At 42.9% G+C, this 57671-nt stretch carries 59 protein-coding genes and 1 rRNA gene (1 of these 60 running past the window's edge); 39 read left to right on the forward strand and 21 right to left on the reverse strand.

What is annotated here, in order from left to right; genetic code table 11:
- Nucleotides 1–241 precede the first annotated feature (241 nt).
- Both rrf and FTV03_RS02720 read left to right on the forward strand, forming a co-directional pair.
- Nucleotides 242–356, forward strand: a 5S ribosomal RNA gene (gene rrf / locus FTV03_RS02715).
- A 99-nt stretch (nt 357–455) separates the two neighbouring features.
- Entirely contained in the window at nt 456–851 is a 396-nt protein-coding gene (locus FTV03_RS02720) for a hypothetical protein (protein ID WP_180008967.1), read from the forward strand.
- Nucleotides 852–863: 12 nt separating this feature from the next.
- Here FTV03_RS02720 and FTV03_RS02725 read toward each other — a convergent pair whose 3' ends face one another.
- Entirely contained in the window at nt 864–2243 is a 1380-nt protein-coding gene (locus tag FTV03_RS02725) for a dihydrolipoyl dehydrogenase (protein WP_180039837.1), read from the reverse strand.
- 160 nt (nt 2244–2403) lie between these two features.
- Between FTV03_RS02725 and FTV03_RS02730 the strand changes: the two genes are divergently transcribed.
- Nucleotides 2404–3861 (forward strand): Ig-like domain-containing protein, encoded by a 1458-nt coding sequence (locus FTV03_RS02730; protein WP_180039839.1) that lies wholly within the window; start codon nt 2404–2406, stop codon nt 3859–3861.
- A gap of 138 nt (nt 3862–3999) precedes the next feature.
- On the opposite strand, the gene FTV03_RS02735 is transcribed toward FTV03_RS02730, so the two are convergent.
- Both FTV03_RS02735 and FTV03_RS02740 read right to left on the reverse strand, forming a co-directional pair.
- Nucleotides 4000–4422, reverse strand: coding sequence for a beta-lactamase hydrolase domain-containing protein (locus FTV03_RS02735; RefSeq protein WP_096902418.1), 423 nt, complete (start codon nt 4420–4422; stop codon nt 4000–4002).
- On the reverse strand, nt 4415–4750 hold the full coding sequence (locus FTV03_RS02740; protein WP_180039841.1) for a TIGR01244 family sulfur transferase: 336 nt from the start codon (nt 4748–4750) through the stop codon (nt 4415–4417). The genes FTV03_RS02735 and FTV03_RS02740 overlap by 8 nt, the downstream gene beginning before the upstream one ends.
- Before the next feature lie 124 nt (nt 4751–4874).
- Here FTV03_RS02740 and FTV03_RS02745 point away from each other — a divergent pair, with 124 nt between their 5' ends.
- From FTV03_RS02745 to FTV03_RS02755, 3 genes are read left to right on the forward strand one after another with little or no spacing between them, the layout of a single operon-like run.
- A complete protein-coding gene (locus FTV03_RS02745; RefSeq protein ID WP_168378709.1) occupies nt 4875–5771 on the forward strand; it encodes an alpha/beta hydrolase in 897 nt (298 codons plus the stop codon).
- Nucleotides 5772–6203: a thioredoxin TrxC gene (trxC, locus tag FTV03_RS02750; protein WP_078191319.1), complete on the forward strand. Its 432-nt coding sequence runs from the start codon at nt 5772–5774 to the stop codon at nt 6201–6203.
- A 21-nt stretch (nt 6204–6224) separates the two neighbouring features.
- Nucleotides 6225–6644, forward strand: coding sequence for an acyl-CoA thioesterase (locus FTV03_RS02755; RefSeq protein WP_078191328.1), 420 nt, complete (start codon nt 6225–6227; stop codon nt 6642–6644).
- 66 nt (nt 6645–6710) lie between these two features.
- Here FTV03_RS02755 and FTV03_RS02760 read toward each other — a convergent pair whose 3' ends face one another.
- The 3 genes from FTV03_RS02760 to FTV03_RS02770 all read right to left on the reverse strand — a co-directional run bounded on the left by FTV03_RS02760 (nt 6711) and on the right by FTV03_RS02770 (nt 8363).
- On the reverse strand, nt 6711–7211 hold the full coding sequence (locus FTV03_RS02760; protein WP_180004621.1) for an ester cyclase: 501 nt from the start codon (nt 7209–7211) through the stop codon (nt 6711–6713).
- A 132-nt stretch (nt 7212–7343) separates the two neighbouring features.
- Nucleotides 7344–7847: a DUF4442 domain-containing protein gene (locus tag FTV03_RS02765; protein WP_180012065.1), complete on the reverse strand. Its 504-nt coding sequence runs from the start codon at nt 7845–7847 to the stop codon at nt 7344–7346.
- Between the two features lie 27 nt (nt 7848–7874).
- Nucleotides 7875–8363 carry a YajQ family cyclic di-GMP-binding protein gene (locus FTV03_RS02770; protein ID WP_180039843.1) on the reverse strand — a complete coding sequence of 163 codons (489 nt, stop codon included), beginning with the start codon at nt 8361–8363 and terminating at the stop codon, nt 7875–7877.
- A gap of 92 nt (nt 8364–8455) precedes the next feature.
- Here FTV03_RS02770 and FTV03_RS02775 point away from each other — a divergent pair, with 92 nt between their 5' ends.
- On the forward strand, nt 8456–8770 hold the full coding sequence (locus FTV03_RS02775) for a rhodanese-like domain-containing protein (RefSeq protein WP_078194202.1): 315 nt from the start codon (nt 8456–8458) through the stop codon (nt 8768–8770).
- Nucleotides 8771–8814: 44 nt separating this feature from the next.
- Here FTV03_RS02775 and mnmC read toward each other — a convergent pair whose 3' ends face one another.
- From mnmC to FTV03_RS02795, 4 genes are read right to left on the reverse strand one after another with little or no spacing between them, the layout of a single operon-like run.
- Nucleotides 8815–10761 carry an FAD-dependent 5-carboxymethylaminomethyl-2-thiouridine(34) oxidoreductase MnmC gene (gene mnmC / locus FTV03_RS02780; protein ID WP_180039845.1) on the reverse strand — a complete coding sequence of 649 codons (1947 nt, stop codon included), beginning with the start codon at nt 10759–10761 and terminating at the stop codon, nt 8815–8817.
- Between the two features lie 37 nt (nt 10762–10798).
- Nucleotides 10799–11314, reverse strand: a complete 516-nt coding sequence (locus FTV03_RS02785) for a hypothetical protein (RefSeq protein WP_180039847.1) — start codon at nt 11312–11314, stop codon at nt 10799–10801.
- A 5-nt stretch (nt 11315–11319) separates the two neighbouring features.
- Complete coding sequence (locus FTV03_RS02790; RefSeq protein ID WP_078191312.1) at nt 11320–11622, reverse strand: YciI family protein; 303 nt, start codon at nt 11620–11622, stop codon at nt 11320–11322.
- 28 nt (nt 11623–11650) lie between these two features.
- Complete coding sequence (locus FTV03_RS02795) at nt 11651–12262, reverse strand: inner membrane-spanning protein YciB (protein WP_078191311.1); 612 nt, start codon at nt 12260–12262, stop codon at nt 11651–11653.
- Between the two features lie 44 nt (nt 12263–12306).
- On the opposite strand from FTV03_RS02795, the gene FTV03_RS02800 reads away from it, so the two are divergent.
- Entirely contained in the window at nt 12307–13164 is an 858-nt protein-coding gene (locus FTV03_RS02800; RefSeq protein WP_180039849.1) for a PHP domain-containing protein, read from the forward strand.
- Here the strand turns inward: FTV03_RS02800 and FTV03_RS02805 are convergent.
- The 3 genes from FTV03_RS02805 to radC form a co-directional block, all read right to left on the reverse strand.
- A complete protein-coding gene (locus FTV03_RS02805) occupies nt 13151–14200 on the reverse strand; it encodes a hypothetical protein (protein ID WP_180039851.1) in 1050 nt (349 codons plus the stop codon). The genes FTV03_RS02800 and FTV03_RS02805 overlap by 14 nt on opposite strands.
- Nucleotides 14201–14277: 77 nt before the next feature.
- Entirely contained in the window at nt 14278–15189 is a 912-nt protein-coding gene (locus tag FTV03_RS02810) for a bestrophin family protein (RefSeq protein WP_078191309.1), read from the reverse strand.
- A 75-nt stretch (nt 15190–15264) separates the two neighbouring features.
- Nucleotides 15265–15966 (reverse strand): DNA repair protein RadC, encoded by a 702-nt coding sequence (gene radC, locus FTV03_RS02815; protein WP_168378714.1) that lies wholly within the window; start codon nt 15964–15966, stop codon nt 15265–15267.
- Between the two features lie 112 nt (nt 15967–16078).
- Here radC and coaBC point away from each other — a divergent pair, with 112 nt between their 5' ends.
- Together coaBC and FTV03_RS02825 are read left to right on the forward strand one after the other, a co-directional pair.
- A complete protein-coding gene (gene coaBC / locus FTV03_RS02820) occupies nt 16079–17350 on the forward strand; it encodes a bifunctional phosphopantothenoylcysteine decarboxylase/phosphopantothenate--cysteine ligase CoaBC (RefSeq protein ID WP_078191307.1) in 1272 nt (423 codons plus the stop codon).
- 392 nt (nt 17351–17742) lie between these two features.
- Complete coding sequence (locus FTV03_RS02825; RefSeq protein WP_180026766.1) at nt 17743–18261, forward strand: Asp-tRNA(Asn)/Glu-tRNA(Gln) amidotransferase subunit GatC; 519 nt, start codon at nt 17743–17745, stop codon at nt 18259–18261.
- Nucleotides 18262–18379: 118 nt separating this feature from the next.
- Here FTV03_RS02825 and dusA read toward each other — a convergent pair whose 3' ends face one another.
- Nucleotides 18380–19411, reverse strand: a complete 1032-nt coding sequence (dusA, locus tag FTV03_RS02830) for a tRNA dihydrouridine(20/20a) synthase DusA (RefSeq protein ID WP_111885441.1) — start codon at nt 19409–19411, stop codon at nt 18380–18382.
- Nucleotides 19412–19695: 284 nt separating this feature from the next.
- On the opposite strand from dusA, the gene FTV03_RS02835 reads away from it, so the two are divergent.
- From FTV03_RS02835 to FTV03_RS02845, 3 genes are all read left to right on the forward strand, one after another.
- Nucleotides 19696–21111 (forward strand): methylenetetrahydrofolate reductase C-terminal domain-containing protein, encoded by a 1416-nt coding sequence (locus tag FTV03_RS02835; RefSeq protein WP_180039853.1) that lies wholly within the window; start codon nt 19696–19698, stop codon nt 21109–21111.
- 194 nt (nt 21112–21305) lie between these two features.
- On the forward strand, nt 21306–21716 hold the full coding sequence (locus FTV03_RS02840; RefSeq protein ID WP_180039894.1) for a hypothetical protein: 411 nt from the start codon (nt 21306–21308) through the stop codon (nt 21714–21716).
- A 97-nt stretch (nt 21717–21813) separates the two neighbouring features.
- The gene (locus FTV03_RS02845; RefSeq protein ID WP_180022580.1) at nt 21814–22458 is read left to right on the forward strand and encodes a HEPN domain-containing protein; all 645 of its coding nucleotides are present in this window, start codon (nt 21814–21816) and stop codon (nt 22456–22458) included.
- Nucleotides 22459–22510: 52 nt separating this feature from the next.
- On the opposite strand, the gene FTV03_RS02850 is transcribed toward FTV03_RS02845, so the two are convergent.
- Together FTV03_RS02850 and FTV03_RS02855 are read right to left on the reverse strand one after the other, a co-directional pair.
- Nucleotides 22511–23707 (reverse strand): MFS transporter, encoded by a 1197-nt coding sequence (locus FTV03_RS02850; RefSeq protein ID WP_180004611.1) that lies wholly within the window; start codon nt 23705–23707, stop codon nt 22511–22513.
- A 123-nt stretch (nt 23708–23830) separates the two neighbouring features.
- Nucleotides 23831–24748, reverse strand: coding sequence for a DMT family transporter (locus FTV03_RS02855; protein ID WP_180039855.1), 918 nt, complete (start codon nt 24746–24748; stop codon nt 23831–23833).
- 938 nt (nt 24749–25686) lie between these two features.
- Here FTV03_RS02855 and FTV03_RS02860 point away from each other — a divergent pair.
- The 5 genes from FTV03_RS02860 (at nt 25687) to FTV03_RS02880 (ending at nt 30913) form a co-directional block, all read left to right on the forward strand.
- The gene (locus tag FTV03_RS02860) at nt 25687–26814 is read left to right on the forward strand and encodes a Re/Si-specific NAD(P)(+) transhydrogenase subunit alpha (protein WP_111885447.1); all 1128 of its coding nucleotides are present in this window, start codon (nt 25687–25689) and stop codon (nt 26812–26814) included.
- Nucleotides 26815–26825: 11 nt separating this feature from the next.
- Nucleotides 26826–27146, forward strand: a complete 321-nt coding sequence (locus FTV03_RS02865; RefSeq protein ID WP_078191287.1) for a proton-translocating transhydrogenase family protein — start codon at nt 26826–26828, stop codon at nt 27144–27146.
- A 3-nt stretch (nt 27147–27149) separates the two neighbouring features.
- Complete coding sequence (locus tag FTV03_RS02870) at nt 27150–28604, forward strand: NAD(P)(+) transhydrogenase (Re/Si-specific) subunit beta (protein WP_078191286.1); 1455 nt, start codon at nt 27150–27152, stop codon at nt 28602–28604.
- A gap of 346 nt (nt 28605–28950) precedes the next feature.
- Complete coding sequence (locus FTV03_RS02875) at nt 28951–30282, forward strand: ammonium transporter (RefSeq protein WP_180022576.1); 1332 nt, start codon at nt 28951–28953, stop codon at nt 30280–30282.
- 13 nt (nt 30283–30295) lie between these two features.
- A complete protein-coding gene (locus tag FTV03_RS02880) occupies nt 30296–30913 on the forward strand; it encodes a hypothetical protein (RefSeq protein ID WP_168378723.1) in 618 nt (205 codons plus the stop codon).
- A 92-nt stretch (nt 30914–31005) separates the two neighbouring features.
- Here FTV03_RS02880 and rsfS read toward each other — a convergent pair whose 3' ends face one another.
- From rsfS to FTV03_RS02905, 5 genes are all read right to left on the reverse strand, one after another.
- A complete protein-coding gene (gene rsfS, locus FTV03_RS02885; protein ID WP_078191283.1) occupies nt 31006–31407 on the reverse strand; it encodes a ribosome silencing factor in 402 nt (133 codons plus the stop codon).
- 73 nt (nt 31408–31480) lie between these two features.
- Complete coding sequence (locus FTV03_RS02890) at nt 31481–32278, reverse strand: hydroxypyruvate isomerase family protein (RefSeq protein WP_180009001.1); 798 nt, start codon at nt 32276–32278, stop codon at nt 31481–31483.
- A gap of 42 nt (nt 32279–32320) precedes the next feature.
- Entirely contained in the window at nt 32321–33190 is an 870-nt protein-coding gene (locus FTV03_RS02895; RefSeq protein WP_180039857.1) for an NAD(P)-dependent oxidoreductase, read from the reverse strand.
- A 32-nt stretch (nt 33191–33222) separates the two neighbouring features.
- Nucleotides 33223–34011, reverse strand: a complete 789-nt coding sequence (locus FTV03_RS02900; RefSeq protein WP_180039859.1) for a crotonase/enoyl-CoA hydratase family protein — start codon at nt 34009–34011, stop codon at nt 33223–33225.
- Nucleotides 34012–34122: 111 nt separating this feature from the next.
- Complete coding sequence (locus FTV03_RS02905; RefSeq protein ID WP_180004602.1) at nt 34123–36930, reverse strand: ATP-binding protein; 2808 nt, start codon at nt 36928–36930, stop codon at nt 34123–34125.
- Between the two features lie 153 nt (nt 36931–37083).
- On the opposite strand from FTV03_RS02905, the gene cysM reads away from it, so the two are divergent.
- The 21 genes from cysM to FTV03_RS03010 all read left to right on the forward strand — a co-directional run.
- Nucleotides 37084–38004: a cysteine synthase CysM gene (gene cysM / locus FTV03_RS02910; protein WP_078191278.1), complete on the forward strand. Its 921-nt coding sequence runs from the start codon at nt 37084–37086 to the stop codon at nt 38002–38004.
- A gap of 32 nt (nt 38005–38036) precedes the next feature.
- A complete protein-coding gene (locus tag FTV03_RS02915) occupies nt 38037–38855 on the forward strand; it encodes a 3'-5' exonuclease (protein ID WP_078191277.1) in 819 nt (272 codons plus the stop codon).
- Nucleotides 38856–38861: 6 nt separating this feature from the next.
- Nucleotides 38862–40259, forward strand: coding sequence for a 23S rRNA (uracil(1939)-C(5))-methyltransferase RlmD (gene rlmD / locus FTV03_RS02920; protein WP_180039861.1), 1398 nt, complete (start codon nt 38862–38864; stop codon nt 40257–40259).
- A gap of 24 nt (nt 40260–40283) precedes the next feature.
- Nucleotides 40284–42590 (forward strand): bifunctional (p)ppGpp synthetase/guanosine-3',5'-bis(diphosphate) 3'-pyrophosphohydrolase, encoded by a 2307-nt coding sequence (locus FTV03_RS02925; protein WP_078191275.1) that lies wholly within the window; start codon nt 40284–40286, stop codon nt 42588–42590.
- A 193-nt stretch (nt 42591–42783) separates the two neighbouring features.
- Nucleotides 42784–43407 (forward strand): beta-ketoacyl synthase chain length factor, encoded by a 624-nt coding sequence (locus FTV03_RS02930; RefSeq protein WP_111885454.1) that lies wholly within the window; start codon nt 42784–42786, stop codon nt 43405–43407.
- Nucleotides 43401–44213, forward strand: a complete 813-nt coding sequence (locus tag FTV03_RS02935; RefSeq protein ID WP_111885455.1) for a 1-acyl-sn-glycerol-3-phosphate acyltransferase — start codon at nt 43401–43403, stop codon at nt 44211–44213. The genes FTV03_RS02930 and FTV03_RS02935 overlap by 7 nt, the downstream gene beginning before the upstream one ends.
- Nucleotides 44197–44457: a phosphopantetheine-binding protein gene (locus FTV03_RS02940; protein ID WP_086178413.1), complete on the forward strand. Its 261-nt coding sequence runs from the start codon at nt 44197–44199 to the stop codon at nt 44455–44457. Before FTV03_RS02935 ends, FTV03_RS02940 begins: the two co-directional genes overlap by 17 nt.
- Before the next feature lie 9 nt (nt 44458–44466).
- The gene (locus tag FTV03_RS02945) at nt 44467–44715 is read left to right on the forward strand and encodes an acyl carrier protein (protein WP_111885456.1); all 249 of its coding nucleotides are present in this window, start codon (nt 44467–44469) and stop codon (nt 44713–44715) included.
- Nucleotides 44712–45266 carry a septation protein IspZ gene (locus tag FTV03_RS02950; RefSeq protein WP_111885457.1) on the forward strand — a complete coding sequence of 185 codons (555 nt, stop codon included), beginning with the start codon at nt 44712–44714 and terminating at the stop codon, nt 45264–45266. The genes FTV03_RS02945 and FTV03_RS02950 overlap by 4 nt, the downstream gene beginning before the upstream one ends.
- A gap of 54 nt (nt 45267–45320) precedes the next feature.
- Nucleotides 45321–46988, forward strand: coding sequence for an AMP-binding protein (locus FTV03_RS02955; RefSeq protein ID WP_111885458.1), 1668 nt, complete (start codon nt 45321–45323; stop codon nt 46986–46988).
- Nucleotides 46989–47003: 15 nt separating this feature from the next.
- Nucleotides 47004–47738 (forward strand): glycosyltransferase family 2 protein, encoded by a 735-nt coding sequence (locus tag FTV03_RS02960; protein WP_111885459.1) that lies wholly within the window; start codon nt 47004–47006, stop codon nt 47736–47738.
- Nucleotides 47739–47806: 68 nt separating this feature from the next.
- A complete protein-coding gene (locus FTV03_RS02965) occupies nt 47807–48685 on the forward strand; it encodes an acyltransferase (RefSeq protein WP_111885464.1) in 879 nt (292 codons plus the stop codon).
- 5 nt (nt 48686–48690) lie between these two features.
- Nucleotides 48691–50214, forward strand: coding sequence for a histidine ammonia-lyase (gene hutH, locus FTV03_RS02970; RefSeq protein WP_111885460.1), 1524 nt, complete (start codon nt 48691–48693; stop codon nt 50212–50214).
- A gap of 15 nt (nt 50215–50229) precedes the next feature.
- The gene (locus tag FTV03_RS02975) at nt 50230–50649 is read left to right on the forward strand and encodes a thioesterase family protein (RefSeq protein ID WP_111885461.1); all 420 of its coding nucleotides are present in this window, start codon (nt 50230–50232) and stop codon (nt 50647–50649) included.
- 70 nt (nt 50650–50719) lie between these two features.
- Nucleotides 50720–51298: an outer membrane lipoprotein carrier protein LolA gene (locus FTV03_RS02980; protein WP_228157209.1), complete on the forward strand. Its 579-nt coding sequence runs from the start codon at nt 50720–50722 to the stop codon at nt 51296–51298.
- A complete protein-coding gene (locus FTV03_RS02985) occupies nt 51273–53597 on the forward strand; it encodes an MMPL family transporter (protein ID WP_180039863.1) in 2325 nt (774 codons plus the stop codon). Before FTV03_RS02980 ends, FTV03_RS02985 begins: the two co-directional genes overlap by 26 nt.
- 19 nt (nt 53598–53616) lie before the next feature.
- On the forward strand, nt 53617–54915 hold the full coding sequence (locus FTV03_RS02990) for an NAD(P)/FAD-dependent oxidoreductase (RefSeq protein ID WP_111885825.1): 1299 nt from the start codon (nt 53617–53619) through the stop codon (nt 54913–54915).
- Nucleotides 54905–55474: a DUF3261 domain-containing protein gene (locus tag FTV03_RS02995; RefSeq protein ID WP_111885824.1), complete on the forward strand. Its 570-nt coding sequence runs from the start codon at nt 54905–54907 to the stop codon at nt 55472–55474. The genes FTV03_RS02990 and FTV03_RS02995 overlap by 11 nt, the downstream gene beginning before the upstream one ends.
- A 7-nt stretch (nt 55475–55481) precedes the next feature.
- Nucleotides 55482–56663, forward strand: a complete 1182-nt coding sequence (locus FTV03_RS03000; protein WP_111885828.1) for a beta-ketoacyl-[acyl-carrier-protein] synthase family protein — start codon at nt 55482–55484, stop codon at nt 56661–56663.
- On the forward strand, nt 56660–57091 hold the full coding sequence (locus FTV03_RS03005) for a 3-hydroxylacyl-ACP dehydratase (RefSeq protein ID WP_111885823.1): 432 nt from the start codon (nt 56660–56662) through the stop codon (nt 57089–57091). The genes FTV03_RS03000 and FTV03_RS03005 overlap by 4 nt, the downstream gene beginning before the upstream one ends.
- Nucleotides 57092–57093: 2 nt before the next feature.
- A protein-coding gene (locus FTV03_RS03010) for a 3-ketoacyl-ACP reductase FabG2 (RefSeq protein ID WP_180039864.1) crosses the window boundary here: on the forward strand, nt 57094–57671 show its 5' portion. The gene runs 148 nt beyond the window's last position; only the first 578 of its 726 coding nucleotides appear in the window; its start codon is at nt 57094–57096; its stop codon lies off the right edge, out of view.

Below are 57671 nucleotides of genomic sequence, written 5' to 3' on the forward strand. Positions count from 1 at the left end.
ACGCATGAAGCTGACCAATACTAATTGCTCGTGAGGCTTGACTATACAACACCCAAACAGTTGTATATATAGCATCAATTGATTCACTTATAATCAAAGCAACTTGATTTAGTTGAAAAGCTAGATAAAATGAACACCTTAAATTAACTCAAGTACTTCTGTTAATAACTCATTTGGTAGAAAACTTAGCACGAAGAGCACTGCTCTGAGATTAGACTAAGCAAGTATCCATAACAGTTGTGCTGGCGACAATAGCAAGAGTGAACCACCTGATCCCTTCCCGAACTCAGAAGTGAAACCTCTTAGCGCTGATGGTAGTGTGGGGTTACCCATGTGAGAGTAAGTCATCGCCAGCTCATTATTCCAAAAGCCCTCTGCAAATAGCAGGGGGCTTTTTTTATGCTTGGGAAAAAGATATAGTCTGAAATCATTCATAAAATAATTATAAACTCTTGATGTACAGAAAATTTTATCCGAACTACTTACTGTTAAATTTAGTCTTATCGCTGATTCTGATCGGTGTGGTCATGTATCCACAGCATTTGTTATTTAATTATTGGGTTGCAGGTTTGCATTGGTTTATAGGTATTGTGCTGATGCATATTTTGATTATTCGATTGCCTATTTTTAAGCAGTTTTATATCAATCGAAATAAATTGAAAAATGTGGTAATTCAAACATCAAAATATAATCAGGCAGAACATAAAGCTGCGCGTGTGATGTCAGCATTGGTGGTCTTTGTAGTGGTTTGTTTGGTTTTATATGGATTGAATCTGACTCAATTTTATATCGAATATGCTTTTATCGCAGGGTTTTCTGCAGGGAATATGAGTGGTTACTATACTCCCTGAGACATTTATAGACTAAGCTTGATTGAGCTGTCGTCTCGCATGTTTCAGTGCTGTTCTTAACCCTTCTTCTAAAGTTGGATGATAGAAAGGTTTATCCAAAATTTCATGTATGCTTAGTTCTTCTGAAATCATCCAAGCTAGCAAATGTGCTAAATGTTCAGCTTCTGCACAGAATAGCTCAGCTCCTAATAGTGTATGGTTAATTGTATCCACATATACTTCGGCAGCCCCTTTATTTTTAGCAGCAACAATCGCACGACCTTGTTTTTCGTAAGAAACGAAACCAATGACGAATTCTGTGTTTTTATCTTGTAGTTGCTTATAGCTTTGACCAATAGTTGCCATTTGTGGTGTAGAAAATAAGATGCCTAGTGGGGTTAACGTCTTGATGGATTTAATTTGTGGAAAGTTTAAACAGTTTTGTACTGTAAATTTACCTTCATGAGCTGCTTCGTGTTGGATAGGGGTATTGGTATGTGCATCACCGACTATAAAAATTGGATAATCAGCTAGTTGCTTTGTATCCGGATTGATCGGTAAATTTTTAATATCTTTAAATTCTGCACTTATACGTTCTAAACCTAAGGTATTTAATAATGTACGTCTGCCAGTTGCAGCTAAAACATAGTCAACTTGTAGCGACTTTTGTACGTTTTCTTCAGTATAGGTTAAATGAACTAGATTGCCTTCAAGAGAGTAATGTTCAGGTAAAATTTCAAACTTTAGCTTTAATTCTTTACTTAACTCTTCCTGTGCGAGCTTTTGTAATATGGGGCTAGTCAATGAGCCAATTTTTCGACTACGTGCAAAAACGGTTGTGTTTATATTAAGCCGTGTTAAAGCCTGAGCTAATTCCAAAGCGATCACGCCACTTCCAATAACTGCGACAGATTTAGGGAGTTGTTCTAATTCGAATATTTGATCGGATGTAATTAATTTGTCGCCTAATATTTGTTTTTGTTCAGTATCTATAGCAGGAGTAGTACCTACTGCAAGGATAAATGACTTGGCTTGATATGTTTGGTTATTTACTTGAATTGTATTTGAATCAATAAATTCAGCTTTACCTGAAATTTTATGTTGGCTTGGCCAATTTTCAACATCTTTTAACGTGGCTCGTGTAAAACGATTACGTAAGGTTTGAACATGTTGCATGACGCTAGAGGTATCAATTTCACTTTTGACATCTAGTCCTAAATTATCTGAATGTCCTATTTCGTACATACGGTTGGCAGTAGAGATAAGTATTTTACTGGGCATACAACCTACGCGTGCACAGGTAGTATCCCAAGGCCCATCATTAATGATAAGAAGATTTTGTGTTTTTTTAATCGCTTCTTTATAGGCGCTAATGCCTGCGGTGCCTGCACCAATAATAATGAGGTCGTACATTTGTGAGCTACTTCAGGTAATAAATAAATTCAGGCTAACACGAACAAAACATTTATCATGCTTTTATTTACATAAAGCAGTAACTATGGTTACATATCTGACAATATTAATTATGTATTTGATTAACTCGTAGTTTTAGAGGGATTTGGGGAATAACTCAATGAAAAAGAAAGAAATTAGTTTGAAATTTTCGGCTGTGGCTTTAGCGGTTCTATTGGCTAGCTGTGGTGGCGGTGGTTATTATGATAACAATGCTGCTGATACTGATAAAATTGAAGATAGTGAGACTGTTGAGCAAGCTGTTGTTGCGTCTGCATTAAAAATTGAATTAGACAAATTGTCTATGGCTGCGACAAATGGTCAACTTACTGTTACGGTTAGAGCCCTTGATGAAAACAAAGGGGGAGTACCAGATGCTAATATTACTTTAATGATTGTTGATTCAACGAATAATGTTAGTAATTTAAGTGTAGCTGTGCAAAAAACTAATGAATCTGGAAATGCTGTATATGTATTAGCGACTCCAAGTACGTCGACAACATTGACTGATTTGATTAAAAATGGTTTTAAAATTATAGCTAAAACAAATAACGGTGCATTAAGCCAAGAACAAACAATTTCTGTCACAGGTGCTGATACTAACAATGGTTCTGATACTACAAGTATTGTTCTGTTTGATGCGACTAAAACTTCACTCAATGTTCGAGGGGATCAAACAAAAGTAACTTTAACGGCTGTTGATGCTAATGGAGCTACTTTATCTAATCAAGCTATATCATTAAAAGTCAAAAATTCGTCTCTAAATGGCGTCAAGTTCACACCAAATGCTACTCAAACAGATAGCAATGGGAAAATTACGTATACGCTATCTTTCAGTGAATCGCAAAGAGTGAAAGATTATAGTGCAGAGCAGTTCATCAAAGATGATTTAGTGCTAGAAGCTAATTTTGGTCAATCAACTCAAGTTTATACATATAAATTAGATGTAGTAAGCTCTACTGTTCCTAAGCCTGTTGGTGCTATTTCTGTTTTGTATAATCCAACAAAAATTGAAGACTCAGCATCAGGTGTTTACTATTACAAAAATATTTCTGTACATGTAACTGATGTTGATGGGAAACCTTTACCAAATCAAGATGTGGTAATGGGAGTTAATGCTTTAAGTTATAACAAAGGGAATTATAATTTTTTTGATACAGATCTTCCCCCAGATGGTAAGGTTGATAAGTATCTTCCTGATGTAATAACACAATGTTTTTCTCCAATTACAAAAGTAAACATTGATGGTAAGCAAATTGATCAATTACAGCCTGTGAAGCAAGGACAGACAGTTCAGGTTGTTTCTTTTATTAATGCAGAGGATCAACCCGCTACTGATAATAAATATACAACAGATGCAAATGGACGCTTTGATTTAAAAATTCAATATCCTAAAATTTATGCAGGATATTTAAATATTCAAATTCTTGCGAACTCGATTGTGAGTGGTAAATCAATAAATGGTTCTACTAGTCTTGGCTTAAGCTACTTAATCAGTGATGTAGATATTGAAAATGGTATTGCACCAAATTTGGAAAGTCCGTATGGAACATCGTTAAATTGTTCTGATGGGGAATAATAAAAAAAACAGCGCTTCGGCGCTGTTTTTTTATGGGGAATTTAATTTAAAAATTAGAGCGAAGTCCCCACAGTCGGGCGCACTTGCATCGAACTACACGCAGTGAGAACCAAGACACATATTACTGCCAATAAAATTTTATTCATGCAACAAACCTTGAGATTTTGCCTGATGAAATAACGTACTAGAACGAGCGCCACTACGACAAATCATCAGAATGGGTTTTGGAAGCTCATTATAATATTTAGCGAATTCAAGAATGTCTGTTTGAGAAATTTTACCGCTGTTGACAGGTTGATAAATCACACTGATCTGGGATTTTTCCGCGATATTGCGTAATTCACTCACCTTGACTGCATTACCCATCTCTTGATCAGGGCGGTTCACAATCACAGATTTAAAACCTTGCCGCATCAACTGTGAAAATTTGGCAGCATTCATCTGACCTGCAACACTGACTTTGGTATTTAAAGTCTGAACATCGTTTTGAGCGTGACTCAGCGGGATACTGCTACAGATCAGAATACAGCAAAATACATACTTGAGGATGGGTTTAGTCATCCAACAAATCCATTTGTTTTGCCAACTGGAATAAGTTGTTTGAGCGGTTACCCGTACGGCAGAACATCAACACAGGTTTTGGCAATTCGTTATAGTGATTGGCAAAAGTACGCAGATCGACTTCAGTAATTTGACCAGACACCACAGGTTGATAGACATAATCTAAGCCTGCTGCACGTGCAGCTTCTTCAATTTGCGCACTGGTTGGTTGCTCAGGACCACCTTCCATGTCAGGGCGGTTATTGATAATCGATTTAAAGCCTTTTTCAACCACTTGCGCTACATGTTCTGGGCCGATTTGACCTGCAAAACCAACATTTTCGCTCATTGAGTCACTCCATAATTTAATTCATAGATTTATGCTTTATGATAGCATTAAGCACAAACTTGAGCAGAATGTTCTTAAATTTTTATAAGCGATTACAACCATAAAATAACGCAATGGAGCGCGTATGCACGCCTATACAGTCGAACCACTGTATGTCAAAAGCGGACAAGATGTTATAGCTGCTGACTTTTATCGTCCAAAATCTGTTGAAAAACCTGCAGTCATTCTCATGGCGCATGGTTTGGCTGCATTACGCCAATTTAAATTAGTGCAATATGCCAAGCGCTTTGTACAAGCGGGTTATGCTGTCGTGTTGTTTGATTATCGCTATTGGGGTGGCAGTACAGGGCGTCCGAGAGAGTTGGTGAATCTTAAAGCTCAACTTGAAGATTGGCGGACCATGATTGATCATTTACAGCAGCGTAAATCGATTGATTCGAGACGCATTGTATTATGGGGAACATCGCTGAGTGGTGGTTATGTACTCAGTTTGGCGGCAGAGCTTAAAAATATTAAAGCGGTGATGGTACAAGTCCCATTTGTCGACGGCGCTGAAAGTGCAAAATTATATCCCTTACAGCAATTACCCAAAGCGTTAAAATTATCAAGTCAGGACTATATGGGGTCTAAAGTTGGGATGAGTCCAACGACTTTACCCGTAGTTCATCCACATCGATTGTGTTTTTTACAGTCTGAAGATAGTTATGCGGGCTATTTATCGATTGTCAATCCTGATTTTTATTGGAGTGGCGAAATTCCGGCTCGGGCCTTTTTTAAGTTAATCCGTTATCGCCCAATATTGGATGTCCGTAAAATTAGCATACCAGTACTTTTTATTGCAGCCAAAGAAGATAGTTTGATTCCCATCGAATCAAGCCGAGAAACTGCGACCAATATTGCACCGTATGTGCAATATTATGAGTGGGAAATGCAACATTTTGATATTTATCATGGGCAATGGTTTGAAAAAGCCATGGCAACCCAATTAGAATTTTTACATCAACATGTTGGAGTCAGCTAAATGATCGTTGTGTGTCCTGAATGTGGTGCAAAAAACCGTGTACCTGAAGAAAAACTCGAAGTTGGACCTGCATGTGGTCAATGTCATCAAGCATTGATTCCATTGGCGCCCATCGAGTTGAATGAAAAGAACTTTGCAAATTTTATTAGCAATAGTGATTTACCTGTGCTGATCGATTTATGGGCTGAATGGTGTGGACCATGTAAGATGATGGCGCCACACTTTGCACAAGTTGCAAAATCTAATCCGAAGGTGGTTTTTGCCAAAATTGATACCGAAGCAAACCCTCGATTGAGCGGTGCATTTAATGTTCGTAGTATTCCTACACTGGTTTTGATGAATAAAACCAACGAAATTGCTAGAATAAGTGGTGCAATGCGTGCTGGTGAGTTACAACAATGGCTCAACCAGCAGTTAAATCTACCTCAATAAATGTCAGCGCCAGGAGCTAAAGTGTCAGAAACTCATGTAAAACCTGAAGGAACGCTTTCCCTACAAACCATCGCGATGCCTGCAGACACCAACTGGAGTGGTGATGTTTTCGGTGGTTGGATCGTGTCACAAATGGACTTGGCCGGTGCAATTCACGCAGAGCGTTTCAGTCAAGGACGCTGTGCAACGATTTCAATTAACCAAATGACCTTCCTCGTTCCAGTGAAAGTCGGGGATGTCATCAGTGTATATACCAAAATTTTAAAAGTGGGTAATACCTCTATCCAAATGCAGATTGAAGTTTGGGATAGCCATGACAGCTCACGTGATCCAATTCGCGTAACCGAAGGTGTGTTTACATTTGTCGCTGTGGATGTGAAAGGTGCTAAGCGTCAAATTCCTGCGGATGCAAAAGCTAAATTTGCTGCAGATCAAGCTTAATTAAAGTTAGACGCAAAAAAAAAGCCGCTCAATCGAGTGGCTTTTTTATTAATCACGAATTAAAACTTAGAACATTGTATTTGAATTGGCACTGGTTTCAGGAATGCTTTGTTGCACATCCCAATGTTCGACGATCTTGCCATTTTCAACACGGAAGATATCAATAATCGCTTCTCCACGGTCTTGATTATTCTGCGTAGAGTGCACATGTAAATAGACCAAATCACCTTCGGCAGCGGCACGTTTGATCTGGTTTTTTGCTTCAGGATTTTGTTTAAAATACTGGATGAAATAATCGACAAAAGGCGCTTTGCCATCAGGTACATGCGGATTATGTTGAATATATTGATTGCCAATATATCGGTCAGCATATGTCTTAACCTGATGTTTAAGAAAGACACCTTCATAAAAATCAATCACGATTTTCTTATTTTCCGCTGCTTGGCTGGTTTGAATATTGCTTTCAGCTGTTTGTGTTGGAGTCGTTGGCGTTGCAGGAATAGTACTTTGACATGCAGTTAAAAACACCACCAGGCTGATGAGTGAAAGGGGAATGATTTTTTTCATAAAGTGCTCAATATATTTGTGTCGTGCAAGCATATTGAGCGGAATTACGGCGTATAAATAATAAAAAACAGTCTTGATTTTGCTGAAATTTGGTAAAACTTATACTTACCTAAAAGTAAGTTTTATTTACATTTATTTATTTTTCAGAGCGGATTTTGCCACCCAAGCCCAAAGCATTTCGCATTGAATCGGTGCTTCACCAGATTCATCGGTGACTAAGACCTGTACTAAGGTTTCACCTTTTTCTGTGCTTTGCATTTGTCGTTGCTGTTCGGGTGTAAGCGTTGCAATCGCTTTCATCCCACCTTGGGTTGGACGTTTAAAATCAACTTTGAAGCTTTTAATCAGGACAATGGCACTGTCTGGGACGTTCATTGCTGTGACAAAACCTGTGGCTGTTTCGGCGATCAGCGCCATGGCACAGGCATGTACTTGCCCGATATGGTTTTGCATCGCCTTATGATTGGCGATGCTCACCTCAACACGCTCAGGGCTGACATGTTGATATTGGATCTTAGCTGTTCCAACCATGGGCACGACACGACCAAAAGCTCGACTGAGCAAACGACTTTGAATACCTTTGGGTAATTTAGAGCTTGCTTTAACCAGTTTATTTAGACGATTTGGACGTGCCATATTGACCTCAATGGCAGTTGTGCTGCCTTAATCTTTAAAGTTGTTGAATTGAAGCGGCACACCAAACAGTTGCTCTTTTAAGAACGCCATCACTTGTTGCAAAGTGTCACGCTTCTTGTCAGTCACACGAATTTTGTCGCCTTGAATAGAAGATTGCACTTTAATGCCGCTTTCTTTAATGGCTTTATTGATTTTTTTTGCAGTATCAGAGTCAAGACCGTCTTTTAGTTTGATCACTTGAATGACGTTTTTACCAGAAGCTGTCATTTTTTGTGGATCCAATGCTTGAATGTCAACTTTACGTTTGAAGAAATGATTTTCGAGCATGGTATACACTTGCTCACATTGGAAATCGCTTTCTGTTGAGATTTTGATTTCCTTATTTTTCTCATTTAACTCAATTGAAACGTCATGACCGCGGAAGTCAAAACGCGTCGCAATTTCTTTTTGCGTGTTTTGAACTGCATGATTTACTTCAAAAACTTCTAATTCCGAAACAATATCAAAAGAAGGCATAGATTAAACCTTTACAAAGGGAAAGAATATCTGAGATGCTAGGGATGTTTTCTTCATTTGCCAAGTGTTGTTTACATCAAAAGGAGTGTGCAATGATCCGTAAACAAGAAATTACAACATTTGAGTTCCCAGAAGACTCGATTATCTGGGATGTTCGCGATGCAAGTGCTTATGCTGAAGCACATGTGAAAGGTGCGGTTAACCGACCGATCAACGCATTGTCATCAGATGCACTGACTCAGGTGTCAACGGATCAACCCATTTACATTTTATGTGGTGGCGGAAGTAAAGCTCCACGTGCAGCAGAGTTACTAGAGGGTTTTGACAGCTCACGTGAATATGTAATCTTAATGGGCGGCACGCGTGCTGCTCGTGATGCCGGTCTTCCTTTGGAACAAGGGAAATAAGATCGAATCAAAAAAAGCGCCGAAAGGCGCTTTTTTACTGCGCGTTATTTTTCTTGAGGTGGTGCTAAGGGCACCTGACCTTGAAAATAAGGCTTCTTGGTTTTTTGTTTCGCTTTGGTGCGGCGTATAAAACGTGCTGCATGAATTTTATCGAGTAGCTGTGTTGGAATAGGGCAGGCTTCTTTTAAGACCAACGCGGCAATGATTTCACTACAGAGCGGGGCATACAGGAAACCTTTAGAACCGAGTCCACTACAGCTATAAATGTGCTGATCTTCATGGACTGCACCAATTACCGGGAAAAAGTCTTTTGTCTGTGCGCGAATTGCGGCACGTCCTTGCCATTGCTCAATCGGTGCTAAGGTTTTGGCAAAGTCGGGGAATACACTGTGGATAAGTTCATAGTTATGCACATGATCTTCAGTGAGAACGTCTGTGTCATCACGGCCGGGATAAAATGACGCGCCCATAATCATCTGTTCGGAATCCAGTTGCATACAATAGCCTCCATAACTATAGGCGGTATGCATATCCATTTGTTGAGCAGGATTATTCAACCAACTGACTTGTCCACGAATGGCACGCAGCTCTGGATAATCTGTTTGTAGCTGCATGCTCTCACGTGCCGCACAGAGAATGACATGCTCGGCAGATGGAAGCTGCTGATCCTGTGTAAATAGCGCAACGCCATTTTGTTGTTGCTCAATGCGTTGAATATCTGCTTGTAACAACTCAATGTGTGGATGCGCCAAGATTTGGTCACGAAGCTGATGTGGACTGACGGCACCTGCTTGTTTGAGGAGCAGGGTTGGAAATGCTGAAGCTAATTGATTTGGCGTGCCTTCTTCAGCAGCTAACACCTCTGAAGGATAAGCTTGAGCTAAATCAAGATGCTCTGCTTTATTTTTTAAAATAGATTGGTGAATCTGTAAGGGCCGAAATGCCTTGAAGTTTTGATAATGCTTGAGCGCATATAACCAACTTAGGGTCATTAGATGTTCAGCGCTTTGTTCAATTGGACAGAGTTTAGGGTTGAGTAGGGCAAGAGGATTACCCGACCCACCGCTGAGTGGTGCTGATTTCTCGTAAATACGCACTTGATGCCCACGTTGAGCAAATGCCCACGCACAGCTTAAACCAGCGATGCCAGCGCCAATAATCGCGATTTGACGGGGCTTGTGTCCTAGAGCGATTTCAGGATTTTTTTTTTCGTCTAAAGTGGGTATGTCAGCAGCATTGGATTGATCATCTGAACTTTCAGGTGAGAGCCAAAAGGCTTTGAGCATTTCACGTTTATGTGCAAAGCCACGTGGTCGTGTAATAGTAATGCCATGTTCACGTAAGCCGCGTTTGAGTACACCGGCCACACTAAATGAGGCGAAGGTCGTCCCAATGTCCGATAGACGCACGATATTTTTGAGTACGTTTTCTTCCCACATGTCAGGATTACAGGCAGGTGCAAAACCGTCCAAGAACCATGCATTGACTGTAGCAGTTTTTGCCATGACCGGAAAAACGTCGTGTGCATCGCCTAACCAAAGATCAATCGAAAAACGTTCTTCTGGAAAATTGAGTCGATGACATCCCGCAATAGGTTCAGGATATTGCGCAATCAGTTGCTGTGCCAATGGCTGTAATTCAGGCCATGCATTTAATGCACGAATGAGATCTGCTTTAGATAAAGGGAATTTTTCTACAGAAATAGCATGTAGATGACTGTGATTATTTGGACGAACCTGTTGCCATAATTGCCACAGGGCCAAAATATTTAATCCTGTACCAAAACCTGTTTCACCGACACTGAAATATTCAAAATCAGTCAGAGCCGCGAGGCGAGTGTCGAGGTCATTCCCTTTTAAAAACACATGACGTGTTTCGAGCAGACCGTTGTCCTTCGAAAAATACACATCACCAAACTGTTTAGACACTGGAATATCAATGCCATCGATCATTTGCCAATCGAGATCGGCAGTCTGAATTGCACCTGACAAAACTCAAGCAACCTTTAAATTGAAGTAGAAAAACGAATTACCATTGACGACGACGTTTGGTATAGACGTAACTGGCCAATAAAAAACCTAAAATCACGCCAACACCGAGTGTGGTCCCGCCATATAAAAACATCTGCGCGCTACGTTCACTTTGTAGCACTTGTACTTGTACGCCCAAGCTATCATTTTTAAGTTGTAATTCTTGGTTTTGCGCCAAGGCTTCAAGGTTTGCTTTTTCCAACTGTTGTAAGCGTACAGATTGGTCTTTGACCATCGCTTTAACTTTGGCATCTTGCAGTGCTTTATTTTTTGCCAATTGCTCAATGGTCAATGGATTGGCATCTTGAGGTTGACCATTGGGATTGACGGTTGCCGCCACTTTAATGATGCCCGGTTTATTGGCAGGAATGTTATGCGGCACAGGATTGGGAGGAGGTGTTGCAGTCGTTGCTTGAGCAGCAGGGGCTACAGCAGGTGCAGGAGCCGGTTCTTCAGCCCATGCAGTTGAACAAATTAAAGATAAGCCCAATAAACTAGAAACAACGACGCGCATGAACCTTATCCTTTAGGAAATGCTTTGTTAAATGGTTTGACATCAATTTGGCCATAAACCCCTTCTTTGAGGAAAGGTTCATCTGCCAACCATTGGTCTAGGGCTTCACGACTATCAAAATCGACAATGATCGTACTGCCATAAAAACCAGCTTGCGGGTTTGCCGGATCTTTAGGCATCGCACCTGCAACAATCAGACGACCTTCATCATCAAGTTTTTGTAGACGTTCAAGATGTTGAGGACGAACCGCAAGGCGCTTTTCCACTGTACCTTCATTATCTGTACAGCTTACGACGAATAATGGCATGACTTTTCCTGATTTTTGACCGAATGGATTATTCTGAGGTCTTAAAGTATTTACGTAATACAATAAACTGAATAATGATAAAGGAAAACATCACGATCATGTCACCAAAAGCAGTGAATTCACCCCAATATTTTCCGTCTGCAAACAAATAAGCGAAAAAGGTGTGTAAACATGACATCACCACGAACATTGCAGCCCATGCATAGTTCAATCGTTTCCAACCGACAGCGGTTAAATTTAAGACTGGACCAAATAAACGTTCGATGAGTGGTTTCTTATCTTTACTAAATAGTGGAGAAAGTAAAAACGCGCCAGCAAATACCAAGTTTAGTAAAACGGCTTTTAAACGAATATAAAAATCATCGCTTAGCATCAGGGTAATACCACCAAAAATCACGGTCATGAACAACACAATCCATTGTTGTTTATCTAGACGGAATTTTTGCATGACAAACAATGCACCATAAACCACAAGCATGGAAATGATGAGACCTGATGTTGCCACAAGAATGTTATTGTTATCGACACCCCCAGCAGAACCAATCAATTGTAATAATGGGTGCTGCGTATCTTTTGGATCTACAGTTTTATATAAATAAAAGAAAATAATGAGTGGCACAAAGTCTAAAAGTGCTTTCATGTTAGAGTATCTAAATCTGATCAAATAAATGACATAGTATAGAGATGCAAGGCGTAGATTTACATACACACAGTAATATTTCTGATGGTACTTTGTCACCAGAGGCTTTGGTGCAGGCCGCAAGTGCTATTGGAATTCATACGCTGGCTTTGACTGATCACGATACGATGGACGGATTGTTGGCAGCAGAGCAGGTCGCGCATGAATTAAAGCTGCAATTAATCTCTGGCGTGGAGATTTCCAGCCAGTGGTCGAGACCTGCGACCAAAAAAAGTTATGGTGTGCATATCGTCGCTTTAAATATGCAAAATCCTGCGCCCATACAAGCCTTATTGATGGATCAAAAGCGTATTCGAGCGGAACGTGCTCGGCAGATTTGTGACTTACTGATACCGTTAATTGGTCAAGATATTTATAGCGATGTGGTTGCCAAAGTCGACCATATTCCAGATCGGGTTACACGTACCCATATTGCCAAAACTTTGGTGGAAAAGGGTGTGGTTGCGCGTCCACAACAAGCTTTTGATAAATATATTAAAGAAGGCAAAAAAGCCTTTGTAAAATTTGAAGGTCCGAGTCTTGCTGAAACCATTGAGGTGATTCATGCCAGTGGTGGCTTTGCGGTGTTGGCGCATCCAACGCGTTATGATTTATCTGCGACCAATATTCGTTATTTGATTGAAATCTTTGCTGAAGCGGGCGGTGATGCAGTGGAATTACCACCGGCAATTGAGCCATTATCGACTCGTCAAATGGTGGATCGTATGATTGCTGCCTTTAACTTAAAAGTTTCTGTTGGCAGTGATTTTCATGGCGACAATATGCCATGGATTAAACTCGGCAATATTCCTCGAGTGAAAGAGGGGCAAGTTGGAATCTGGGACAGTTTTAAGTCACATTGACATCAGGATCTTCGATAAAAGGTGAAGTTCGATAATGCTGAATGTTACGGTAAAGCAGATAGAGGCAGCCCACGGCAACGCATGCCCAGAACCATGCCTTGAACAAAAACGCGATGATAAAAACACTGATGGCGATTATGCACAACAGTAGACGTGTCACGCGTTGAGGATGCCTCTTGGTCAGCAAGGCAGATTGCATGGTAGGTTGATGTTTAAAATTGCGATAAGGAATAAAATCAATGGCGCTTGAGAGTGCCAATTCGAGTTTATCAAAATGCCGTGCCTGTGAACTGATACGATAGCTCTGCCCATAACTGGTTTTCAGTTTGAGGAGATAACCGGGTTGATCTTCTTCACGAACGGCATGAATTTCCGATAAATAAGGTAAATCCAACGTAAGCCGTGTTGGAATCTGCTCAAAATAGATATTCCCCGTATAGGGCATGGCAAAGTAGTTTTTCATTTGATGAAAATCATCAAGCTGATCATGCGCATATAACTGCACGATGGTGCGCGTACGTGCCAAATAATGCACCCAAATCTGTTGCCCAATGAGGGCAGAATTCAATTGCACATGAATGTTTAAAAACAAAGTACTCGCAAAGACTTGATGGAGATCGACGCTAAACCATTTCGCCTCTTCAAGTTCATTGAGCTTTAAGAGCAATTGTTGCTGTTTGCCTTGCCACCAATGTTCACGCACCTCTCGATAATCCACAATCACAGCATCTGAACTGCGTAAGGCGTGTTCTTTTAAATCCAAAGCCAATTTGGGATCAATCAAATGCTGTTGAATCCAAAATGGAAATTTGATTCTTTGCGATTTGTCACGAAATATACTGATGACCAATAGAGCACTCATCAGGAATAAGAATTGCCAATTGCTTTGCCATGATGTGAATAATATGCCTTGCCATGCTAGGAGTAATGCGATGCTAAACAGCAACACAACGAACATGAAAATCACAGCAAGCGCTTTGCAAGGATGCAGAATCGGTTGTGGCTTATAAGTGAAAATCCGTTTTTTTATTTTCATGATTTTTCATTATTATGGGTGTTGTATGGATCATGGATCTGAATGCGATCCGTGCATTCAGGCGAAACGCATACCAATTATAATAAATTATGATCTTTGGCTTGAATCGGTGGTGGGGTGGGTTTTCCTAGAGTTCCTAGAAGTTCAATTTCAATAGTTCGTACCATAGAGTCCAATGGAAGGTCATTACTCTGTGTGCCGAAGGGCTCTTCAATCTCTGAACTCAGTGCATCTAAGCCTAAAAAAGTATAAGCTAAAATCCCGACCAAAAGGGGGGTCGCAAGACCTAAAGTAGAACCCAAGCTAAAGGGTAAGACAAAACAGAAAAAATAAACAGTTCGATTCAGCAAGACCGAATAAGCAAACGGTAATGGCGTAGTGGCAATACGGTCACAGCCGGTTTGTACGGTGCTGAGCTCCATCACATGCTGATTCATCTGGGTATAAATAATATCTGAAATTTCACCATCTTTAAGCGCTTGCATCAGCTCCCATTGAATCAAACTCAACGTGTACTGCGGTGCATTGGCTTGTTGGTATAGTTGGGTGATGGCATTCGCGCTCATGCCGCTGGTTTCAACCAGTTCTGTGGGATTGGCAGTTTGATGGCGGAGTCGGTCACGTAAAACGTTGGCAAAGACGATCACATGTTGAATCACACGTTCACGACGGCCTTGACTGAGTAAACGGCAGTCACGGTCAAAATGTCGCGCGTTGGCAATCAAAATGCCCCACAAACGCCGAGCTTCCCACCAACGGTCATAGCAGGCTGAGTTTTTAAAGCCCAAGAAAATCGACAGCACAACACCGATCAGGGTAAAGCCGACCAAAGGAAATTCGGTAAAATGGAAGATATCGACATAGGATAAGCCGCCCACAATGGCAGACAGCAACATAACGATCCCGAGCGGCGGTAAAACCTTAGGTAAAATCGTTCCTCGCCAAGAAAATAGCAGTTTAAAAATACTCGGTTGGTCACGGACGATCATGTTCGAATGATAATTTCTAGTTTTAAAAAATTATGATGATCTTCGGGTTTGCTCAAGCACTTGTCAATAACTGTTTCACGCAGATGAGTGTGCTTGGAGCAAGCCATGTTCAGCAAAGGAAAAGCTCCCTTCTGTTGAGATAATACAATGATCGATCAGTCGAATTTCCACCAGCTGACAAGCCTGCTGAATGAGTCGAGTCAATTCAAGATCGGCAGCAGAAGGTTCTGCACGACCGAAAGGATGATTATGTGCAATGACAATACTGCTGGCATGTTCAGAAATGACATAACGCAGCAGTTGATTGATGGAAATTTCACAGGTATTGAGGCTGCCATAAAAAAGTTTTTTAAAGTTTATTTTTCTTAAATGCGCATCTAGACAAAGCACGCCAAAGACTTCTTGACGTTCCGATAAAAATTCAAAGCGAAGAAAGTTTTGCAATTGTTCAGAATGTTGCAAGTGTAAGGCTTCATTTTGAAAATGTTGACTCACATAGCGTTTACCGAGTTCTTTTACCGCCATGAGCTGCGCATATTTACTGTTTCCAATGCCATGAAACTGGCGTAAATCCTCAAGTGACGCATCCATCAGCGCTTGCAACTGACCAAAATGTTGGATCAGGAGTCGTGCGAGTTCGACAGCAGAGTGCTGCTGGGAACCAGAGCGTAGGAAAATAGCCAGTAGTTCAGCATCGGATAAACTTTGTGCGCCTTGATGAATCAGGCGCTCACGTGGGCGCTCTTGTTCAGGCCAATTTTTAATTGAATTATTCATTATTCTTAGACTTTTTTATTATCAGTCAATCGGCTTTTTCACAGCAGATTGTTGGGTCAGTGCATATTTAATGCTATTGTGAGCGCCACTGCAACAGATAGGTAGCCTGTTCGTGAGCTTTGATTTAAGTGTAATGCCCACAAAAAATATTCTTTTAGGTGTCACTGGTGGTATCGCAGCCTATAAAAGTGCCATTCTTGTCCGTCGGTTAAAAGATGCCGGATTTGATGTGCGCGTGGTGATGACTCAAGGTGCGCAAGCCTTTGTGACCCCGCTAACGTTTCAGGCGCTTTCAGGCAACCCTGTGCATACCGAATTACTCAATCCCGAAGCAGAAGCGGGCATGGGGCATATTGAATTGGCACGTTGGGCTGATTTGGTATTGGTTGCTCCTGCAAGTTGTGACACGCTGGCAAAATTTGCGGCGGGTTTAGCAGATGACCTTCTTTCGACACTTTATCTTGCGACTAAAGCACCCGTCTGGGTTGCCCCTGCGATGAATCAGCAAATGTGGGCAGCCAAAGCGACACAGCGTAATTTAAATACACTGGTTGAAGATGGCGTACATGTGATCATGCCCGATGCCGGTTCTCAAGCGTGTGGAGATGTGGGCTTAGGACGTATGCCTGAGCCTGAAGATTTGGCGGATCAAGTAACGGCCTATTTTCATCAAGCACAGCGAGCTATTGCTGAAAAATTTGGCATGCTTGCAGGCAAACATGTGGCGATTACAGCTGGTCCTACACGTGAGTCGATAGATCCTGTACGTTATATTTCCAACCACAGCACAGGTAAAATGGGGTTCGCACTGGCAGCGGCTTGTTATGCAGCTGGGGCTAAAGTAACGCTGATCGCAGGACCTGTCAGTTTAGATACACCAAATGGTGTACGACGGATTAATGTGCAGTCTGCAATTAAAATGTTAGAGACCAGTCTGCAAATGTTAGATGAAGGCTGTGATATTTTTATCGCAACAGCAGCTGTTGCCGATTATCGCGTGGCAGAAGTTGCAGAGCATAAAATCAAAAAAGCTGGCGATGAACTCAATGTGGCTTTAATTAAAAATCCAGATATCGTTGCAACGATTGCGCAGCAGTCAAAACGTCCATTTATGGTTGGATTTGCTGCCGAGACACGCAATGTCGAAGAGTATGCTGCCGGCAAACTTGTGGCAAAAAAACTCGATATGATTGCGTGCAATGATGTTTCACGTAAAGACATTGGTTTTGCTTCAGACGAAAATGCCATGACCGTGTTCTTCGCAGATCAATATCAAATGGAAAAGCGTGATTTAGAGAAAGCCTCAAAACAAGAAATTGCACAGCAATTGGTGGAAGCCATACATGATGCGCTACATCATGAGCCTGAAACGGACGATGAATAATTTCAGTTGATTCCTTAAAAATCCCCGCAATGTTTGGGGATTTTTTTTATGGCGCTTTTACGATGTTTTGTTTAAGGCTCTATATTGGATAAATTACGATGGGTTCAGTTTCATGTTGAAAATTTGAAGGCTAGGAAACCACTACCAAAATGGTCATTTTCAACAAAAATATGTCAGCAAAAGACCAAGGCTGTCAGTGTTTTAAAACATCAAAAATGCAATTTAAGTGATTGATATCAAAATTAAATATAAAATTGAGAAATCTTGATAATTTGGCTTGTACTGTGTGTTTTATTGGCTATTATGAAGCAAACAATGAGGAATGTTTGGATCGCAATCTGTGATCGGTCCGACTTTTTCATCAAGAATAAATGCATCATGGGGGATGCAATATGTTTCGATGGCTCACCATTTTTTTACTGTTGAGTTTGGCTGGTTGTAGTTATTTTGTCTCGACAGATGAATTATCTCGGCAGATTGAGCAGCAGATGCAGCACGAGTTTGATCAGAATCCAGATTATCGGCAGTACCATTTACGGATTCAAAATATAAAAGTGTTAGAGCGTAAGGGATTAAGCTTTAAGGCTCAGGCGACATTGCAATACGATGGTCAGCCTTATACAGTTTTGGTCGATATTTACAAAGACCTGCAAGGTTATGCATGGAAAATAGATGAAGAACAATTTGCCTTCATTGACGAAGCTGAAATTGCAAAATATCAGGCGCAGTTAGATCAAGAGTTGAATCATTTGGTTGAGGAATTGGAACAGCCAACCGAGGAGGTTGAGCCTGTTACATCGGCGCCTGAGAGCTATGTGGGTTTGCGTGAGGAAGAAGATCCATCAGATTATCAATGGACTGGCTATGATGAGCCTTTTCCCAAGGGGAACATTACGGTCAATAGTCATTGAGCAATGATGTGACTGTTTAGATGATTTAGCTGAGTTGTGACGATGTTGCCAAACACGTACTTGGTGAGGCATGACGAATAAAAAAGCCCGCAAAATAGCGGGCTTTTACTTTATAGGATTAATCTTCTAAAACGACTTTAGGATGATCACGTAAATAGTCTTCTGTACGTTGCATTGCATCTTTAATATTTTGGATGGCATTTTCCACATCGGCAAAGGTTTTGGCATTGCCACCACTTAAAGCCTGACGCCATTTTCGAGCACCCGGTAGGTTTTGGAATAAACCTAAAATATGACGGGTAATGATAGAAAGCGGTGCACCTTCTTCCATGCGTTTCGCAATATATGGCAGCATCTGATCAATAATATCGAAACGGTTGGGTAATTCGAGATCCCAAAGCTGACCGATCTCAGCCAATAAGTACGGGTTGTGATAAGCCTCACGGCCAATCATCACGCCATCAACATGTTGTAAATGTTGCTGTGTTTCAGCAAAGGTTTTCACCCCGCCATTAATTTCGATCAATAAATTTGGACGTTCTTGTTTCAGACGATAAACATCTTCATAACGTAAAGGTGGCACATCACGGTTTTCTTTTGGCGACAAACCTTGCAGCAGGGCAATACGGGCATGCACGATAAAATTGTCACAGCCAGTCTTTGCCACGGTATCAACAAAATGCAGCATTTCTTCATAAGACTGCATGTCATCAATCCCGATGCGGTGTTTTACGGTCACTGGAATATCAACAGCATTTCGCATTTCAGCAATACATTCAGCCACCAAATCAGGCTCTGCCATCAAGCATGCACCAATTTTATTGTTCTGAACGCGGTCACTCGGACAGCCGACATTGAGGTTTACTTCATCATAGCCCCAGTCCTGTGCCATCTTGGTACAGGTCGCTAAATCTTTGGGATTTGAACCACCAAGCTGTAACACAATCGGGTGTTCTTCGTTGTTATAGTCCAAATGACGATTCGCACCGCCAAATAATATCGCACCTGTGGTGACCATCTCGGTGTAGAGAATCACATTAGGGTTAAACAAGCGTGCAAAGAAACGATAGTCACGAGTCGTCCAATCCATCATCGGCGCAACACTGATTCGTGGTTGAAGTTTATTTTCAATGGGTTGGAGATCAGTCATTAAAAAAACACGCCTTAAAAGAACAAGATGGAAGAACGAAATGGAAAATGGTGAAGAAATACCAAAAGCTGTCTGAAATACGATGAAAAAAACCGCATTTCAAGACGCGCGCAATATTAGCATAAATTGTGGTTTGGGGCATGGTCTTGCTAGCGTGACATATTCAAGGTCAGGCTAGAAAAAGTCGGAAGTGTGGCTTAAGTAATTTAAATTTTTATGTGATTAATCTATAATTTTATAAACTTTATTGTATGGTTTCTCAGCAGATTTAACTGCCTGCCTTTATGTCTTTATTTTCCCAATATCTATTGCAACGCCAGTTTTGTATCTCGTTTGAATATCTAACGACGCAAAAAACGCATCTGGTCCCAACGACATTTGCAGGCTTTCCTGTGTGCATGACATTGGCTGACCGAGTACAAAGTGACACGGATATTGCTCCTTTAGAAGCAATGCAAGACTACCCTCAAAGCATTGAAAAAATTCTGCATTATTCGGGGAAAGGCCGAGATATCTCAGATTTTCAGACTTTTCTAAATGCTGCTCAGCAGCACGGGGTAGAGAATTTACTTTTGCTCAGTGGTGATAAACTCAAGCAGCATCAGGATGGGGCAAATGATCCGACTCTACGGAGCCGTTATTTAGAGTCGGTCAATCAAGTCATGGCAGCCAAAGACTATGGCGGGTTTTATTTAGGGGTAGCATTTAATCCTTTTAAATATGCAGAAGCAGAAAAGGATGCGCAGTATTTTAAACTGAATAAAAAAATTCAAGCTGGCGCTGACTATGTGATTACACAGTTGGGCTTTGACATGGATGTGTTGAGCAGTTACCAACGCTATATGCAGCAATATTATCCACGTGTGCCTGTATTGGCTTGTGTCATGCCGCTGACATTTGCCCGTGCCCGCTTTATGGCCAAGCAAAAAGTCGCAGGCATCGTGCTTTCAGCAGATGTATTAAATTTTTTGCAACAAGAACAGCAAACTGACGCCATACAAGCTGAACAAAATGTCTATGCACGCTGCGCTTTACAAATTTTAATGTGTCAGCATTTGGGCTATGCAGGGGTTCATTTATCAGCTTGCCATAAAGTGGAAGAGCAAGAGAAGTTGCAAAAAGCAATTTTGCAATTTGCCACATTAACGTTTGAACAGTGTTTAGCAAAATGGAAAATGCTTTGGCGCTCTAGTGTAGATGTGAACTTCCACCCGACGGGCGCAAATAACCATAAAGCTCCAGTTGAACAAGTTTTGAAATATAAAAGTATGCATGTCATGCATGAGTTATTTTTTAGTTCAAAACTGGCCAAAGGGGTGGGATCTTATATTTTTGCGGCCAAATTATGGCAAAAACCGAAAGCTGATGCAGCCTTGCTGAAAACAGAATTTATCAGTAAACATGGCATCGTGGGCTGTGAAAGTTGCGGACAATGTCGTTTAGGTGAAACCTTGTATATTTGCCCAGAAACCTGCCCCAAAGGATTAGCCAATGGACCCTGTGGTGGCTCCAACCTTGACCGCTGTGAGTTTGAAGACCGTGAGTGTATACACTCGGTCAAAGCGCGGTTGGCGAAAGCCGTGGGTCAAGAAAAAATGCTGAAGCAAGAGCTCATCCCTACCGTTGCAATTGAAACTCGCCATAGTAGCTCTTGGAAAAACTGGTTTGTTCCACCGAATTCGTCACCAACAGAACATTAATTCACTTAAAGCATTATTCAGTCTGAAACCTTCATAAATGTGAATCTTTCAAGCGCTAATCATTCTAAAAATCAGACGAATAGTCGTATAAAAAAATGAAAAAGATGAAAGAAACAATTAAGATCAACAGCAGATGAAAATCAAAAATCAAAAATCAAAAATAGAAATTTGAAGAATTTGGGGAATACCACATGATGAAAAAGACCTGCTTAGGAATAGCTTTAGTTTTCACATTGTCAGGCACAACAGGCTGTTCAGTTGTCATGGCAAGTAAGCAGCCAAACAAGAAAAATACCGAAATGATTCAACACGGCCTGTCTCGTAACTTGGTGATTGCTGAATTTGGCGCACCGATCACCTCTGAATATAAAAATGGCAAACGCCATGAAATTTATACTTTTACCCAAGGTTATTCGACTGCCAGTAAAGTGGGGCGTGCGTTTTGGCATGGTGCGGCAGATGTGGTGACTGTGGGTTTATGGGAGCTTTTCGGAACACCTGCCGAATCCGTTTTTAACGGGAAGAAAATGTCTTATGAATTAATTTTTGATGAAAATGATCAGTTAGAACGTTATACCTATCTCACACAAGATGAGACCAAATAGTTGAATACAGAGATATTTTTATTGCATGCAGGTAAACAATTGCGCTAAGTTCAAATGGTAGAAAAATAAATGAATTATCCATTGGAATTTAGCAGGCATGATGCTACTTGAAGAAATATTTAAAAGTAAAAAGTCGGAACATACCGACCAATTTAATTTACGCATTCATCGAGGGTTAAGTTGGCTGAAAAAGTCGATTGATCTTCAAGATGACCTCGATTTGCAATTTATCAGTTTGTGGGTGTCCTTCAACGCAATATACGCGCAAGACTTACAGATTGCGCAGGACAAGCAAAGCTTAAGGCAGTTTTTATATGTGATTTGCCAAAAGGATGCAGAGCATAAAATCTATAATATTTTATGGGAGCGTTTTAGTCAGCCGATACGGTTGTTTTTAGATAATCCCTATGTTTATCAGGGCTTTTGGGATTATCAAAATCAAAAAATTAGCCATGACGCATGCAAAGAGGGCTTGGCGCATGAAAAACAGAAAGTACTGCACGCGCTTAAAGAAAAAGATTCCGTTGATATTTTAATGGTGCTGTTCAATCGCATGTATACGCTACGCAATCAAATGGTTCATGGCGGCGCGACCTATAAAAGTTCGGTCAATCGGAAACAGCTTCAAGACGGCTGCACAATACTGTTGGCACTCTTACCGGTGTTTATGGTGATTCTTTTGGAAAATGCAGAAACCTTGGATTTAGGCAAACCCTTTTATCCCGTGGTGCAGGTCAGTTAATTTGCAAAAATAAAGCCACTTATTGTGGCTTTAGAGCAATGATCCATACATTTCATTGTGGATATTTCAGTTGCCGTGCAGTATAGAGTTGATCGATTAATACGAAAAATCCAGCAGCAATTACTAAAGCAATCCCTGTCATGCAGGTGGTGGTCCAGCCACCATGATGCCATGCAAACACGCCCAAAGCTGAACCACATGCACCACCGACAAAATAAAACGTCATGTAAATTGAATTGATTCGAGAGCGTGCAATCGGGTTGAGTTGGAAGATAATATTTTGATTACAGCTATGTACCATAGCCAAACCGAGGTTGATTAAACCATAGCCCAAAATATAAAAGGCGAGGGAGCTTCCACCCAAATATAGCAGTCCCCAACTGAGGGCCAAGATGCTGCAACCGAGCCAAGTTAATTTTCGGTTGAAACCCAAATCCGCCCAACGCCCAATCCACTGTGTCGATAGGGCACCAAATACACCAACTAAAGTCACAACACCGACCCAAACATCGGCCAATTGAAAAGGTGGCTCAGTCAGTAACATGGCAATGGTGGAAAACAGCATACTCATCGCGGCAAAGACACAGCCTCCAATTAGAGAACGGAAAATTAACCGTGGCTCATGTTTGAGTAATGCGCCCATTGACTGGAAAACTTGGCTGTAGGGCATCCGTGTGATGCTGACCACGGGCAGACGTTTTTTGAGTAAGAGTGCTAATACCAACATCAAGAGCGCACTGAGGATGTAAATCGATTTCCAATGAAACAGATAGGACAATAAGCCAGAGAGACTGGTCGATAACAGAATGCCGACCAATAACCCACTCATTAAAAAGCCAACAACTGCCCCAATTTTTTCAGGTCGTATCGCAACAGTGACCAAAGGGATAAGAACCTGAGCAGCCACTGAAAATAGCCCCGTGATAATGGTTCCTGCCCAAAGCATGTATAGATTGGTCGAAAAAGCACAGAGGGCTAAACCGACAGTCGCACCAAGCATGAGTAATGGAATAAATTTGGCTTTATTCACAATATCGCCAATCGGCACAATAAACAGTAGACCCAAAGCATAAGAAATTTGCGCAAAGGTGACGGTTAGCGCAACTTCAGATTGTGGAATTTGAAAGCTCTGTTGGATAGAAGCCACTAAAGGTTGGCAATAATAATTGGCACCCGCACATAAACCACATGCAGCAGCCATAAGCCACAACAGGGTTTTATCATGGCTAATGTCGATCGAGGCTTTCATAAATTGTCCAGATATTGGGCGGAAGCGTATGCAAAGAATTTGCTGCCACGCTGTTGTGGTCACTATAAGGAAAATCAAACCGGTCTTAAAGTGTTTCTCTGTGAATAGTATCCAAGCACGTGTTTAGGATTTCTTACTGAGACTGATCATCAAGACACCCAGCATATTCAGACCGCAACCGACCCATTGCCATAGGTTTAAATGTTCATTCAATAACGCGACGGCCAGTAAAATCGTTAAAATGGGGCCGATAGAGGCAATCATGGCCGATTGTGCAGCTCCCAGTCGGATGATACTTTGCATCATCAAAATGGTTGGAAGCACGGTTACTAATATTCCGAGCGCTAAACCATATAGCCAGACTTGACTCGGAAGTTGTTGAAGCAAGGCAATGGGCTGCGGTGTTGCAAATAGAAAATGAATAATCGTCCCAATGCAGGCAATGCTCAGGGCTAGACCGGTAAAGTGTAAAGAACCAAACTTTTGCATGAGGCCTGGCGTGAGTAATAAATAAATCGCAAATAACACGGCACTGGCAAAAACCAAACTACATCCGAGCCAAAAATACTGATCATGTGGTGTGGCACTTTGTTCTTGTAGCATCACTAAAACTGTCCCGCCATAACTTAAAATCAGGGCAAGAATAGTTTTAAAACTCAGGGGCTTTTTGAATAAAACAGCGGAAGCCAGTACGGTTAATGTGGGATATAGAAAAAGAATAATCCGTTCAAGCGAAGCACTGATATACATCAAGCCACGGAAGTCGAGCCAGCTTGAAAAGTAATAGCCGATTAAACCGGAAATGAGCAAAAGTACCCAATCTTTTCGTTGAATCGTTTGATAGGAACGTCGACTTAGCCATGCAATGATTAAGAAAAACGGCAATGCACTCATCATGCGTAAAGCCATGAGGACTGTGGCATCGACAAGAGGAGAAAGTGCATAGGTTTGCTTAATAAAAATCGCTTTGGTACTAAACAAGAAGGCAGCAATCAGCGCAAAAATTGCACCGATGAAGTGCGGACTAAGGTTTCTTGACATAAGTTAAGGTGTGCCTCATGACGACTGAATAAATTCGACAGCACAGATCTAATGAATTCGAACTGTCATTTTGATTATAAAAAATGCATCGTGCGAGTAAAAATGCAAAAAAAGAATAGTACTTATTCCTTTATGCATAAGGCATTGCTAGATCAAACATGAAAACAGCGGAAGAAATGACCAATTTGGTTTTAAATTTTTTCACCGCAACATGACTCTGCAGGTCAAATATATCAGGCTGAAACATTTAAGGTGAAAATTGCACAAAAATGGTGCAATAGTGTTTTTTAGGGATAGAAAGTCAGTAGCGATATCATGATGCTAAATATTCAAAAAATTATTTTTTTAGCTAAAAAAGTCAATTCTAAGTTAAGGCGAAGCATCAGGTGGGGAGAGCAAGATCTCAATAAACCCGAAACGTGCGCAAAAATCCATCGGATATTCAAGCTGACCGATTTGACGAGACTGTGGCAGAAAAAAGTCAGTTTTCAATGCAGGTCAGCACGTCAAAACTGTCAAATGAGTCAACGAGCTGATGCAGTCTGAATGAAATAGCGGCTTTACCTGACTTAAGTCGATTTTTCACGACACGTTCAGGTCATTAGTTGTCGAATGAAAATGTCACAATGATCAACGCACTGAAACAATCAGCACTAAAACTAGCGAAATTATTTATTTTTTTGGTCTTAAGTAATATTAAAAAGTTATAAATAGGATAAAAATGAGTAATAAATCGACAAATAAAACTGAATAAATGAAATATCGCACTATTCTTTTCATGAATCATGAGTTCAAAATATGGGTATTTATTAAATAAATATTGGGTAGTATTTTAAAAAAGTTCAATTAGAATCCAAAAATTGTACAAAAACACATCCTGAGGGGAGACATCGCGGATTGCGATGTTTACTTAAGAAAAATTAGCTTGAGGAACGCTCATGCAGATCGGAATTCCAGCCGAAACTGTTGTCGGTGAAAATCGCGTCGCTGCGACGCCTGAAACAGTAAAGAAGTTGATCAGCGCTGGTCATAGCGTCGTTATTGAACGTGGAGCAGGGGTAAACGCTGCTTACATCGATAGCGCCTATGAACAAGTTGGTGCCAAAATTACGGATGATGCCTATACCGGTAGTCAAATGATTTTGAAAGTTCGTGCGCCTAAAGGTGACGAAATTCAAAAACTCACAGCGGGCACCACCGTTGTGGGGATGTTTGACCCTTACCGCAACACCGAACTTGACCAATTTGCGTCACAAAACGTGTCTGCATTTGCATTGGAACTTTTGCCACGGACCTTATCTCGTGCGCAAAACATGGACGTACTTTCATCTCAAGCCAACCTTTCAGGTTATAAATCTGTGCTTTTGGCTGCGGCAGAATATCAACGTATGTTCCCAATGCTGATGACAGCAGCAGGTACAGTAAAACCTGCACGTGTTGTGATCATGGGCGTAGGTGTTGCAGGCTTACAAGCTATTGCAACAGCGAAACGTTTAGGTGCCGTAGTTGAAGCAACTGACTTACGTCCTACAGCACGTGACCAAGTTGAATCTTTGGGTGGTAAATGGTTAGACGTACCAATGTCACCAGAAGAGCAACAGAAAGCAGCTGATGCTGCAAAAAATGGTTATGGCTGGATGCCGGGTGAAGACTACATTCGTGATCAAGCGATTATTGTTGATAAAGCCGTATCGAATGCTGACATCGTGATTACGACTGCATTATTGCCGGGCCGTGACGCACCACGTTTAATCAAAGCAGAAACTGTTGCCAAAATGAAACCGGGCTCAATCATTTTAGATATGGCGGTTGAAACTGGCGGTAACGTTGAAGGTTCTGTCTGCGGCGAAAATGTTGTGACTGCAAATGGCGTGAAAATTCTCGGTATTCCAAATATTCCTTCAACAGTTTCGACTGAAGCGTCGGCACTGTATGCACGTAACGTTTTGAATTTCATTGAAACCCTGTTTGATAGCGAAAAGAACTTCGCGATTAACCCTGAAGAAGAAATTCAAAAAGCACTACTTGTCACTCATGGCGGCCAAGTGCTGCTGAAACGTGGTTAAGGAGAATCATCATGGTTGAAACGATTACTATTTTTGTCTTGGCAATCTTTGTTGGTTACTACGTGGTTTGGGGGGTAACACCTGCGCTACACACACCATTAATGGCTGTAACCAATGCTTTGTCATCGATCATTATCGTTGGTGCGATGATTCAAACCGTTGGTATCCCAGGTATTGTGGATGCAAGCGTACAGTTCCAAAGCATTAACGTGGTGAGTATTTTAGGTGCGATTGCCGTTTTCCTTGCAAGTATCAATATTTTTGGTGGCTTTGCGGTGACTGCACGTATGCTTGAAATGTTCAAACCTAAGCAAAAGAAAAAAGAGGGTTAATCCATGGAATTCATTAAAGAATATGCGGATTGGTTCTACCTGATTGGTGCCGTTCTTTTTATCTTAACGTTGCGTGGTTTGTCTGGTCCGAAAACTGCGATTCAAGGTAACCGTTACGGCATGATCGCAATGGCGATTGCTGTAATCACCACATTCTTTGTCGCAGATCATCCAGTGATTTGGATGATTGTGGGTGCAATGGTGTTGGGTGCAGTCGTAGGTATTGCACGTGCAAAAACAGTTCCGATGACTCAAATGCCTGAAACTGTGGCACTGATGCACTCATTGGTTGGTTTGGCTGCGGTACTGATTGCGATCGCTGCAATTCTACATAACAACCAATTGACTGCGGCATTCGCGGAAAATGAAGCAGTATTAACAGCTGCGGGTGTAGAACATGCTCATATGAGCAAAGTTCATTTATTTGAATTGTTTGTAGGCTGTTTCGTTGGTGCGATTACCTTCACAGCATCGGTATTTGCTTACGGTAAATTGGCTGCGAAGAAATGGGCAAAAACCATTTCAGGTGGATGGGTAAAACCTGTTCAAGCCTTAATTTTCCTTGCGATGTTGGCGTGTGGTATCTACTTCTTCACTACAGGCAACATGAATGCTTTCTGGGCAATGACTGTTCTTGCACTTGCATTTGGTTGGGTATGGATTGCGCCAGTAGGCGGTGGTGATATGCCAGTGGTGGTATCGCTACTGAACTCGTTCTCAGGTTGGGCTGCAGCAGGGATTGGTTTCACGCTTGAAAACAACATGCTGATTGTTGCAGGTTCACTGGTTGGTTCATCGGGTGCGATTCTGTCTTACATCATGTGTAAAGCCATGAACCGTTCAATCATCAACGTCTTGTTTGGTGGTGCAATGGGTGGTACAGCAGTAGCGGCGGCGGATAATGGTGAAAAAGCACAGCGTAATCACCGTTCAGGTTCTGCAGACGATGCTGGCTTCTTGATGTCAAATGCGGATAGCGTTGTGATCGTACCGGGTTATGGTATGGCGCAAGGTCGTGCACAAAATGCCGTGAAAGAATTGTGTGAAATCTTAAAAGAGCAAGGTGTAAAAGTTCGTTTTGCGATTCACCCTGTGGCAGGTCGTATGCCGGGCCACATGAACGTACTTTTAGCTGAAGCTGACGTTGCATATGAAGACATTCTTGAAATGGACGAGATCAACTCAGACTTCCCAGCAACAGATGTAGTACTGGTGATTGGTGCGAATGACGTTGTGAACCCAGCGGCAAAAGACGATCCAAGTTCTCCAATTTACGGCATGCCAATCCTTGAAGCACATAAAGCACGTACCATTATGGTGATCAAACGCTCTATGGCTACAGGTTACGCAGGTCTAGATAATGACTTGTTCTATAACGATAAAACGATGATGATCTTCGGTGATGCGAAGAAAGTTGTGGAAGATATGACAAAAGCCATTAATGGCGGTGGTCATTAATCCATATTGCCAAAGTCCCGCTGTGATAAAGCGGGATTGAGGAAGATTTAAACCACCTTCGGGTGGTTTTTTGTTTTCTTCGCTTTTATTTTCTTGGCTTTTGATTAATGAATGCTTCACACTAAAAGTGCACAAATATTTAGCGCATCAGGTGCTTGAATCAAATTGATGCGTGTTTTGAAACCAAGGTACAGATCGATGAGCTGTTTTGTTCCATTAAATTCGATCTCAGTGATTCAAAATATTGTCGCGAACTGGTTTTGTGACGCAATGCATTGAAAAATAATTAATTGTCTGAAATTTGGTATTCTTTTTGCACAGCATGGTTATTCTTGGGGGAATAATCATGAAAAAAACATACTTGATGGCACTGTTTCTGAGTGTCCTGACATCGACTGCATGGGCAGTTGACCCGCAAATCGCCAGTAATATTCAAGAAATTCGTATCTCGCTCGACAGTATTTGGGTGGTACTGGGCGGTATCTTGGTGTTCTTTATGCAAGCCGGATTTGCCATGATCGAAAGTGGTTCAGTTCGCAGTAAAAATACCGTGAATGTACTCATGAAAAACTACATGGATGCCTGCTTGGGTGGTCTGGTGTTTTGGTTGGTGGGTTTTGGTCTGATGTTTGGGGTCAATACCACGGGCTGGTTTGGCTTCAGTCATTTTGCACCCGATCAACTGGATGATTGGCACTGGAACCTTCTATTTTTCCAAATGATGTTTGCTGCAACGGCAACCACCATTGCCAGTGGTGCAATGGCAGAGCGGATTCATTTTGTCGCTTATGTGGTGAGTGCGGCCGTTGTCTCAGGTCTGATTTATCCTGTCTTTGGTAGTTGGGCATGGGGCAGTTTATTTGGCGGAGACGGTTGGTTAAAAGCACTCGGATTTATCGACTTTGCAGGTTCGACCGTGGTGCATTCAATGGGCGGCTGGGTTGCCTTGGCTGGCATCATTGTATTGGGACCACGTTTGGGTCGATTTGGACGCAATGGGCAAAGCCATTATTTACCAGGGCATAACTTACCTTTGGTAGCATTAGGCGGTTTTATTTTATGGTTAGCATGGTTTGGTTTTAATGCAGGCTCGACCATTAATGCCAATGTCAGCGTAGGACGTATTGCTTTAAATACGCATCTTGCGGCGTGTGCTGCCGTGGTTGCATATATGTTGCTCTGTCTCATCCGATCTAAAGCCATTTTGATCCGCAGTACGATCAATGCCTCACTGGGTGGCTTGGTTGCCATTACGGCAGGCTGTGCAACGATGTCTCCACTGTATGCGGTCATCACCGGTTTATGTGCAGGTGTGATGGTGACCTTCCTACCAATGCTCATGGAAAAAATGAAACTGGATGATGTGGTTGATGCGGTGACCGTGCATGGATTCTGTGGCGCATGGGGAACATTGGCTGCAGGGATCTTCCTTGAAAATAATATGTTTAATGGCGATGTCATCGCGATACAAGGGCTTGGAGTGATTGCAGCCTTTTTATGGGGCTTTGGCGTTGCGTTCATTGTATTTAAGGTCTTAGATAAATTGTTGGGTGGCTTACGGGTGAGTAAGCAACATGAACAACGTGGTTTGGACTATACCGAGCATGCTGAATTGTCTTATCCCGAGTTTCAAAAAGATGTGACTTTTGAAACGGATGATATGACCAAACGTCATTAACAGGAGTAATGCAATGAGCACCGAACTGTTGAATTTGGCACAACGCCGCGAAGCTTTAGAAAAAGGCTTACAACAATTTATTCATGGGACTTTACTCGACAGTGCACTACGGCACTGGGAGCAGCAGTACAGCATGAAACCGTCATTTGTCTTAAATCGCTTCTTAAATGATATCTGTACCACAGAAGAGCTACGCTTTTATCGTAAAGATATGCTGAAGCAAGTCTTGTATGAGTTATCTACCTTAGAAAAGCAGGAACTGTTAAGGGTTGAAAAACCGCAGGAGCAGGAGCAAGAAGACGAGCTCATTGCAGAGACCATTAGCGAGGCCTTTTTAGGCTTTATCGAGTCAGTCATGCTGACGGTGAAATCTACAGATCAGGCTGATTTCACCCAAGATGTGATTCAGCAATTAGAAGAAATCGGGCTGGCAATTGCGGCAAATGCACAAATTAATTCAGCGAGTTTTGTCGAGTTTTTGCCTTTGACCAGTTATGCCAAAGTTTTAACGAGCATTTATGAAGTGTATTGTGACTTTTATGGCCCGATGCGTGCAGACCAAGTTTATGCACAAACCAAGCTGAAAATTAAAGCCAATTATCCTGAGGTGGATTTACACCAACTGCTTTAGTGTCGGGGGTAAAACACCATGAAGCTGATTGTCCGTGTATAAAGTGAAGGGATAAAAAAAGCGACCTAATTAGGTCGCTTTTTTCTGGAAGCTTAAGCTACAGTTTCTGGAGCTGTACGCCATAAGCTTTCTAAATCATAGAATTTACGTGCTGTAGGTAACATCACATGTACCACTACAAAACCGAGATCAATCAGGATCCATTCAGCATCACGTTCGCCTTCAACACCGATAGGGCGGAATCCAGCTTTACGTGCTTCTTCTGCCACGTTGTCTGCAAGAGACTTAATGTGACGAGTTGAAGTACCGCTCGCAATAACAATCGCATCTGCTACGTTGCTGATAGTGCTGATATCAAGTTCAATAATATCTTTGGCTTTTACATCTTCAAGTGCTTCACGTACAACAGCTAAGCAAGCTTGTACGTCTTTGATTTGCGTTGATTTTGCGAGATCGAGAGAATTAGAAGCGCTGGGCGATGGTTCTAAATTCATAGAGGGTATGATTTCCTGACAATTTTACATGGTCTAATATAGCGGTTTTGTTGCTGAATTTCAAATCAACACGTCATTGACCATTAGCTAAATGAGGGAAGTATTTGTCTTTCCACGCAAAAGAATGTGATGAGTTGCTTCGTGGTCGGTATTCAGCCGCGATGTAGCCTGTATATTGGCTTTGATCTAACCATTTAAAAATCTCTGCAAATGGAATCTGCGCTGAGTCAGGTTCATGTCGCCCCGGACAGTCAGCAAACTGTATGTGACCGATATCCTGAATATTTTCTGCCAAAGTACTGAGAATATCTTCACCCATCATCGCCATGTGGTAGCAGTCATATTGCATCTTCAAAGCAGAGTGTTGTACAGCTTCAAGCATTTCCTGAGCTTGGGCAATATTTTGGACCAAAAAGCGCGGCATATCAGTGCCATTAATCATTTCAAATACCGGTTGAATATGATGTTCAGACAACATGTGGCACGCCAGTTTGAGGTTGCTCGACAAGGTATTTAAACATGGGAGCAAGTCAGCATCTTGTGGCTGTTTGCCGGCTAAAATATTGACACTCGGTACATTTAACGCAGTGGCATAGCGAATGCATTGTTCTAAGGCTTGATGAAATTGATTTTCACGCCCCGGAACTCCCGCAAGACCATCGCCGCCTTGCATCAAATCACCCGCAGGGACATTAATTAAACACAGGCTTAAATCATTGATAGTGAGCTGGGTTTGGATTTGCTCAATACTCAGCTCATACGGAAACTGAATTTCTACATGCTTAAAACCGTGTTCACGAGCCAACGCAAAACGCTCTAACAATGGCACTTCGGTAAAAATCATGGATAAATTAACCGCGAGCTGAGTCATGTATATCGTCCTTGAAGCAATTTACTTCTAAAGTGAAAGTCGTTAGTTATGTTCGACATGTTGAATGATGGTGGCTAAATCTTTTTCTGCAAAACCATTGTCCTGATGGGCTTTGAGTTGCGATAAAGCAAGGCTGGCAACAGGGATGCTTAATTCAAACTGGGCAGCCAGTTGGACTGCATTATTCAGGTCTTTAGATAAAGTTTGAACTTTCCATTGCACGGGCTCGAACTGATGCGTTGCCATACGTGGAGTTAAAATCTGAAAAGGCTTTGAGTCTGCAAATCCACCAGCAAGTGCTGGTGCTAATAACGTGGTGTCTACACCTGATTTCTCGGCTAATGCGACGGCTTCTGCGATTAACGTGCTATTGGCAGCGACGATCAGCTGATTACAAATTTTGGTGGCTTGACCTGTACCTGAGTCGCCCATGCGGGTAACACGTTGTGATAAAACATTGTAGATCAGACTCAAATCTTGAATCGTTTGAGCATCACCGCCGGCAAAGATGACCAAAGTGCCTTGCTCAGCGCCTGCTGTGCCCCCCGAAACAGGAGAGTCAATCCAAGTGACTTGTTTCAACGTTGCAGCATGAGCCAATTGATGAGTTTGATTCACAGAAAGACTCGAGAAGTCGACAATAATTTGTCCTGCCGCTAAATGATTTTCGATGCTTGCATACACCGCGGCAACAACAGCATCATCTGCGAGACAAGATAAAACCACAGGATAATGGGCAATATTCTCCAATTGAAGCGCTGTCGCGCCAATCGCAATCAACTCATCACACGCAGCAGCAGTTCTGTTCCACACCGCAACTTCAAATCCTGCCTGAATGAGGCGCGTGGCCATGCGGCTACCCATCAGCCCCATACCTAGAAATGCAATTTTTGTATTACGATCAAACGCCATGTGCTGTACTCAATCTATCCTGTGTGACTATTTTACTTATATTGGCGTGGTAAAAACTGAACCTCTGGGTTCTTGTCTTTTTTACGTGCCAATTGGCTGTTTTTGCCGAGCAGTAATTTAAATTGCCAGATTTTTTCTAAACGTAAAGATCGTTTTGGACTATGTTCCATGGCATCTAGCACTTGTTTTGCTGCTGCCAAGGCATCTGGTGAACGTTGTGATAATTCTTCGGCTAACTGCTGCGCTTGAAGCAAAGGCTGTTCATTTAAATGCGTCACTAAGCCAATTTCCTTGGCATATTCTGCGTCAAAAATACGTGCTGTTAAGGTTAATTCTTTGGCTAAATCTAGTCCTATCACACCTTTGAGTGAGCGAGTTAAGCCCATATCAGGAACTAAGCCCCAACGACTTTCCATAATCGACATTTGCGTTTTCGGGTGGGCAATACGGATATCGGCAGCCAAGGCAAGTTGCATGCCTGCTCCAAAACAAAAGCCTTCAAGTGCGGCAATCACCGGCACAGGGAGTTGTTGCCAAATCAGAAAGGCTTTTTGAAATAAACTTTGACCGGGCTTTAACAGTTCCCACGCGGCATAGGCACGATTTTTCGGATCATTGAGGTCAGCCAAATCAATGCCAGCACTAAATACATTGGCTTCACCGGTTAAAATGACACAGCGTAAGCTACGATCTTTTTTTAATTTTTCAGCGGTGCTAACCAATTCTTTGAGCAATGCAAAGCTCATTGCATTACGTTTTTCTGGACGGTTTAAGTAAACCGTTGCAATGCCATTATTTTTTTCTACACGTAATAAAGCCATGGTAATTACTCTTGTTGTTTCTGCGCCCGAGCATAGCATGCACCCTGACAGGATACATGACAGTGCAGTCACAACAGAAGCTGGACGGCACTGACTTTAGTCGGACTGCGCTTAATTATTTTGTTTGGCTAAGATTTGTTGAGCCGCGTGTTCAACTTGCCTCATGACATTTTTTAACTCATCAAAACGGTTCAGGGTTTCTTGAACAAAAGCTTCATCTGCTTTACGGCGTTCCTTACGTAAGGTCGATACAAATTGCTCAAATTGACCTGAAACCTCTTGGAGGGTCGGAGCGCCCACATAGCGGGTTGCACCATAAAGCCGATGTAGCACATGCTCTAATTGTGGAAAATCTTCATCTTCGATGAGCTGTGCCATTTCATGGATTTCTTGCTCAAAGCTATCGACGAGCATTTTCAGTAAATCGACTGCAAGGTCTTCTTTATTCGCGGCCAACTGCAAGCTTTGCTGCCAATCTAAAATACTCGGCTCTAGGGCTTCAATCACTGAACTGCGCTCTAAAACCGGCACTTTCTTAAAGTTATCGGTAGTCCATTGGGTCAAGATTTGAATAATTTGATCCATTTGAATGGGCTTTGTGACATAGTCATCCATACCACTTTGCAGAAGCTTTTGTTTTTCATCAGAGAGCGCATGTGCCGTCAAAGCGATAATTGGAAGGCGCTTATGATTTTCAAAAGTCGACTCAAGAGAACGAATGGCACGCGTGGTATCGACACCTGACATCACAGGCATTTGAATATCCATAAAGATGAGGTCAAAAGCCCCCAAACCTTGCTCTTGGCGAGCTTGAATGATTTCAATGGCTTCTTGTCCACTCAAAGCCTTGGTGGTTTTCACATTTAACTCAGAGAGCAGGGCTTCAAGCACAATCAGGTTTGGCAAATGGTCGTCGACAGCCAAAATGTGCAGACCTTGACCATTAAATTCTTCATGCTGCTCTTGATCAAACCAAGGCTCATTACTCAATAACTGAATCAGCGCTGTACGGCTGAGTGGTTGATGCAATGGGCGAGCACGGTACTCGTTCAACATGCTTGGATCGAGCATCATTTGGTAGCCATAAACCGCTAAGTTACCGCTATAACGATGACGAATTTCTTTCAGTAAGGCTTCGGAGTCACCACTGTGATCGACGATCAACCAGGTATTTTCATTGGTTTTTAGCTGATTGAGTCGACTAAATAAATCAAGGATCGACTGCGTTTCAATATGTTCAACATCATAATTTTCTAAGTAATGACGCAGGACATTGGCGGTTGCTGGATGTGCTAAGTAGGAAACGACTTGTAGATTGCTAAATTGTGGATGCACAATTTCAATTTCTTCATCGACCACAAAGCGCGCAGTAAACCAGAAGGTTGAACCTTTTTCTGTTGGGGCACGTTCTTGGTTATCTTCAAAACCAATTTGTCCATGCATCAGGCTGACTAATTGTTTGGAGATGGCAAGACCTAAACCTGTACCACCAAATTGACGGGTAACAGATGCATCACCTTGCGAGAAGGATTCAAACAGTTTCTTACGGTCGGTACCGCTTAGGCCGATACCACTGTCTTGCACACTAAAGTGCAGCAGACATTGACCGATGTCATCATGCTCCATACGGACACGGACAATAATTTCACCATCTGGAGTGAATTTAATTGCATTTGAAATTAAGTTGGTCAAAATTTGCTTGAAGCGTAGGACATCACCAACCACAAATTTCGGCACATTGTCCGCATAGTAGAAGGTCATATCGATGTGTTTTTGTGCTGCCAATGGCGACAACATATCCATCACATCAAACACGGCTTCTTCTAAGTCAAATTGTGCAGTTTCGAGTTCTAGTTTGCCGGCATCAATTTTGGAGAAATCAAGCACGTCATTAATTAAAGCCAATAAATGCGCAGAAGATTTACGAATCGTTTGTAGATATAAATTTTGCTCATTACTGAGGTTGCCTTGGCGCAGTAAAAGATGAATAAAGCCATCAATACTGTTGAGTGGCGTGCGCAGTTCATGGGAAATATTGGCCAAGAACACCGACTTCGACTGATTGGCATGGATCGCTTGGTCACGTGCTTGACGGTAGGTGATGTTTTGCACCTCTAAAGTATCAAGCGTGCGTCTTAAGTCATCTTCCGTTTGTTCGGTATGTTCACGTAACTCTAAGAAACTGAAATGTAAGCGTTTAACCACATTGGCAATATCACGCTGTAATAAACGAAGTTCGCCAGTACTGTTAATGATCATGTGCTGATCTAGAGTGTCGGCATTTAAACGTTGTAACTGCATGCGAATTTCGTACATTGGTGCGATCCAACGACGTGAATAAAAATTCAAACACAGCAAAAGTAATAAGAGCGTCAATAAACCCGTTGCAATCAATACGATTAACACGCGATAGCGGGCAATTTGCAGCGGTTGATTGTCCAGTTCAATGCTTAACCATGCCGGCGTCTGGGTTGAATCTGAAATTTTCAGGGCATAAATATGGTTGCCTTGATGTGCAATCGGTCCAATAAAAGATGCTTTACTGTCAAAAGCAGGCCAAATATCTTGATCTTGAAAGCCAATGCTCAGGCGGTTGTTGCCTTTAAGATCTAAAATCGCAGCACGAATCAAATGTTTTTCGTTCAACATGCTTTGCATGGCATTACGAGCTTGATCAAATTGCCACGGATAATGGTTGAGCAACTCTATGGCAGATTCTGACGTGGGTTGATAGCGCGTCAGGATCGCGACAGCCATCTGTTTTTGTTGTGCTTTGGCTGCATTGGAGGTTTCTGTTATTACCAACATCGCACCGACACAAGCCAAAATGGTGATCGGCACGAAAATAAGTGCAATCAACTGACCATAGGCATGATTTAAGTGTAGGCGTTTAAAAAGCTTTTTGTTGATATTTGACATGGTTTAAGCAGTTTATTCCTTATGCCCCGAATATTAGCATGGATTATTTAAAACTGATTGCGCTTTAATCACTTTCGCGAAAAAGCGAGGCAAATGGGTGCAGGCAAAGGCATTTTTTCATACAATAGGCGCACCTCGATATAGGTGTGAATAATGAGTAATACAACCCCTGATTTTCAAGCAGACGATTTTTTATTAGACCATTACGTCGGCAACACGCCGTTAGTGCGTTTACAGCGTCTGGCAAGTCATACTCAAGCAACAGTATTAGCCAAGTTAGAAGGCAATAACCCAGCGGGTTCGGTCAAAGATCGCCCTGCATATAACATGATTATGCAAGCGGAAAAGCGTGGTCAGATTAAACCGGGTGATACGTTGATTGAAGCGACGAGCGGAAACACAGGGATTGCTTTAGCTATGGTTGCAGCAATGCGTGGCTATAAAATGACCTTGATCATGCCTGCAAGTTCTAGCCAAGAGCGTAAAGATGCCATGCGTGCCTACGGTGCCGAACTGATCGAATCTGAAAACATGGAAGAAGCACGTGATCTTGCCCTTCAAATGGAAAAAGACGGCAAAGGTCTAGTCCTAAACCAGTTTGGTAACCCGGACAATGTGGAAGCACATTACCTCACTACGGGTCCAGAAATTTGGAAACAAACAGGCGGTAAAATTACACATTTCGTCAGCTCAATGGGAACCACCGGGACCATTATGGGGATTTCGAAATATTTAAAAGAACAAAATCCAGATATTCAAATTGTCGGTTTACAACCGTCTGAAGGCTCAAACATTGCTGGTATTCGCCGTTGGCCACAAGAATATCTTCCTACGATTTTTGACCCTTCACGTGTTGATCGCATTATGGATATTCCGCAAATTGAAGCGGAAAAAACAGCTCGTCGTTTAGCACGTACAGAAGGTATCAGTGCAGGTACCTCATCGGGTGGTGCGGTATGGGCTTCAGTTAAATTGGCTGAAGAAAATCCGGATGCCGTGATTGTTTGCATCGTATGTGACCGTGGTGACCGATACTTGTCTACTGGTCTATTCTCTGTTGTTGATCCTGAATAATTACAGTGGCCGATCGGCACTGGTGAGTACTTATGCGTTTACCTGTTTTAATTTTTGATATCGAAACACTGACAGATTTGAAGTCAGGTGCGCATTTGTATGGACTGGATCTGCCTGAGGTGGATCTAGATGCTGCGCTGACTAAACTGCGTCGCCAAGAGGCGGGCACGGATTTTCAGCGTTTGGCCTTGCATGAAATTGTCTGTATCTCTGGACTATGGATTGATGAAAAGGGCATGAAGTTGTTTTCATTTAGCCGTGAAGACAATAGCGAAGCTGAAATTTTAAAAAAATTCGTTTCTATTTTTGAAAAGCGTCATCCGACCTTGGTCAGTTGGAACGGTTCACAGTTTGATTTGCCTGTGATTTTGTTCCGTGCCATGTATCACGGACTATCTGCACCAAGTTTGTTCGATCAGGGCGAGATTGATACGCAAAAGCGCTATAATAACTACCAGAATCGTTATCATCATCGTCATGTAGATTTGATGGATGTCATGGCCATGTTCCATGGTCGTCATTTTCAAAAGCTCGACGATGCAGCACATTTACTTGGTTTCCCCGGTAAACGTGGTGATGGTGGCTACCATGTGCCTGAATATGTGCGTGAACAACAGTGGACGGAACTGACCAGCTACTGTGAAGGTGATGTGCTCAATACATGGTTGATTTATTTACGCTGGCTGTTGCTGAAAGGACAGTTATTGTTAAATGATCATCAGCACTTGATTCAAAGTACGATTCAATATTTACAAACTCAGCCGCAACACGCTGACTTTTTATCGGTATGGCAGCAAACCTCGCAACGTACCGAATTCACCCAATCTGATTTCCCATCTTCCACACATTAGGTACGCATGAAACACAAAGCCAAACCCCAAAAAGCCCAACAACCCATTTATACATTTCAGGTTGAATCGCTTTCACATGAGGGGCGAGGCATAGCGCACTTTGGGACGCATCCAGATCATCCTGCAGAAAAACACGGTAAGAAAGTCTTTATCCGTTATGCCTTGCCGGGTGAAACGGTGCGTGCGCGTATTACTAATGTCGTTAAGCGTCTCGAAGAAGCAGACAGTCTGGAATTACTGAGTGAAGAGTCTGCTCTACGGGTTAAACCGGCCTGCCCACATTATGGGGTTTGTGGTGGGTGTAGCATGCAGCATATTCATCCCGACGAGCAAATTCGTTTAAAACAAGATGTTTTACAATCACATTTGCAACATTTTGCTGGGATACAACCTGATCAATGGTTAGCTCCTTTACGTTCATTGCGTGAAGACTACCGTCGCAAAGCACGTATTGGTGTGCGTTACCTACCTGCAAAAGATAAGCTTGTGGTTGGCTTTCGTGAAAGCCAGTCAAATAAACTGACTTCGATTGACCGTTGTATGGTGTTGGATCGTGAGTTTGGCTCCATCACCACACTCAAACAATTGTTACAAAGTCTGCAAGGTAAAGCAGATATTGGGCATATGGAACTGGCCATGGGAGATCAAGAAATTGCCCTCCTAATTCGTCATACGGCGGAACTTTGCGCGGAAGATGTCAACCAATTAGTAAAATTTGCGTTACATAAAGAGTGGCAACTGTACTTGCAACCTGAAGGGCCAGACAGCTTACATCGCGTGGATCATCCCGATGCACCGATGCGTCTGCACTATGGTCTAAGTGACTTTGCTGTGGAATTTGGCTTTAATCCTCAAGACTTCACGCAAGTGAATTCCACGATTAATCCGCAAATGGTGAAACTGGCATGTGAATTGCTTCAGTTACAACAAGGTGAGCGAGTTCTAGATCTGTTTTGTGGTTTAGGAAACTTTTCTTTACCACTTGCTCAATGTGTGGGTTCAACGGGTCAAGTCGTTGCAGTTGAAGGGAGTGAAGAAATGGTTCAGCGTGGTGCAGAAAATGCACAAAACAATGGCCTTTCGCAACTGAAATTTTATTCACAAGATTTAACAAAAGATTTTTCGCATCATTCTTGGGCAAAACAAGGATTTGATGCATTATTGATAGACCCACCACGTTCTGGTGCAGAAGAAATAATGCGTTATGTGCCCCAATTTGGTGCAAAAAGAATCGTTTATGTGTCATGTAATCCTGCAACACTAGCACGCGATGCTGGAATGCTGGTACAACAAGGCTACCGTTTGAAAAAAGCGGGTGTCATGGACATGTTTACCCATACAGGGCATGTCGAATCGATTGCTTTGTTCGAAAAAGAAAATCAGATAAACGATCAAAAGTTATGAAGCGTAGAAAACTAGGAGTAGGGTATGGTCACAGTACGTGAACAATTACCTGGACGTCTCAATGAGTTGTCACAGGAAACGACTGTAGAACATGCCGAGCAAGCACAGCATGATTTGGCTGAATGGCTAGAGCGTGTGAGTGGCATGTTTGACGGGGCTCCTCTAAAGCAACTCGAAGAAGTTGCACATCTGACCTTACAGAATGAACTTGAAACAACGGTCAACCATCGCTCGAATACCTTCTATACCGGTATTGAAATGGCGGATATTCTTGCTCATCTGTATGCGGATGAAGATACGTTATCAGCAGCCATGCTGTATCGAAGTGTTCGTGAAGGCGTAACCAGTTTAGAAGAAGTCCAAAGCAAATTTGGCGATCAAGTGCATGCTTTGGTGAAAGGCACGCTTGCCATGGGTAAGTTGTCTGACCTGATTGAGCAAAATAAACGTCTAGAAGATCATTTTAATAATAACCAACGTGAACATTTGACCGGCATTTATAAAATGCTGATCTCTGTGACTGAAGATGTTCGTGTTGTGTTAATCAAACTTTCTGAACGTACCTATGCATTACGTGAGTTGGCGCACTCAACCAAAGAGCGTCAAGAGCGTGTCGCACGAGAAATTTTAACCATTTACTCGCCGCTTGCGCACCGTTTAGGGATTGCACAGCTTAAGTGGGAGCTAGAAGATCTCGCTTTCCGTTATCTAGCACCTGAACGCTATAAAGAAATTGCATCCTTACTAAATGAAAAACGTTTAGAGCGTGAACAATATATTCAGTTCGTGACAGAAAAGTTACGTAAAGAACTATTAGATCATGGCATTGAGGCCGAGATTAATGGTCGGGTGAAACACATTTATTCGATTTATCGAAAAATGAAGAGTAAGAACCTGAGCTTTGATCAGCTTTATGACATTCGAGCGGTTCGTGTTCTGGTGGATAATGTACCTGAGTGTTATCACACACTGGGGATCGTTCATCAGATTTGGCGTCATATTCCGCATCAGTTCGATGATTATATTACCAACCCGAAAGCCAATGGTTATCGCTCACTGCATACGGCCGTGATTGCAGAGAACAAATCTTTAGAAGTGCAAATTCGTACGCACAATATGCACGAAGAAGCTGAACTCGGGGTGTGTTCGCACTTTAACTATAAAGAAGGCTCTAAAACCACAGATTATTCATTTAATCATCGCTTACATTCTTTGCGTGCAGTGCTTGAACATTATCAAGAACGAAATGATGCTAGCGCCCATAAAGAAGATGAAGATTCTGAAAACTTCGAACAAATCCAAGAGTTTGAAGATTTTGAGAAAATCTATGTGTTTAGTCGTGATGGTGATATCAAAGAATTACCACGTGGTTCGACTGTGCTCGACTTTGCCTATCATGTGCATACTGAAGTGGGTAACAAGTGCTATGCAGCACGGGTGAACCAACGTTATGTGCCTCTAACCTATACCCTAAAAACTGGGGAGCAGGTCGAGATTTTAACCAAGAAAGATCGTGAACCGAACCGAGATTGGTTGGTGAACTCGCTGGGTTATATCAAGACGGCTCGTGCACGTGACAAGTTGCGTCATTGGTTCCGTCAGCAAGACCGTAGTAAAAACTTGGAAGTGGGACGTGAGATTCTGAATAAAGAATTGTCACGTTTGGCGATTCACCCGAAAAGTATCGATTTGAATGATTACTGCAATCATTTTAATGTGAAATTGGGTGAAGATATCTTGATTGGCTTGGTGAGTGGTGACATTAGCCTGCATGCCTTAATCAATCAGGTTAACCGTCATATGCACCTCGATCAGGATGAGCCTGAACTGGTGTTAAAACCGACATTGAACCCTCGTGCAAGTCATACGCTTTCGGCGCATGGTATTTTGATTGATGGTCTGGACAATGTAGAACTACACATTGCTCAGTGTTGTCAGCCTGTGCATGGTGAATCGATTGCCGGTTATATCACCCTGAATCGTGGCGTGAGTATCCATAAGGTCGCATGTCCGGATTATATCCGTATGATTGGACAAGAGCCTGAACGTGCGGTTGAAGCGGATTGGGAAATGCAGCCAACCCGTGGTCAAAGTGTGCAAATCGTGGTGGAAGCTTATGACCGTCGTGGTTTGCTTAAAGATTTGACTCAAGTGATTTTCTCAGACCAAATCAACATTCGTCAGGTGAATACGATTTCCGAAAGTGATGGTATTGCCAATATGAAGTTATTGATTGAAGTGAAGGGATTGGCGCAGTTGTCGAAACTGTTGGCACGTCTAGAGCAACAACCGGGCATTATCAGCGCACGTCGCTTGGTACAAGGTAGCTAAAAATAAAATTGTATAAAAAACCCGCTGCGTGCGGGTTTTTTATATTTTGGCTTTTATATTATTTCATGGGGAAATATAACTAAATCTATGATATTTCAAACGGTCAACATATATTCTGTAAAAAAAAAATCGTCAATGCTATAATCCGCGCCATTCTGAAATATATGTTTTAAAGGCTAAGGAAATACAGCGCATGGTGCTTATGAATATGTCTCGGCTGGTGATGAGCCGGGCCGATGAGGTATTTCCTGCCTTAGAGCAAATTCCTGCAATGCAGCGTCGCCGTTTGTCATTGGTGGCGAAGCTGGCTTTAAACTCGGCTATGCAGGTTTTGGCAAAACAGCGCGTTGACTATATTGTATGGGTTTCGCAGTATGGTGATGAAACCAAGACCCTGAAAATTTTAGAAGATGTGCTGCATGAGCAAACACCATCGCCGACGCAGTTTTCAACTTCTGTACATAACGCTGTATCCGGTCTGTATTCGATCTTATGCAAAGACGCTACTCCTTCAACCAGTTTAGCTGGTTCTTGGAATGATGCATTGATTGAAGCCTATGCTTGGCTCAAGACGATGCCCGAAGCCAGCCGCGCGTTGGTGGTGTATTATGATGAAGCCTTACCTGAACTGTATGCTGAACATCAGCCCTTTACTGCTTTTGCTATGAGCGCATTGGTTTCACTGCAACCTGAAAATTTAAAGCTGGATCTTTCTCACCATTCGGACATACAGACGTATTTTCAGCAGGCATTACAATTTTATCATTTCTGGCAAGATGACAGTCAATTTGAAAGCGCTGCGTGGACAAAATGCTGAACTTAAAAAATATCAAGAAAAAAGCCAATTATGTCTGGCGTGTCGGTGCGACAGGCTTTAGTTTTGCCAGCTTTGGAGCAGGTGGAGTAGCGATAGGTGGCCTTGTTGCGCCTTTGGTGAAACTCAGTACCCAAGATGAAGCCTTACGCATACAGCGCACGCAAAAAGTCATTAAGCACAGCTTTAAAGGCTTTACTGAAATGATGGTTAAGCTAGGCATTATGACCTATGAAGTTGAAGGGCTGGAAAAACTGCAGCACAGTCAGCAGGAGTTGGTGATTGCCAATCATCCGACACTGATTGACGTTGTGATATTAATTGGTTTAATGGAACAGGCAAATTGCGTGGTCAAACAGACGCTGTGGTCTAACCCATTTACCAAAGGCCCTGTGCAGAGTGCGGGCTATATTCTAAATGCAGGTTCAGAACAATTTATTCAGGATTGCGTGAACAAACTGCAGCAGGATAAAGCGGCATCATTACTGATTTTCCCAGAAGGGACACGGACTGAAAAAGATAAGCAGCTGAATGACTTTCAGCGCGGCGCTGCCAATATTGCCTTGCGCGCAGGTGTGCCGATTCGGCCAGTACTGATTACATGTACACCTTCGACCCTGACCAAAAATGAAAAGTGGTATCACATCCCAGAACAGCCTTTTCATATTCACGTGAAAGTTTTGGATGCGATCCAAGTGGAAGACGTATTGGATGATGTAACGGTCAATCCAAAAAATGTACGTCAATTAAATCAACAATTACAGTGGTTTTTTAACCAAGAGTTATCCTTAAATGAACAATCTTGCTGATGAATTGAAGCAAATGATTATTGATGTGCTTGCCCTAGAAGACATCACCATTGCAGACATTGAAACAGAAGCGCCTTTATTTGGCGACGGTCTGGGTTTGGATTCAATTGATGCATTGGAGCTGGGCTTGGCATTGAAAAAGCGTTACGGCATTCATTTAAATGCAGAGTCTGCAGAAACCAAAGAACACTTTAAATCAATTCAAAGCTTAGTGGCTTTAGTTGAAGCTCAGAAAACAGCATAAGAGGTTGCTATGCTTGCACAAGAAACCGTTTTAGAAAAATTGCGCGAATGGATGGACGAATTGTTTGAAATCGCGCCTGAAGATGTACAGCTTGAGTCCAATCTGGCAACAGATTTGGATGTAGACAGCATCGATGCGATTGATTTGGTCGTAAAGATTAAAGAATTAACCGGTAAGCAAGTAAATCCGGAAGATTTTAAAAATGTCCGCACCGTACAGGACGTTGTAGCCGTCATTCAGAATATGTCAGCTGAATGAATGCAGTTTTTAAAGGGATAGCAGTAATCGGATTGATTCTCTATCCTTTTTTTGTCGGCTATGGTTTGGCAAAAGGCCACTATTCATGGGTGAGTGTGCTGCTGATTGCACTGGGCATGATGCGCATGTTCAGCAAGGGCAATGCTTTGCTGTGGCCTTTGACCGGCTTTGCTATACTCTGCGGTGGGCTAAGCTTGATACTTAAAGATCATGCGTGGCTAAAACTGTACCCAGTCTGCATGAATGTGGGTGCTTTGATTATTTTCAGTATGACCTTAATCAAACCGCCATCCATGATTGAGCGCTTTGCGCGGTTAGCTGAGCCAGAATTACCGCCAGAAGGCGTGCATTGGACACGTCAAGTCACCAAAGTGTGGTGCGGATTTTTTGCTATCAATGCGCTGATTGCATTATGGACGGTGTATTTTGTGTCAATGAAGATTTGGGTGCTGTATAACGGTTTTATTTCCTATGTGTTGATGGGTATTTTATTGCTCGGAGAGTACTTGCTGCGCAAACGCCAGCAGCGATTGCATCAGGCGCAAAAATAGCGTCATTTTCATTTTTTTAATTTAGAAAATAATCACGGTTTAGAAATAACATTTATGTCTTGTCATTTTCAGCACCATCTGCATTCATCCCGAACTTTATGTATTCAGTCTGATCTACGTGAAATTTCATTTCAGGATTTTTGGCAGGATGTTGCGCTGCAGGCAATTCAGATCCGCATGTCATCTGAACCTGTTTGGGCGCTGTGGGAACAAGACAGCTATGAGTTTTTGGTGCTGCTATTTGCTGCTTTGCAGGCAAAAAAACAGGTATTGCTGCCGCCCAACCGTGTCAGTGACTTAGAAAAAGAATTGGCTGCCGAGCAGATCTATTTTTTAAAACGCAGTGAAATCTCAGATAAAAAACATCAAGAAACTTTTGAATTTGATGACGCCTTTTTAAATCAGGCGCAGGTGTATTTTTATACCTCAGGCTCTACGGGCCAACCGAAAAAAATTCCTCGTACCTTACAGCAGCTGTTTAATGAAGTTTGCGGCCTAGATGCCAGCTTTGCTTTGCCCGAACAGGCCGTCGCAATTGCAACAGTCAGCCATCAGCATATCTATGGCTTATTGTTTAAACTGCTGTGGCCTTTAGCGAGTGGGCGCAGCTTTTATCAAAAGCAATTGGCCTTTCCAGAAGATGTAGCAGATATTCAAAAGAAAATCGCGCATTTACTGCTGCCAAACTATGTGATTTCCAGCCCAGCCTTGCTTAAACGCTGGACCAAGGATGTACTGCTGCAAGACTGTATTATGGTGTATTCCTCTGGCGGCAAGCTGGATGCGGGTGTCCGCCCATATTTGAACAGTCCCATTACAGAAGTGTTTGGCAGTTCTGAAACAGGCGGAATTGCGCATCGTCAGCAGGATGATGCCTTATGGACTCCTTTTGCCAATGTTGATATTCAGGCTCAGGAACAGCAAGAATTGGCAGTCAAAACCAATCATGCATTTAGTACAGACTGGATTTTGACGGGTGATAAAGTCGAACTGACAGAAACGGCGAACCCTAAGGGTCCATTTCGATTGCTGGGCCGTTTAGACCGAATTGTGAAACTGGAAGAAAAGCGTTTAAGCCTCGATGCCATTGAACTGAAAATTTCAGATTTAGAGGCTGTACAGCAATGTCATGTATTAGTTTATGAAAAAGAGCACCGTCAAATTTTAGCCGCGGTGGCTGTGCTGACGGATGAAGCGCGTCAGCATCTGCAGGAAATGGGCAAAGCGGCATTCGTAGCGCATTTAAAAAAACAGTTAAGTGAAAAGCTGGAGAGTATTGCCATTCCGCGGCAATGGCGTTTCTTGTCTCTGATGCCGCAAAATGCGCAATCAAAACTCAATAAGCAGTATTTAAAGTCTTTGTTTCAGCTGATGCAGCTGCCTGTAGTTTTGACACAGCAGATACACGATGAGCAGCTTAATTTAGCGCTGGAATTCAGTCCTGAGTTAGAATGTTTTAAAGGACATTTTCCGAATTTTCCAATTTATCCAGGCGTTGGTCAAATTGGCTTCATTCAGCATTTTGCAAAGCAGCATTGGGCAGATTTGCAATGGTGCAATGGTTTTGAGCAGTTAAAATTTCAGGACTTGATTCGTCCTTATCAATGTGTGGATTTATCCTTAGTGCGAAAGGCGCACAAAGTCAGTTTTGAACTGAAACAACACGATAAAACATTGGCTTCTGGGCGGCTGCTGTTTGCTGTTTCAGCGGCAGAAGAATAAGCCGAGGGTATAAGAATGCAGCATTGCTTTGTAATTCCAGTTTATAACCATCCGCATTATTTGGCGGCCTTAACTGAACATCTAAACGTTTTTCAGTTGCCTATTATTATGGTGAATGATGGCAGTGATGCTGAATGTACAGCGGTGCTGCGGTCATTGGCTGCAGATAACCCTTTACTGGATTTGGTTGAGCATGAAGTTAATCAAGGCAAGGGCGGGGCGGTTATGACGGGGCTGCAGCATGCATATAAGCAGGGCTATAGTCACGCCTTGCAATTAGACTCGGATGGTCAGCACGATTGGAATGATATTCAGCGCTTTTTAGATGCCTCGACGCAGCATCCAGAAGCGATGGTGATTGGTCAGCCTGTATTTGATGCGACTGTCCCGAAAAAACGCTTATATGGACGTTATGCAACACATATTTGGGTCTGGATTAACAGCCTATCTTTTGAAATAAAAGACAGTATGTGCGGTTTTCGAGTTTATCCGCTGGCGCAGACAGTAAACGTACTGAATAGCGCTAAATTTCAGCCGCGCATGGGCTTTGACTCAGAAATTTTGGTGCGCTTGAAATGGGAAAATGTACATTTTGTGAATGTGCCTACGCGGGTCATCTATCCTGAAGATGGTATTTCGCATTTTAATGTTTGGCGAGATAATTTAGGAATGGCTCGCGCGCATAGCCGCTTATTGGGCGGCATGCTGCTGCGCTTACCCAAATTGCTGTATTACAAAGTGAAAGGCTAAGCGTGTCAGAGCAAAAAAAGACAGAAAAAAGCACTCCCAAATGGAGCAGCATCAAAGAGCGTGGCGGCATGTTGCCACTGATGCTGATGCTCGGCTTTTACCGATTGGGTGGACGCTGGCTGTGCAGATTGGTGCTGTATTTTGTGATTATGTGGTATTGGCTGTTTTCAAACACAGCACGCCAAGCTTCTTTACTGTATTTAAAAAAGCTGCATCATTTTGCAGGCAGTCAATCGCCTTTTGCGTCTGAGCCGCATATGGGGCAGACCTATACGCATTTAATGCAGTTTGGCGAATGCATTTTAGATAAAATTGAAGGCTGGCTGGGCAATGTGGCTGAGCAGGAACTGCAATTACATGGGCATGAACATTTCCGTGCGCATTACCAAAAAGGCGCAGTGATTGTTGTTTCACATTTTGGCAATATTGAGCTGCTGCGTGCGGTGAAGTCTGAACATGCACAAAAAATTAATGTGCTGGTCTATCAAAAGCACGCGACAAAATTTAATGAATTTTTAAAGAAGCTGAATGAGCATGCAGATGTGAATTTGGTTTCGGTAGATGAGCTGGGTATAGAAACCGCATTGATTTTGCAAGATAAGCTGGATCAAGGCGAATGGGTGATTGTGGCTGCCGACCGTGTGCCTGTGCAGTCTGGCCGTGTCCAGCCTGTTGAGTTTTTAGGGGAACAGGCGCTGTGGCCGCAAGGCGCGTGGATTTTGGCAAGTTTGCTGACAGCGCCCGTTTTGGCGGTGTTTTGCTATCGGGTGCAAGCGCATTTTGAAGTGCATATTCATAAAGTGGCAGATCAGCTGAACTGGCCGCGTAAAGAGCGCATGCAAGCCATGCAGCAGACCACTCGGCAATATGTGCAGCTGCTGGAACAGCATTGCATGCGTGCGCCGTATCAATGGTTTAATTTTTATAATTTTTGGAATAAAGGATAAGTCTTGTGTTAACGATTGGGGAATTCGCTCTCAGCATTGAAGATATTGTGGCTGTTGCGCGTAAAGAACATCAAGTAGCACTGCCTGCTTCAGATGAGTGGAATGCATTGATTCAGCGCGGCGCAGATTTTCTCGATCAGTTATTGCAGGATGAAGGCGTTATTTATGGCGTAACCACAGGCTATGGCGATTCTTGCCTTGTGGAAATTCCACCGCATCAAGTAAATGAACTGCCTTTGCATTTGTCACGCTTTCATGGCTGCGGTATGGGCCAAAATTTGGATTTAATCACCGCGCGTGCAGTGGTCGCAGTGCGTTTATGTTCGCTGGCACGCGGCTATTCAGGTGTATCGCACGCCTTGCTGCAGCGTTTGGCGTGGATGCTGAATGAAGATGTGATTCCCGTCATTCCATCGGAAGGTTCTGTCGGCGCTAGCGGTGATTTAACCCCATTGTCTTATATTGCGGGTGCGCTGGTAGGCGAGCGTGATGTGTATTATCAAGACAAGATTGTACCCATTGCAGAGGTCTATGCCGAAAAAGGCATGCAGCCTTTAGTGATGCGCCCTAAAGAAGGTTTGGCCTTGATGAATGGTACAGCGGTGATGACTGCCATTGCGTGCCTGAACTATAAAAAAGCAGAACAGATTGCCTTGGCTAGCACCATGGTAACGGCATTGAATGTCTTGGCGCTGGAAGGAAATCCAAGCCATTTTGATGAAGTACTGTTTGCGCAAAAACCACATCCAGGTCAGCAGCAAATTGCAACCCAACTGCGTGTATGGTTGAACAGCCAAGTGCAAACTGAACATCAAAGTTCACGTCTGCAGGACCGTTACTCACTGCGCTGTGCACCGCATATTATTGGCGTATTTGAAGACTCCAAAGTGTGGCTGCGCCAGTTTATTGAAAATGAATTAAATTCCAGCAATGACAATCCATTGATTGATCCGGTGAATTTGCGTGTACTGCATGGCGGACATTTCTATGGCGGTCATATTTCGCAGGCCATGGACAGTTTAAAAATCATGATTGCCAATATTGCAGACTTGATGGACCGCCAGCTCGCGCAATTGGTCGATTACAAAATGAATAACGGCCTGCCGCGCAACTTGACGGGTTCAAGCCCAGAACGCATGCCGTTGAATCATGGATTTAAAGCCGTGCAAATTGGGGTGTCGGCATGGACAGCAGAAGCGCTGAAACAGACTTTGTCAGCATCCATTTTTTCTCGTTCAACTGAATGTCATAATCAAGATAAAGTCAGTATGGGAACCATTGCAGCGCGTGATGCGAGTCGTGTGATTACGCTGACTGAACAGGTAATGGCGGCATTGAGCTGTGCTGCGGTGCAGGCGGTTCAATTGAAAGGTTTAGATACAGAACTCAGTCTAGTATTAACAGCATTTCAACAGTGGGTGCTTCAAAGCTTCAACTATGTGGAGGAAGATCGCCCTTTACAAAACGAGCTGCAGGCGCTGGTCAACCGTTTTGAAAATTTAGAACTTTTGAACAGCATTGCTGTATAAGCCAAGGATAAAGCGATGCATGCAGATGTGATTATTGATGTTCCTTTTCATGATGTGGACACCATGAATGTGGTTTGGCATGGGCATTATTTAAAATATTTTGAAATTGCCCGCTGTAAGCTGCTGGATCAGTTTCATTATAACTATACGCAAATGCGTGATTCAGGCTATGCATGGCCTGTAATTGAAAGCCATGTGCGCTACGTGCAGGGCATCGAATTTGAACAAAAAATCCGTGTACGCGCAATTTTAAAAGAATGGGAAAACCGTCTGAAAATTGAGTATCAGATTTTTGATGCAATTTCGGGCAGACGCCTCACTAAAGGTTATACCACGCAAGTGGCAGTGAAGATTGCAACACGTGAAATGTGTTACCAGTCGCCTCAAATTTTATTGGACTGTTTAAATGTATGGTCTGAATTTAAAGCGGAGTAGTAGGATGAATATTCGATCTCCTATTTTAAAAGCAGTATTGCCGCTGTGTTTGATTACAGCTTCTGCTCTGATGACATCTGCAGGTCATGCGCAGAATACTGAATTGAAGCAGGTCTTTTCACAGTTGGCGGCTACACCAGTGGTACGCGCCAATTTTGAACAGCAGAAAAAATTGGCTTCGCTGAATAAAACCTATGTTTCGAAAGGCGAAGTGCTGTTCAGTAAAAATCAGGGTGTGTTGTGGCAAATACAAAGCCCTGTGAAAGCAGATTTAATCGTGACGCCGCGTAAGCTGGTGCAAAAAACGCAGCGCACTTCAAGCCAAATTGCAGTTGATAAAACGCCTTATGGTTCTGTTGCGACCATGTTTTTACAGCTGATGTCTGGAAATGAAACTGCACTGGCAAAAAACTTTAATGTGGTTTCAGCCAATTACAGTCCTGCACAGTGGAATGTGGTGCTGACGCCAAAGAGCAGTTTATTTAAAAAACTGTTTGTCCGTGTTGATGCTCAAGGTCAGCGTTATGTGAACCGCATTGTGATTCAGGAACAGGCCAATAACAGTACGGTCATCCGTTTTAGTCAGCAAAGCGCTCAACCTCAAACTTTAACGGCTGCGGAAAATGCGCTTTTCCAATTGGCAAAATAAATTTACCGCCATTTGGCTGGTCATACTCTGTGTCATTGCGGTTGTTTTAGCTGCGGCATGGCTGAACAATGGCATTAAAATTCAGACCAATATTTTTGCCTTGCTGCCAGAAACACATCAAGATGCGAATCTGGAGCGTGCGCAGAACTATGTCAGCAATCAGCTGAATGACAAAGTCTTTGTGGTACTGGATGCTCAAAATGACCAGCAGCTGGATCAAGCCACAAAAGTACTGAAAACGCAGGCCAATCAAAGCCAGCTATTTCAGTCTGTACGCCCTCAGCTGGACTATGACAAATTTGCCAAACTGCTGTATCAGCACAAGGCAGGGCTGTTAACCCAGAGCGATCGTGAACTGCTGCAGCACAAAGATTACGCGGCATTAGCAGAGCAAGGCTTATTGCAATTGATGAGTCCGGGTATGCCAGTCACGGCGGAAATGCTGCAAAGTGATCCGCTCTTGCTGTTTCCACGTTATGCGATGGGGCTTAGCGCGTTACAGAACAATTCGGATATTAGCCTAGAACAAGGCTTTGCCACCAAGCGCGATGAACAGGGCATTTCCAGATTGGTGGTGCTGCAGCTTAAGAACAGTCCTTACAGCATTGCCTATCAAGAACAGACCGATGCTTTTATTCAGCAGATGAATCAGCAGCTGCGCCAATTGCAGGTTAAACCGCATTGGACAGGAACACTGCTGTTTGCGCAATTTGGCACAAACTCTGCGAAAGAAGAAATTTCGACGATTGGTGTCGGTTCAACCCTAGGCATTCTGCTTTTGGTGTGGTTTGGCTTCCGTTCTATCCGCCCCATGCTGACAGAAATGGTCGCTGTGGGAACGGGCAGCTTGGTTGCATTTGCCGTTACATATAGTATTTTTGGCGAAATTCATTTAATGACTTTGGTCTTTGGCGCCAGTTTGATTGGTGTCTGTGTGGATTTTTCATTTTACTTTATGGCCATGCAGTCTCAGCACCGTCAAATTGATGGTTTTGCCGTCTTAAAGCCATTATTGCCGAGCTTATTTGTGGGTCTGATGACCACGCTGCTGGCTTATGTGGTGCTGAGCTTTACGCCATTTCCGGGCTTTAAGCAGATCGCAGTGTTCTCTATGGTTGGCCTAAGCGCGGCATGGGTGACCAGTATTTTACTGCTGCCGCGCTTGCCTGCTTTAAATGCCGAACCTGCAATTCGTATGCTGAGTTTTATTGGTCATGCGCGCAACTATATTCAAGCACGTAATCGCTTACGCTATGTTTTGATGGCGCTGATTGTTGCAGTGACTGGCAGCAGCTTACTGTTCTTAAAAAGCAATGATGACATCCGTAACTTGCAAAGTATGGATCAACGCTTAAAACAGGAAGATCAGTATGTGCGCGAACGCTTTATGCAGCAGCAGGGCAGTGATTATTTTGTGGTGCAGGGCAAAACACCTGCAGAATTAGAGCGCAATGAACAGCATTTACTGGATCAGCTGTCTAAATTGCAGCAGGCTGGAAAATTAGATGCTGTACAGGCGCTGGGTCAGTGGGTGCTGCCTCTAGTGCAGCAAAAGCAGAATGTAGCTATGCTTCAGGCCATTCCTGAGCAGGCATTGCGTGATTATGCACAGGCGCTGCAGCTGAATGAGTCTGAGGTTTTGAATTGGCAAGTCAATTTGAAGCATCAGCCGCTGCTGAGTGATGCTGTGTTTCAAGATCATCCGCTGCATTTTTTACAGATGAATTCTACCCAGCGTTTAGTCATGCTGCAAAATGTGTATGATGTGGTAGCTTTGCAAAAATTAAGCAATCACAATGTGCAGCTGCTGCGGCCAGTCAATCAGCTGTCTGAGCTATTTCAGCAGCATCGTATACAAGCGCAGTGGCTGCTGCTGAGTGCTTTGGCAATTTTAGCCATTGGCTTAGGGCTGCTATATGGGAAAAAATCCATCTTGCCGCTGGTGCTGCCCGTGACCATGGCGCTGATGACGACCTTTGCCATACAAGCTTGGTTAGGCGTAGAAATTAATCTGTTCAGCATTATGGGCACCTTCCTGATTATCGGCATTGGCGTGGACTATGCGATTTTCTATCGTCATGGACACGACCATCCGCAAGTGGTTGGCATGGCGCTGTTTCTATGCATGATGTCGACTTTCTTTGGGTTTGGACTTCTGTCCTTTAGCCATACCTATGCCATTCACAGCTTTGGCTTGACGGTGCTGCTCGGGGTCATTTTTTCATTTATTTATGCAACATTGTTTACATCTTCCGATGCAGAGCATGTTGTGGTTCAGCAATATCAGCCAAAGAGCTGAGTAATAAGGTAATAGTGCAATGAGCACACTACAGCACACAGATGTCTTAATTATTGGCGCAGGGCCTTCGGGCAGTTCGGCAGCAGCCTTACTGCGTCAAAAAGGCTATCAAGTGACGGTGATCGAAAAACAATATTTTCCGCGCTTTTCAATTGGGGAATCTCTACTGCCGCAGTCTATGGTATTTCTAGAAGAAGCTGGCCTGCTGGAGACGGTGCGTGAGCATGTCGAAGAATATGCATTTCAATTTAAAAACGGCGCAGCTTTCCTAAAAGGCCCGCAGCGCAGTTTCTATGATTTTACCCAAAAATTCAGTGAAGGCCCGGGCACTACTTGGCAAGTGCGCCGTGCCAATTTTGACCATTTGCTGGCGCAGCAGGCAGGCAAAATGGGTGCAGACATCCGCTTTGGTCATGAAGTGACCGCTGTAGATGTAGAAAGCGCGCATCCCATTTTGACGGTGAAAGATGAACAAGGTCAGCCTTATCAAATTCAAGGCAAGTTCTTGTTGGATGCCAGCGGCTTTGGCCGAATTTTGCCTAAATTTTTAGATTTAGAAAGCCCGTCAGATTTCCCAGTTCGCCGCGCCGTATTTACGCATATTGAAGACGGTATTTTGGATGATCCAGAATTTGACCGTGAAAAAATCTTGATTGCGGTACATGAAAAAGATCACCGCGCATGGTATTGGCTGATTCCTTTTGCCGATGGACGTTCATCGTTTGGTGTGGTTGCAGAGCAAGACTTTTTTGAAAAATATGGTTATGACGGTAGTCCCGATTATGATTTAGAGGCATTGCAAAAACGCATTTTGGCGGATGATGTGAGTTTATCTAAGGTGTTGCGCAAAGCGAAGCATGATACGCCAGTCCGTACATTGGTTGGCTATTCTGCCAATGTTAAACAGCTGGCTTCACATAATTATGCATTGCTCGGCAACGCGGGCGAGTTTTTAGATCCTGTGTTCTCTTCAGGGGTGACTATTGCGCTGAAATCTTCTAGCTTGGCCATTCCTTTGGTTGATCAAGTATTGCAAGGTCAGTCTGTGGACTGGATGGTGCAGTATGAAAAACCATTACGCAAAGGTATTCAAGTGTTCCGCGCTTATGTGGAATCTTGGTATACAGGCGAATTTCAAGATGTGGTATTTTCAACGAAGCAAGATGAAAAAATCCGCCGCATGATTGCCTCACTTTTGGCAGGCTATGCGTGGGATGAAACAAACCCGATTCACCGTAATGCCAAGCAGCGTTTGAGTACATTGGCAGAATATTGCCGCGAAGCGCACATGCGGGAAACCATGACAGATGGCACTTAATGTAAATGCTAAAATCACTGCTTTAGTTTTGGCTGGCGCTGTCTTGTGCAGCGGCTGTCAAAGCTTGGCGCCTAAAATTCTGCCAAAGGCGCAAGGTTTGTCTGCGCCACAATGGACCGCGCAAAGCTATCAGCGCCAAGATCAGATTGAAGTGCAATGGAAAGAACATGGCTTCAGTTTTTTGCTGTATCAGCAGCAAAGCGGTCAGCAGCTGGACATGCTGGCGCTGAGCCTGACTGGGCAGCAGCTGTTTAAACTTAGTTTTGATGGGCAGCAGGTTCGTGTGGAACAGCGTATAGATGCCATGAAATACTTGCCCTTTGACTATGTGGTGAGGGATATTCTGTACGCAACCTATCCACAGTTTATGGCTTTACATGCAGGGCAAACGGCTGTGAGGCAAAAAGACGGTGTGGTCTATATCAATCAGCAGCCCGTGTTAAACATTCAGCCGCTAGAGGGAGCGGTTGAACTGAATAACCTGCAAGTACCGTATCAAATGGTAATTAGCGCAGTGAGCAATACTTTGGAAGATGATCGAGGCGAGAGTGACCAATAACAATATCATGCGCCATTCTGCTGTGGGGATACAGTTCAGCGCGGCTTTGTCTTCTTTGGGGGAAAATGCCAGTGAATTGAAAAATGCACTGTGCACAGCAGGCAATACATTAACGCAGCGTCAAGATTTAATCGCGGAGCGCACGGTTTGGGTGGGGGCTTCTGCTGCATCCTTAGGGCAAAACATACCAGAACATTTGCAGTTTGCAGATTCGCGTAATTTAAGATTTGCTTTAACGGCTTTGCGGCAAATAGAGGCTGATATTCGCGCCTATACAGCACAATTTGCAAAGCAGCGCCTTGCAGTCATTGTTGGCACTTCGACTTCAGGCATTGCCGATAATGAAGCAATATTAAAGGCGCATTTTCAGCAACTTTCTGCAGAGCCGATTAGCCATCATAAACAGGAAATGGGCTGTGTGGCGAAATCACTGCAGCAGTACTTGGGCTGGGAAGGTCCTGCATATACCATTTCAACTGCCTGTTCTTCGGCAGCCAAAGCCATGGCTGCAGGGCAGCGCCTGCTGAATGCAGATCTAGCAGATGCCGTTTTAGTTGGCGGTGTAGATACTTTGTGCAAATTGACTTTGAATGGTTTTGACAGTTTGGAAAGCTTATCCAGCTCTATTTGCCAGCCTTGCGGCGCACACCGTGACGGCATCAATATTGGTGAAGCGGCGGCATTATTTTTATTGTCCAAAGACTCGGCTCCAGTGATGCTACTGTCAAGTGGTGAATCTATGGATGCATGGCATATTTCTGCGCCGCATCCAGAAGGGCGAGGTGCGGCAGAAGCGATGCAAAAAGCATTGGATGCTGCTGATTTAAATGCTACAGATATTAGCTATTTGAATTTGCATGGCACGTCTACTCCGCAAAATGACCTCATGGAAATTAAAGCGGTGCAGACCGTTTTTGCAGATTATCCAGTTGCGCTGAGCAGCACCAAACACAAAACGGGTCACTGCCTAGGTGCGGCAGGTGCGATTGAAGCTTTTATTTGCCAGCAGGTGCTGTTAGATCAATCTTGGCTGCCTTTACATCACGCAGGTGAATTAGACCCTGCTTTGGCTCAGCAGAATTATGTTTTGAATAGCCATGCAGCGCAGCCGATGCATTATGTAATGAGCAACTCCTTTGCCTTTGGCGGCAGCAATATCAGTTTAATTTTAGGAACCGTTTTGCCATGATGGATGCCGTACAGTTTATTCCGCATGAACAACCGATGGTTTTTGTAGATCATTTGATTGAAGCCAATGACAGTTATGCCATTGCAGAATTGCAGATTCGACCTGAGTTGATGTTTTGTGAAGCAGAAGGTTTGCCGACATGGAGCAGCATTGAATTAATGGCGCAAACCATCAGTGCCTATGCGGGACATAAAGGGCAAACGAAAGGCTTGCCGCCTAAAGTCGGCTTTTTATTGGGTACACGTAAAATGCAGTTGCCCTGTCCATATTTCGCTGTGGGCAATACCGTGCGTATTCGAGTTGAGCAGAGCTATCTGCACGAAGGTCTAGGCCAGTTTAATTGTGAAATTGAATATCAAGAACATCGCTTTAGCGCCATGCTGAGTGTATTTGAACCAGAAAATATGAATGACGCGATTGGGAAATGAACGTGAGTAGAAGAATTTTAGTAACAGGATCCAGCCGCGGTATAGGTAAGGCAATTGCTTTGGAATTGGCAAAAGCTGGTTTTGATATCACTGTGCATGCGCGGTCTCGTCAGCAGGAAGCGGAGCAGGTAGCGCAAGAAATTCAGGCCATGGGACAAAGCAGTCATGTGTTGATGTTTGATGTGAATGACCGTGAAAATATAGCCTCAATTTTAGAACAGAATATGGCTGAGCATGGCGCATTTTATGGTGTGGTGCTGAATGCTGGCTTAACCCGTGATGGCGCTTTTCCAGCTTTGACCGATGATGATTGGGATGAGGTGGTATCGACCTCACTGAATGGTTTTTACAATGTGCTTAAGCCATTGATGATGCCGATGATCCGTTTGAAAAAAGGCGGCCGTATTGTCACTTTATCTTCCGTTTCTGGCGTGATGGGCAACCGCGGGCAAGTCAATTACAGCGCTGCCAAAGCAGGCTTAATTGGTGCAACCAAAGCATTGGCACTGGAATTAGCAAAACGAAAAATTACTGTGAATTGTGTAGCACCAGGTTTAATTGAAACTGAAATGGTGATAGA

Source organism: Acinetobacter sp. YH12218, from assembly GCF_013417925.1.
Lineage (GTDB): Bacteria > Pseudomonadota > Gammaproteobacteria > Pseudomonadales > Moraxellaceae > Acinetobacter > Acinetobacter amyesii.

Bases quoted from the DNA above. Each gene is read 5' to 3' on its own strand.
- FTV03_RS02985 (WP_180039863.1), top strand. From the start codon at position 51,273: ATGCGCTTTTCCAATTGGCAAAATAAATTTACCGCCATTTGGCTGGTC.
- FTV03_RS02905 (WP_180004602.1), bottom strand. From the start codon at position 36,930: ATGTCAAATATCAACAAAAAGCTTTTTAAACGCCTACACTTAAATCAT.
- FTV03_RS02895 (WP_180039857.1), bottom strand. From the start codon at position 33,190: ATGGCGTTTGATCGTAATACAAAAATTGCATTTCTAGGTATGGGGCTG.
- FTV03_RS03000 (WP_111885828.1), top strand. From the start codon at position 55,482: ATGCGCCATTCTGCTGTGGGGATACAGTTCAGCGCGGCTTTGTCTTCT.
- FTV03_RS02845 (WP_180022580.1), top strand. From the start codon at position 21,814: ATGATGCTACTTGAAGAAATATTTAAAAGTAAAAAGTCGGAACATACC.
- FTV03_RS02960 (WP_111885459.1), top strand. From the start codon at position 47,004: ATGCAGCATTGCTTTGTAATTCCAGTTTATAACCATCCGCATTATTTG.
- FTV03_RS02765 (WP_180012065.1), bottom strand. From the start codon at position 7,847: ATGGCACGTCCAAATCGTCTAAATAAACTGGTTAAAGCAAGCTCTAAA.
- dusA (WP_111885441.1), bottom strand. From the start codon at position 19,411: ATGACTGATCTCCAACCCATTGAAAATAAACTTCAACCACGAATCAGT.
- FTV03_RS02825 (WP_180026766.1), top strand. From the start codon at position 17,743: ATGTTTCGATGGCTCACCATTTTTTTACTGTTGAGTTTGGCTGGTTGT.
- FTV03_RS02870 (WP_078191286.1), top strand. From the start codon at position 27,150: ATGGAATTCATTAAAGAATATGCGGATTGGTTCTACCTGATTGGTGCC.
- FTV03_RS02880 (WP_168378723.1), top strand. From the start codon at position 30,296: ATGAGCACCGAACTGTTGAATTTGGCACAACGCCGCGAAGCTTTAGAA.
- FTV03_RS02835 (WP_180039853.1), top strand. From the start codon at position 19,696: ATGTCTTTATTTTCCCAATATCTATTGCAACGCCAGTTTTGTATCTCG.
- FTV03_RS02725 (WP_180039837.1), bottom strand. From the start codon at position 2,243: ATGTACGACCTCATTATTATTGGTGCAGGCACCGCAGGCATTAGCGCC.
- FTV03_RS02810 (WP_078191309.1), bottom strand. From the start codon at position 15,189: ATGATCGTCCGTGACCAACCGAGTATTTTTAAACTGCTATTTTCTTGG.
- FTV03_RS02860 (WP_111885447.1), top strand. From the start codon at position 25,687: ATGCAGATCGGAATTCCAGCCGAAACTGTTGTCGGTGAAAATCGCGTC.
- FTV03_RS02785 (WP_180039847.1), bottom strand. From the start codon at position 11,314: ATGCGCGTCGTTGTTTCTAGTTTATTGGGCTTATCTTTAATTTGTTCA.
- FTV03_RS02800 (WP_180039849.1), top strand. From the start codon at position 12,307: ATGCAAGGCGTAGATTTACATACACACAGTAATATTTCTGATGGTACT.
- FTV03_RS02760 (WP_180004621.1), bottom strand. From the start codon at position 7,211: ATGAAAAAAATCATTCCCCTTTCACTCATCAGCCTGGTGGTGTTTTTA.
- trxC (WP_078191319.1), top strand. From the start codon at position 5,772: ATGATCGTTGTGTGTCCTGAATGTGGTGCAAAAAACCGTGTACCTGAA.
- FTV03_RS02850 (WP_180004611.1), bottom strand. From the start codon at position 23,707: ATGAAAGCCTCGATCGACATTAGCCATGATAAAACCCTGTTGTGGCTT.
- FTV03_RS02935 (WP_111885455.1), top strand. From the start codon at position 43,401: ATGCTGAACTTAAAAAATATCAAGAAAAAAGCCAATTATGTCTGGCGT.
- FTV03_RS02955 (WP_111885458.1), top strand. From the start codon at position 45,321: ATGTCTTGTCATTTTCAGCACCATCTGCATTCATCCCGAACTTTATGT.
- FTV03_RS02720 (WP_180008967.1), top strand. From the start codon at position 456: ATGTACAGAAAATTTTATCCGAACTACTTACTGTTAAATTTAGTCTTA.
- FTV03_RS02790 (WP_078191312.1), bottom strand. From the start codon at position 11,622: ATGCCATTATTCGTCGTAAGCTGTACAGATAATGAAGGTACAGTGGAA.
- FTV03_RS02915 (WP_078191277.1), top strand. From the start codon at position 38,037: ATGCGTTTACCTGTTTTAATTTTTGATATCGAAACACTGACAGATTTG.
- FTV03_RS03005 (WP_111885823.1), top strand. From the start codon at position 56,660: ATGATGGATGCCGTACAGTTTATTCCGCATGAACAACCGATGGTTTTT.
- FTV03_RS02855 (WP_180039855.1), bottom strand. From the start codon at position 24,748: ATGTCAAGAAACCTTAGTCCGCACTTCATCGGTGCAATTTTTGCGCTG.
- FTV03_RS02980 (WP_228157209.1), top strand. From the start codon at position 50,720: ATGACATCTGCAGGTCATGCGCAGAATACTGAATTGAAGCAGGTCTTT.
- FTV03_RS02965 (WP_111885464.1), top strand. From the start codon at position 47,807: ATGTTGCCACTGATGCTGATGCTCGGCTTTTACCGATTGGGTGGACGC.
- FTV03_RS02930 (WP_111885454.1), top strand. From the start codon at position 42,784: ATGGTGCTTATGAATATGTCTCGGCTGGTGATGAGCCGGGCCGATGAG.
- rsfS (WP_078191283.1), bottom strand. From the start codon at position 31,407: ATGAATTTAGAACCATCGCCCAGCGCTTCTAATTCTCTCGATCTCGCA.
- FTV03_RS02740 (WP_180039841.1), bottom strand. From the start codon at position 4,750: ATGAGCGAAAATGTTGGTTTTGCAGGTCAAATCGGCCCAGAACATGTA.
- FTV03_RS02730 (WP_180039839.1), top strand. From the start codon at position 2,404: ATGAAAAAGAAAGAAATTAGTTTGAAATTTTCGGCTGTGGCTTTAGCG.
- FTV03_RS02890 (WP_180009001.1), bottom strand. From the start codon at position 32,278: ATGACTCAGCTCGCGGTTAATTTATCCATGATTTTTACCGAAGTGCCA.
- FTV03_RS02805 (WP_180039851.1), bottom strand. From the start codon at position 14,200: ATGAAAATAAAAAAACGGATTTTCACTTATAAGCCACAACCGATTCTG.
- FTV03_RS02900 (WP_180039859.1), bottom strand. From the start codon at position 34,011: ATGGCTTTATTACGTGTAGAAAAAAATAATGGCATTGCAACGGTTTAC.
- FTV03_RS02995 (WP_111885824.1), top strand. From the start codon at position 54,905: ATGGCACTTAATGTAAATGCTAAAATCACTGCTTTAGTTTTGGCTGGC.
- FTV03_RS02745 (WP_168378709.1), top strand. From the start codon at position 4,875: ATGCACGCCTATACAGTCGAACCACTGTATGTCAAAAGCGGACAAGAT.
- FTV03_RS02770 (WP_180039843.1), bottom strand. From the start codon at position 8,363: ATGCCTTCTTTTGATATTGTTTCGGAATTAGAAGTTTTTGAAGTAAAT.
- FTV03_RS02840 (WP_180039894.1), top strand. From the start codon at position 21,306: ATGAAAAAGACCTGCTTAGGAATAGCTTTAGTTTTCACATTGTCAGGC.
- FTV03_RS02945 (WP_111885456.1), top strand. From the start codon at position 44,467: ATGCTTGCACAAGAAACCGTTTTAGAAAAATTGCGCGAATGGATGGAC.
- FTV03_RS02950 (WP_111885457.1), top strand. From the start codon at position 44,712: ATGAATGCAGTTTTTAAAGGGATAGCAGTAATCGGATTGATTCTCTAT.
- FTV03_RS02925 (WP_078191275.1), top strand. From the start codon at position 40,284: ATGGTCACAGTACGTGAACAATTACCTGGACGTCTCAATGAGTTGTCA.
- FTV03_RS02975 (WP_111885461.1), top strand. From the start codon at position 50,230: ATGCATGCAGATGTGATTATTGATGTTCCTTTTCATGATGTGGACACC.
- FTV03_RS02735 (WP_096902418.1), bottom strand. From the start codon at position 4,422: ATGACTAAACCCATCCTCAAGTATGTATTTTGCTGTATTCTGATCTGT.
- FTV03_RS02875 (WP_180022576.1), top strand. From the start codon at position 28,951: ATGAAAAAAACATACTTGATGGCACTGTTTCTGAGTGTCCTGACATCG.
- cysM (WP_078191278.1), top strand. From the start codon at position 37,084: ATGAGTAATACAACCCCTGATTTTCAAGCAGACGATTTTTTATTAGAC.
- FTV03_RS02865 (WP_078191287.1), top strand. From the start codon at position 26,826: ATGGTTGAAACGATTACTATTTTTGTCTTGGCAATCTTTGTTGGTTAC.
- FTV03_RS02775 (WP_078194202.1), top strand. From the start codon at position 8,456: ATGATCCGTAAACAAGAAATTACAACATTTGAGTTCCCAGAAGACTCG.
- FTV03_RS02795 (WP_078191311.1), bottom strand. From the start codon at position 12,262: ATGAAAGCACTTTTAGACTTTGTGCCACTCATTATTTTCTTTTATTTA.
- FTV03_RS02940 (WP_086178413.1), top strand. From the start codon at position 44,197: ATGAACAATCTTGCTGATGAATTGAAGCAAATGATTATTGATGTGCTT.
- rlmD (WP_180039861.1), top strand. From the start codon at position 38,862: ATGAAACACAAAGCCAAACCCCAAAAAGCCCAACAACCCATTTATACA.
- FTV03_RS02990 (WP_111885825.1), top strand. From the start codon at position 53,617: ATGAGCACACTACAGCACACAGATGTCTTAATTATTGGCGCAGGGCCT.
- radC (WP_168378714.1), bottom strand. From the start codon at position 15,966: ATGAATAATTCAATTAAAAATTGGCCTGAACAAGAGCGCCCACGTGAG.